General features: G+C 64.9%; 36 protein-coding genes (1 of these 36 running past the window's edge). 28 read left to right on the top strand and 8 right to left on the bottom strand.

Annotated features, from left to right (window positions below):
* The 11 genes from V6F88_RS08985 to V6F88_RS08935 form a co-directional block, all read left to right on the top strand.
* On the top strand, positions 1–96 hold the 3' portion of the coding sequence (locus tag V6F88_RS08985) for a hypothetical protein (protein WP_332609004.1). Its footprint begins 2,385 nt before the window's first position; the window shows 96 of its 2,481 coding nt (coding positions 2,386–2,481); its start codon lies off the left edge, out of view; it ends in the stop codon at positions 94–96.
* Positions 93–2,156 carry a glycosyltransferase gene (locus V6F88_RS08980; protein ID WP_332609003.1) on the top strand — a complete coding sequence of 688 codons (2,064 nt, stop codon included), beginning with the start codon at positions 93–95 and terminating at the stop codon, positions 2,154–2,156. Before V6F88_RS08985 ends, V6F88_RS08980 begins: the two co-directional genes overlap by 4 nt.
* A gap of 43 nt (positions 2,157–2,199) precedes the next feature.
* Positions 2,200–3,357 carry a polysaccharide biosynthesis/export family protein gene (locus tag V6F88_RS08975; RefSeq protein ID WP_332609002.1) on the top strand — a complete coding sequence of 386 codons (1,158 nt, stop codon included), beginning with the start codon at positions 2,200–2,202 and terminating at the stop codon, positions 3,355–3,357.
* Between the two features lie 7 nt (positions 3,358–3,364).
* A complete protein-coding gene (locus V6F88_RS08970) occupies positions 3,365–4,705 on the top strand; it encodes an ABC transporter permease (RefSeq protein WP_332609001.1) in 1,341 nt (446 codons plus the stop codon).
* 9 nt (positions 4,706–4,714) lie between these two features.
* Positions 4,715–5,431: an ATPase gene (locus V6F88_RS08965; protein ID WP_332609000.1), complete on the top strand. Its 717-nt coding sequence runs from the start codon at positions 4,715–4,717 to the stop codon at positions 5,429–5,431.
* Positions 5,385–6,584 carry a sugar ABC transporter gene (locus V6F88_RS08960; RefSeq protein WP_332608999.1) on the top strand — a complete coding sequence of 400 codons (1,200 nt, stop codon included), beginning with the start codon at positions 5,385–5,387 and terminating at the stop codon, positions 6,582–6,584. The genes V6F88_RS08965 and V6F88_RS08960 overlap by 47 nt, the downstream gene beginning before the upstream one ends.
* Positions 6,577–8,481: a Vi polysaccharide transport protein VexE gene (locus V6F88_RS08955; protein WP_332608998.1), complete on the top strand. Its 1,905-nt coding sequence runs from the start codon at positions 6,577–6,579 to the stop codon at positions 8,479–8,481. The genes V6F88_RS08960 and V6F88_RS08955 overlap by 8 nt, the downstream gene beginning before the upstream one ends.
* A gap of 12 nt (positions 8,482–8,493) precedes the next feature.
* Positions 8,494–9,702 carry a pectate lyase family protein gene (locus V6F88_RS08950; RefSeq protein WP_332610222.1) on the top strand — a complete coding sequence of 403 codons (1,209 nt, stop codon included), beginning with the start codon at positions 8,494–8,496 and terminating at the stop codon, positions 9,700–9,702.
* Between the two features lie 141 nt (positions 9,703–9,843).
* Positions 9,844–10,848, top strand: a complete 1,005-nt coding sequence (locus V6F88_RS08945) for a cyclase family protein (RefSeq protein ID WP_332608997.1) — start codon at positions 9,844–9,846, stop codon at positions 10,846–10,848.
* 72 nt (positions 10,849–10,920) lie between these two features.
* Positions 10,921–11,907 (top strand): tripartite tricarboxylate transporter substrate binding protein, encoded by a 987-nt coding sequence (locus V6F88_RS08940; RefSeq protein WP_332608996.1) that lies wholly within the window; start codon positions 10,921–10,923, stop codon positions 11,905–11,907.
* A gap of 68 nt (positions 11,908–11,975) precedes the next feature.
* Entirely contained in the window at positions 11,976–12,437 is a 462-nt protein-coding gene (locus V6F88_RS08935) for a carboxymuconolactone decarboxylase family protein (RefSeq protein ID WP_332608995.1), read from the top strand.
* Here the strand turns inward: V6F88_RS08935 and V6F88_RS08930 are convergent.
* The 3 genes from V6F88_RS08930 to V6F88_RS08920 form a co-directional block, all read right to left on the bottom strand.
* Positions 12,328–13,929 (bottom strand): TolC family protein, encoded by a 1,602-nt coding sequence (locus tag V6F88_RS08930; RefSeq protein WP_332608994.1) that lies wholly within the window; start codon positions 13,927–13,929, stop codon positions 12,328–12,330. The two genes, V6F88_RS08935 and V6F88_RS08930, sit on opposite strands and share 110 nt — an antisense overlap.
* Positions 13,930–13,940: 11 nt before the next feature.
* Positions 13,941–15,083 (bottom strand): HlyD family secretion protein, encoded by a 1,143-nt coding sequence (locus V6F88_RS08925; protein ID WP_332608993.1) that lies wholly within the window; start codon positions 15,081–15,083, stop codon positions 13,941–13,943.
* Between the two features lie 81 nt (positions 15,084–15,164).
* Positions 15,165–15,584: a DUF3302 domain-containing protein gene (locus V6F88_RS08920; RefSeq protein WP_332608992.1), complete on the bottom strand. Its 420-nt coding sequence runs from the start codon at positions 15,582–15,584 to the stop codon at positions 15,165–15,167.
* 166 nt (positions 15,585–15,750) lie between these two features.
* Between V6F88_RS08920 and V6F88_RS08915 the strand changes: the two genes are divergently transcribed.
* The 3 genes from V6F88_RS08915 (at position 15,751) to V6F88_RS08905 (ending at position 18,500) form a co-directional block, all read left to right on the top strand.
* The gene (locus V6F88_RS08915; RefSeq protein ID WP_332608991.1) at positions 15,751–16,668 is read left to right on the top strand and encodes a helix-turn-helix domain-containing protein; all 918 of its coding nucleotides are present in this window, start codon (positions 15,751–15,753) and stop codon (positions 16,666–16,668) included.
* Between the two features lie 106 nt (positions 16,669–16,774).
* Positions 16,775–17,623, top strand: coding sequence for a polyphosphate kinase 2 (gene ppk2 / locus V6F88_RS08910; protein ID WP_332608990.1), 849 nt, complete (start codon positions 16,775–16,777; stop codon positions 17,621–17,623).
* A 91-nt stretch (positions 17,624–17,714) separates the two neighbouring features.
* Positions 17,715–18,500 carry a fused MFS/spermidine synthase gene (locus tag V6F88_RS08905; protein ID WP_332608989.1) on the top strand — a complete coding sequence of 262 codons (786 nt, stop codon included), beginning with the start codon at positions 17,715–17,717 and terminating at the stop codon, positions 18,498–18,500.
* Here V6F88_RS08905 and V6F88_RS08900 read toward each other — a convergent pair.
* The gene (locus V6F88_RS08900; RefSeq protein ID WP_332608988.1) at positions 18,481–20,757 is read right to left on the bottom strand and encodes an FdhF/YdeP family oxidoreductase; all 2,277 of its coding nucleotides are present in this window, start codon (positions 20,755–20,757) and stop codon (positions 18,481–18,483) included. The two genes, V6F88_RS08905 and V6F88_RS08900, sit on opposite strands and share 20 nt — an antisense overlap.
* Before the next feature lie 187 nt (positions 20,758–20,944).
* On the opposite strand from V6F88_RS08900, the gene V6F88_RS08895 reads away from it, so the two are divergent.
* The 3 genes from V6F88_RS08895 to V6F88_RS08885 are packed head-to-tail and all read left to right on the top strand — an operon-like array spanning position 20,945 to position 22,745.
* Positions 20,945–21,622 (top strand): CsgG/HfaB family protein, encoded by a 678-nt coding sequence (locus V6F88_RS08895; protein WP_046805329.1) that lies wholly within the window; start codon positions 20,945–20,947, stop codon positions 21,620–21,622.
* 11 nt (positions 21,623–21,633) lie between these two features.
* Positions 21,634–22,095, top strand: a complete 462-nt coding sequence (locus tag V6F88_RS08890; RefSeq protein WP_332608987.1) for a DUF4810 domain-containing protein — start codon at positions 21,634–21,636, stop codon at positions 22,093–22,095.
* The gene (locus V6F88_RS08885) at positions 22,095–22,745 is read left to right on the top strand and encodes a DUF799 domain-containing protein (RefSeq protein ID WP_332608986.1); all 651 of its coding nucleotides are present in this window, start codon (positions 22,095–22,097) and stop codon (positions 22,743–22,745) included. Before V6F88_RS08890 ends, V6F88_RS08885 begins: the two co-directional genes overlap by 1 nt.
* A 14-nt stretch (positions 22,746–22,759) precedes the next feature.
* Here V6F88_RS08885 and dkgB read toward each other — a convergent pair whose 3' ends face one another.
* A complete protein-coding gene (gene dkgB, locus V6F88_RS08880; RefSeq protein ID WP_332608985.1) occupies positions 22,760–23,563 on the bottom strand; it encodes a 2,5-didehydrogluconate reductase DkgB in 804 nt (267 codons plus the stop codon).
* Positions 23,564–23,686: 123 nt separating this feature from the next.
* Between dkgB and V6F88_RS08875 the strand changes: the two genes are divergently transcribed.
* Complete coding sequence (locus V6F88_RS08875) at positions 23,687–24,601, top strand: LysR substrate-binding domain-containing protein (RefSeq protein ID WP_332608984.1); 915 nt, start codon at positions 23,687–23,689, stop codon at positions 24,599–24,601.
* Between the two features lie 88 nt (positions 24,602–24,689).
* On the top strand, positions 24,690–25,583 hold the full coding sequence (locus V6F88_RS08870; protein ID WP_332608983.1) for a DUF4261 domain-containing protein: 894 nt from the start codon (positions 24,690–24,692) through the stop codon (positions 25,581–25,583).
* On the opposite strand, the gene V6F88_RS08865 is transcribed toward V6F88_RS08870, so the two are convergent.
* Positions 25,567–26,787, bottom strand: a complete 1,221-nt coding sequence (locus V6F88_RS08865) for an MFS transporter (RefSeq protein ID WP_332608982.1) — start codon at positions 26,785–26,787, stop codon at positions 25,567–25,569. The two genes, V6F88_RS08870 and V6F88_RS08865, sit on opposite strands and share 17 nt — an antisense overlap.
* A gap of 98 nt (positions 26,788–26,885) precedes the next feature.
* On the opposite strand from V6F88_RS08865, the gene V6F88_RS08860 reads away from it, so the two are divergent.
* Positions 26,886–27,833 (top strand): LysR family transcriptional regulator, encoded by a 948-nt coding sequence (locus V6F88_RS08860; protein WP_332608981.1) that lies wholly within the window; start codon positions 26,886–26,888, stop codon positions 27,831–27,833.
* A gap of 118 nt (positions 27,834–27,951) precedes the next feature.
* Here the strand turns inward: V6F88_RS08860 and V6F88_RS08855 are convergent, their stop codons facing one another.
* Together V6F88_RS08855 and V6F88_RS08850 are read right to left on the bottom strand one after the other, a co-directional pair.
* A complete protein-coding gene (locus V6F88_RS08855; RefSeq protein ID WP_332608980.1) occupies positions 27,952–28,887 on the bottom strand; it encodes an ornithine cyclodeaminase family protein in 936 nt (311 codons plus the stop codon).
* Positions 28,888–28,998: 111 nt separating this feature from the next.
* Positions 28,999–30,105: an EAL domain-containing protein gene (locus tag V6F88_RS08850; RefSeq protein WP_332608979.1), complete on the bottom strand. Its 1,107-nt coding sequence runs from the start codon at positions 30,103–30,105 to the stop codon at positions 28,999–29,001.
* 350 nt (positions 30,106–30,455) lie between these two features.
* Between V6F88_RS08850 and V6F88_RS08845 the strand changes: the two genes are divergently transcribed.
* The 8 genes from V6F88_RS08845 to V6F88_RS08810 form a co-directional block, all read left to right on the top strand.
* A complete protein-coding gene (locus V6F88_RS08845; RefSeq protein WP_332608978.1) occupies positions 30,456–31,025 on the top strand; it encodes a sigma-70 family RNA polymerase sigma factor in 570 nt (189 codons plus the stop codon).
* Positions 31,025–31,657 carry a DUF1109 domain-containing protein gene (locus V6F88_RS08840; RefSeq protein WP_332608977.1) on the top strand — a complete coding sequence of 211 codons (633 nt, stop codon included), beginning with the start codon at positions 31,025–31,027 and terminating at the stop codon, positions 31,655–31,657. Before V6F88_RS08845 ends, V6F88_RS08840 begins: the two co-directional genes overlap by 1 nt.
* A gap of 125 nt (positions 31,658–31,782) precedes the next feature.
* Positions 31,783–33,294 carry a hypothetical protein gene (locus tag V6F88_RS08835; RefSeq protein WP_332608976.1) on the top strand — a complete coding sequence of 504 codons (1,512 nt, stop codon included), beginning with the start codon at positions 31,783–31,785 and terminating at the stop codon, positions 33,292–33,294.
* Between the two features lie 413 nt (positions 33,295–33,707).
* Positions 33,708–35,309: a TolC family protein gene (locus V6F88_RS08830; protein ID WP_332608975.1), complete on the top strand. Its 1,602-nt coding sequence runs from the start codon at positions 33,708–33,710 to the stop codon at positions 35,307–35,309.
* A gap of 20 nt (positions 35,310–35,329) precedes the next feature.
* Entirely contained in the window at positions 35,330–36,448 is a 1,119-nt protein-coding gene (locus V6F88_RS08825; RefSeq protein ID WP_332608974.1) for an efflux RND transporter periplasmic adaptor subunit, read from the top strand.
* Between the two features lie 84 nt (positions 36,449–36,532).
* Positions 36,533–37,987, top strand: coding sequence for an efflux RND transporter periplasmic adaptor subunit (locus tag V6F88_RS08820; RefSeq protein ID WP_332608973.1), 1,455 nt, complete (start codon positions 36,533–36,535; stop codon positions 37,985–37,987).
* 4 nt (positions 37,988–37,991) lie between these two features.
* Complete coding sequence (locus V6F88_RS08815; protein ID WP_332608972.1) at positions 37,992–40,148, top strand: HlyD family efflux transporter periplasmic adaptor subunit; 2,157 nt, start codon at positions 37,992–37,994, stop codon at positions 40,146–40,148.
* Positions 40,149–40,398: 250 nt separating this feature from the next.
* Positions 40,399–57,671, top strand: a 17,273-nt coding sequence (locus tag V6F88_RS08810; protein WP_332608971.1) for a tandem-95 repeat protein, incomplete at its 3' end; no start/stop codon positions are given.

Below are 57,671 nucleotides of genomic sequence, written 5' to 3'. Positions count from 1 at the left end.
CTTCGCGAACTGTCCGATAACCCCACGCAATTCGATCACTACATCGATCGTTGCCTGGTGTGGATCGAAAAGGCTAATCGAAGGAAGGCAGCATGAACCCACCACTGACTACCGAACGGGCGGACGTTTCGTCCGATCTCCAATGGGTGCATGCCCAGTTGGAGGAGATCGTCACGGCGTCGGTGCGGGTCCAGGTCGCACAAGAAAACCTGGCGCGCGCCGAAGCGTTGGCGCGCGATCATCTGGAAGATTCCAAGGTCCGCTTCCTGTTGCTTCGGCTGAAGGAATCGGCGGGCTTGAACGAAGGCATGGCCGAGCAGTGGGCAACCTTGCTTCAAGAATGCCCCGACGACCTTCAGATCGTGCGTTATTGCGCGACGCGACTGGTCAAGGAACGGCATCTGGACGAGGCCCTGTCCCTGGTCGACCGGCATCTGCCGGCCTCGTCCGAGAATCCGTCGCGGCTGTTCTCGCGCGCCAAGCTGCTTAGCGACATCCGCGCGCACGAGCAGTCTGACCAGTTGTTCCGTCGGCTGATCCTTGAGCACACGGATCGCAATATCCGCGTCGAATTCGCCAAGCGGCTGCGCAAGCGCGGCTTGCTGGCGGACGCGTATGAAGCCATCCGCCCTGTCGCCGCGCACCTGGCGCCCGGCAGCAAGGCGGCGGAACTGGCCACCGCGCTGGCGGCCGATTACGCCTTCTTCAAGGGCTTGGAGCCCGAAGGCGGCCTGGCGGGCAAGGACGTGCGCATCGTGTCGATGAAGCATGCCATCCTGCACTTTCGCAACCGCAAGATTGCCGAGCAACCGCCGGAAAAGCCCGTGTCCGTCGCCCTGGTGACGGGCAGCCTGGGCCCCGGCGGCGCCGAGCGTCAGTTGACCCGTCTTGCCGGCGAGTTGACGCGCATGGCGGCACAGCCGGATCGGCAACTGCCTGACGTCGTGATGCGGCCCGAGAAGGTCGAGGTCATGGTCAAGCAGCACACCGAACCGGCGGGCTCGACCAAGAAGAAGCAAGGGCTGGACTTTTTCCTGCCGGTTTTGGTGCAAGCGCAGATCCCGGTGACCGAGATCAACAAGCTGCCCGCCATTTCGGTGGCGCACCAGTCCGTGCCCGACGGCCGCCTGGGCCGCATGCTGGAACAGCTGCCCCCGCCCGTGCACTACGGTGTGACGCGCTTGGCCCCGGTGCTGCGCGCCAACCCCTTCGACGTCGTCAGCCTGTGGCAGGACGGTACGTGCCTGTTCGGTGCCCTGGCCGCTTTGCTTGCCGGTGTTCCGACCATCCACCTGGTGTTTCGCGGTCTGCCGCCCAACATCCGCAAGGACCGCTTCCGCGAAGAGTATCCCGAGCTGTTCCAGGCGCTGGCACAAGTGCCGGGTGTGTACTTCGTCAGCAACAGCCGCACCGCCGCCGAGGCGTACGCGCAGTGGCTGGGCATTCCCGTCGTGCGTTTCCACGTGCTGTACAACGGCGTGCCCGACCTGGCCACCAACGCCTCGCCCACCGACGAGCAGAAGTGGGAGTCCTTCAAGCAAGCCACCGCCGATGCCACCGAGACGGTCGGCGGCGTGTTCCGGCTGGAGCCGGACAAGCGGCCGCAGCTATGGATCAAGATGGCCGCGATGTACCTGAAGCGACGACCCCAGGCACGCTTTGTCATCGTGGGCGATGGACGCCTGCACGACAACATCGTCGCGCTGGCGGAAGAGCTGCGCGTGGTCGACCGGCTGCTGCTGGTGGGCTTGTCCAATCACGTGGGCTACTGGTATTCGCAGATGGACGCCAGTGTGCTGCTGTCGCGCTATGAAGGCTTGCCGAACGTGTTGATCGAAGCGCAGCTGTTGGGCGTTCCGGTGATTTCAACACCCGCCGGTGGCGCAGGAGAGTGCTTCGTTGAAAACGAAACGGGGCATCTGCTCAGCGACGTCGAACATCCCGACATGACAGAAGCCTGCGACAAGGTGGAGTCGATGGTTGACCTGGTGCGCAGTAACGAGTCATTGAAGGCGCAGAGCCGCAAACGGGCACAAGACCTGTTTTCGCTCGACGCGATGCTGTCCAAGTTCCTGAGCCTGTGCGTGCCCGTCATGCCCGTCTCGGAGAACGACGAACGCATCGACTTCCCGCAGATGCAGCGCATGCTTGCGTGATCGGCGGCAAGTCTTTCCGAAGTCCAATAGATTGAAGGGTTTTATGCACATGAACGTCCCGGCTTTCGGCCTGCGGCGCAACGCGGCCTTCGCCATGCTGGTGTTGGCCGCTCTTTCACTTTCGGGATGCCAGCTGCCGCGTTCCGGTCCGATGTTGAGCGAAATGACGGGGGCACACGACGACAAGGACGTCATCGTGATGCCCGCCTCGCGTGAACTGGTGCAGGCCAGCAGGGTACCTGACGTGGCCGACTTTCCCGTGCGCTATCGCGACCTGACGCAAGCGGGATTCGACCGCCTGGTGCCCGGTGACGGCATCAACGTGCGCGTGTGGGAACGCGGTGGGCTGGGCGTGTTCGCGGCGGACCCGTCTGGTGTCAGCGACCTGGGCAACCAGGAGATCGACCGTTCGGGCAACGTCTATTTTCCCATCCTGGGCAAGTTCCGCGCCGAAGGCCTGACGCTGGCGCAGCTGCATGATTCCGTCGTCGGCCGCCTGGCCAAGCTGGTCGTGGGCGCCGACGTGAGCGTCACCCGCGTGACGGACGCGCGCGGCCAGATGGTGACGGTGCAGGGCAACCTGACCAAGCCCGGCATGTACCCGATCACGCAGACCGCCCAGCGCCTGAGCAGCGCGCTGGCGCAGGCCGCGCCGGTGCAGACCAACCCCGAACAGCTTGTCATCAGCCTGCGCCGCGACAACCAGGTGGCGTCGGTGCGCCTGTCGGACATCTACCGCAATCAGAACAACGACATCCTGCTGCGGCCGGGTGACGTCATCACCGCCTACGACTCGCGCGAATACCTGACCGTGCTGGGCGCGGCGGGCAACCAGGGGCGCGTGGCGATCAGCAAGCGCAATTACTCGGTGCTGGACGCGCTGGCCGATTCGCGCGGCCTGGACGACAAGCTGGCCGACCCGCGTTCCGTATTCCTGTTCACGCCGGCCAAGGCCGGTGTCGCCGGCAAGCCGGACATGCTGCCGGTGGTGTATCAGTTTGACCTGACGCGGCCCGAGCAGGTGGCGTTGGCGCGTGAATTCACCGTGCATGAAGGGCAGGCCATCTACATCTCCGATGCGCCGTTCACGCAGGTGCAGAAGGTGTTGTCAGCCTTCCGCGTCACCATGAGCGCCGGCTTCAGCGCCACGCGTGCGATCGACAGCGATTCGGGCTCCAGCTCTTCCGGCGTGACCCAATAGCGTGTCGATGAGTAACGAGGATCGGATCAAAGGGTGGCGTAACCGCCGCAAGGACAGTAACTACGCGGTAGGGTCGGGCGTCGATGCGTGGCGCCTGGACCCGGCCGCGCTGTTTGAAGCCCAGGCCACGCCCAGCGTGCTGCTCAAGCCATTGCTTGCGCGGCTGCTGGGCGAGCCGCACGACTCCGTTGCCGCCCGCCGGGCAGTGTACGAAGCGGTGCAGGCCGAGCTGGATGCGGAGATTGCGCGTAGCAAGGTCGATGAGACGCTGGCCGATTTTTCACGGCGGCGGCTGCGCCTGATCGTGCGTCTGCTGGAAACGGACATCCGCGCGGGCGTGGACGTCTTCGCGTCGGGCTACATGCCCGCCAAGTTGATCGCGGAAGACGAACGGCTGGCGGCGGCGCATGCGCGGCGCGTCGAACGCCGCAAGCAGGACGAGGCGCGCGATGCGCGCCGCCATGCGTCGCGCAACGACATCGCGCTGGAAATCGAATTGCCGCAGGGCGAAGCCGCGGATCTTGCGATCTTGCGGCAACGCTTGCAGGTGCTGCATGAAGGACACCACCCGGGCAGCGCCGGCCGTGGGCAGCCCGTGGGGCGCACGCTGATGGCGCTGTTCGTGTATCAGCTGCGCGTGATCCACGGCGAAAGCCGCATCGCGCTGCTGTGGGCGCTGGTCGGCCCCGTCGTACTGCTGACGTTGATTTCGTCGCTGTACATCCTGATGGGCACGCACTTCATTCTTGGCATGGACGTGCAAACGTTTTCGCTGTTGGGAGCCACCACATGGATCATGTTCCGGCAGATCGTTTTCCGAAGCAGCACGGCCTATATTTCGGCCCGGGGGCTGTTGAACTTTCAGGGCGTCACACCGCTGATGTGCGCGCTGGTGCAGGCGATGATCTACGTATCGGTGTACCTGGTGGTGTTCGCCGTGCTGATCAGCGCGGGTCACGCGCTGGGGATGATCACGCTGCCGGAAAGTTGGGCGGGCTTTATTCTGTTCGTGGTGCTGATGGGCTGCTGCGGGTCGGCAATGGGTGTGCTGTTCGGGTCGATTGCGACCTTCTGGCACTTCTTCCTGCGGCTGGCGCCCGTCATCGAACGGGGCTTGCAGATCTTCTCCAGCGTGTTCTTCGTGTCGGAACAGCTGCCCGAGCATCTGCGCCCGTGGATCTTGTGGTCGCCATTCGCGCACGGCATGCAATTGCTACGTTCGGCTTACTTCGCGGCCTACGATTCGCACGATGCCAGCCTGGGCTATTTCCTGACGGCATTGGTGTTCATGATGGTGGTTGCCCTGGCGGCCGAACGTCTTGCACGCCCCAATGTCCAGCCGATGTAAGGGGGCCAGATGATTCACCTGAACGGCGTCACTGACGAACCCTATGCCTTTGGCAGCCGGCAACCGCTGCTGGCCAACGCCACGCTCGACATACCCGTCGGGCGCTATGCCCTGCTGTCGCATACGCCCGAGATGCACCGCCAGATTGTCGACGTGTTGTGCAACCTGCGGCCGCCGCGCCAGGGCTTCGTCAAACACGACGGCAATGTCTCGTGGGCGATCGGCCGGCAGGGCTTTATCCGTGGCAAGGCCGATGGCCTGGCCGTCATCGATTTCGTCTGCGAGATGTACGAGATCGATGTCGAGGCCACGCACGAATTGGTCGCCGACCTGATCAGCGATCCCAAGGTGCTGGCCAAACCCATGGAACATTGGCCGCTTTACGCACGGCAGGAGTTCTCGTTCGCCCTGGCGCTGGCGCCGGCGTTCGACGTTTACGTGATCGAAGGGGCCATCCCTTTCGAACCCTGCCGGTTTACCCGGCTCTGGCTGGCCCTGTTCGAAGAGCGGTTGATCGGCCGGACCCTAATTCTCTCTAGTTACCGCCAGAACCAGATGGCGGACTACTGCCTCAAAGGCTTGATTTATGAACGAAGCGCTCTCAGCATCGAAGACGACCTCGACCAATGCCTCAGCAAATACCCCCCGCGACGATCTCGAAGCGACTCCGGCACCGGCGATGACGTCTTCGGAGGCGGCTTCGAGGACAGCCAGCTCGGGATCTGAGGGCGGCTCTGAAATCGAACGCCGCCGTCGCGAACGGCAGGCCGCGCTGCGCGAGCGCCGGCGCCATCGCTGGATCAACGCGTTCATCGTCATCGTGCCGGTGGCGCTGGCGCTGGTCTATGTAATGTTCGTCGCCACCCCGCGCTACGAAGCGGAATCGCGTTTCTTCGTGCAGTCCGGCTCCGGCCAGCAAGGCGGCGGAGGCGGCGCGGCAAGCCTGCTGACCACGGGCAACATGGGCGGCATGCTGGGCGGCTTTGTCGACGGCTGGGCGGTCAGCGATTTCCTGAAATCGCGCGATGCCATGCAACAGCTGGACAAGAAAGTCGGGCTGCGCCAGTACCTGATCCACACGGGCATCGACCCCTTCAACCATCTTGCCGAGGACTCCAGCGAAGACGACCTGTACCGCGCCTATCAGTCGGCGGTGCACGTGTCGTTCAACGCGTTGGAGCAGATTGACGTGCTGCGCGTCAGCGCGTTCTCGCCGGAAGACGCGGCGATGCTGTCCAAGGCGTTGATCGGCCTGGCCGAGGAATTCGTCAGTTCGATGAACGAAAAGGGCGTGGCCGACAAGCTGAAGGTCAGCGAAGAATCGGTCAGGTTGGCCGAGCAAAAGGCGCTGGCCGCGCGCGAAGCCTTGACGGCCTGGCGCACCACGCACGGCAACATCGACCCCACGGCCACGGTGGCCATGCTGTTGAACCTGTCCAGCCAGCTGGAAACCGAGCTGAGCAGTGCGCAGATCAATCTGGACAAGATCCGCGCGTTGGAAAACAAGGATCACTTCATGCTCAAGCCCGCCCAGATGCAAGTGGTGGCATTGCAAAAGCGCATTGCGTCGGTGCGCCGCCGCTTGAGCGGCGACGGCAATGCCGAAGCCAAGCAGCTCAAATCCTATGAAGCGTTGCGCAACACCCAGGCGTTCGCCGATTCCAACCTGACACTGGCGCAGCAGTCGTACCAACAGGCAATGACGGACGCGCTGCGCTTGCAACGCTATCTGTCCATCATCGCGCAGCCGGTGCCCACCGACCGCCCCAGCAGCCCACGCACCGCCATCCTGTTGCTGCAAGCGCTGGCGCTGGGCTTTGTGCTGATGTTTGTTTCGCGCGTGGCGATGGCATTGTTGAGGGGGCTGCGTCATGGTTGATACCGCCGTTGATGAACGTCGCGCCCAGGCCGACGCCACCACGCAGCTGCGCGAAGTCATCCGCGATATTCTGGCGGCGGACGAACCCGCCGGCCAGATGGCCCGGCTGGGCCCGGCGCTGGCAAAGACGAACGAGGGCTGGCGCGATGTGCGTCGCCTGCTGGTCGCGCCCTGGATGCGCGAAGCGAAGCTCACGCCGGCCATCGCCGCGCTGGAAACGCTGATTGCGGCGTACCCGGCCCGCGCCGATGACCGCCGTCTGCTGGCCAGCCTGCTGGGACGCACCAAGCAGTGGGACCGCGCGATTGCCGAAGCCGACGCCGCGGCCGGCATCGAGCCCGCCAACGCGTCCTTGCACGCCGCGCGCATCCAGTTGCGCGTGCAGGCCGGCCGCGTGGCGGAAGCCGCCGTGGTCGCACGCGCCACGGTGTCCCTGGCGCGAGACGAGCCCGCCGAAGCGTATGCCTGGATGATGGCCTTTGCGCGTAACGGCGACACGGCCGAAGCGGCGGGCATCGCGGCCAGCCTGGACCCGGACCAGTTGCAAAATGAACGCGTCGCCACGATGGCGGTGCGCGCCTTGCTGGAAGACGAGCGCGCCGAGGCGGCCATCCAGTTGGGTGACAAGGCATTGAGCGCGGGCCACGACTGCCCGCCGTTGCGCGCGTCGCTGGGCATGGCGCACCTGCGGCGTGCGACCGAGGATGACCGCAAGGTGCACGCGTTGACGCATTTTGAAGCCGGCCTGGCGGCCGCGCCGACGGACGTGCGCCTGTTGACGCTGTACGGCGAAACCCTGCTGCGAGCCGGCCGCTACAAGGAAGCCGCGGCCCCGTTGGCGCAGGCCATCGAACTGGCGCCCGAGCTGGAGCAGACGCGGGCCTTGTATGCGCGTGCGCTGCGCTACACCTTGCAGTACGACGATGCCGCCGCGCAGATGTTGAAGCTGGTCGAAAAGTCTCCCGACAAGCTGATCTGGCAGCGCTCGGCCATCGGCGCGCTGTCGCAGGCGGGCCGCAAGCAAGAGGCCGAGGCGCTGTACACGCAGTACGTCGCCACGCGCAGCGCAAACCTGCCCAAGACCTTCCAGGAAGCCATGGCGCAGATGGAACAGCGCCTGCACATGGCGCCGATTCCGCAGGCGCGGCTGGACTGGGCCTGGTCGCTGCGTGGCGACGCCAACGCGGATCGCGCGGACTGGGAACGCCGCGCGCGCTGGGGCCACATGATCGACCATCTGCTGTTCGACTGGCTGGAATGCCGCGAAGACGATGTCGAAGAGGCCATGCAGTTGCTGGGTGAACTGGATACCGGTGAACGCTTTTTCGCGCCGCTGCTGGCGGCCGGCAAGGGCGTGGTGGTGGCGACGGCGCACGTCGGGCCGATGTATGCGGGCTTGATGGCGCTGGAGCTTCTGGGCATCCCGTCCCGCTGGCTTGCCACCGCGCCCACGGTGGCCCAAAGCAGCTATGCCACGGCCTTGATTTCCACCGCCGATCAAACCGAGGCGCAAGTGGCCAAGGCCTGCATGCGCGCCATCAACTCGGGCTACGTGCTGTGCCTGGCCATCGACGGCGCGGCGAATCCCGCCGCGCCTCGCACCACCTTCGAAGGTCAGGAAGTGACGTATTCCAGCTTTGCGTCGCACCTGGCGCATCGCATGGGCGTGCCGTCGGTGTTCTACGCGCCGCGCTGGGAAAACGGGCAGGTGACGTACACGCTGGCCATGTTGCCGGCCGCCAATCCTGGCGAAGACGCCGACGCCTACGCGCTGCGATGGCAGAAGGCGTATTTCGAACGGCTGCGCGAACACGTGGCCGGCCCCCCTGAAAATCTGCGCTTGAGCGGCGGCATCTGGCGTCATGTGCAGTCCGCGGATCGCTCCGCGCAGCAATAGGAACAAGCCTTGATGAAGTCTGCAATGAAAACGATGCGTTGGCTGCTTGCCGTGGCCCTGTTGCAAGGCGGGGTGGCGGCCGCGAATCAAGCGTGCCCCAGCCCCGACGAACACTGCCCGCTCGTTTCATCGCTGCTGTCTCAACGCGAAGGCTACGGCGCCAAGGCCACGGGCGGCCTGGGCGGCAAGTTCATCGAGGTGACCTCCGACAAGGATTCGGGACCGGGCACCTTGCGCGCCGCGCTGGCGCAAGCCAAGAAGGGCCCGACCTGGATTCGCTTCGCATCCGACATGACGATCGTGCTGGACAAGCAGTTGCGCGTGCCATCCAACGTGACCATCGACGGGCGCGGCAAGCGCGTCACCTTGATCGACGACGGGCTGGGCGTGTATGGCGTGCAGAACGTCATCCTGACGCACCTGACCATCGACGGCCGCCTGAACCGGCTGACGCAGGCCGTAAACGTGGCCAATGGCAGCCGCGATGTATGGGTCGACCACATGGACCTGTCGCGCATGTCGGACCGCTTGCTGAATGTGAAGAACGGTTCGACGGACGTCACGATTTCATGGACCAAGTTCCATAACTCGAACAAGGTCATGCTGCTGAACAACATTACGTCCAAGAACCTGTTCCAGAACTACGAACGTGATTCGATCGCCCGCGTGACGCTACATCACAATTATTTCTTCAACACCGTGCAGCGCAATCCGCGCGGGCAGTTCGGCACGTTCCACCTGTTCAACAACCTGCTTGAAGACTGGGATTTCTACGGCATGAGCTTCAGCCTGGAAGCCAAGGCGCTGGTCGAAGGCAACATCTTCAACAACACGACGCAGCGCAAGTGCGTCGAACCCGAGTTCTTTCCCACGGTGGAAGGCGTCAACGTCAACTACTGTCATTACATTCCCATTGCCGCCAAGCGCAGCGCGCTGGACAACGGGGAATCGGATCGCGGCGCCTACGAGAAATTGAAGTCTCGGCACGGCTACACGCGCGATTACAAGGCGTTCCTGCGCCTGAAAGACAACCTGTACCTGGGCGATGCCAAACCGGTGTTGCAGGACTATCGACCCGATGCCGCGCCGACGCCACCGTATTGCTACGGCTACGAGCACCCCACGCCGGAATTGGCCGACAAGATCCGCAAGTTCGCCGGCAATACCGGTGGCGATACGCCCTTGCCTGCATCAAGAACCGGCGCCGGCTGCGGCGGCTAGGCGTCAAGGCCCCGCGACAAAAAACTGTCCACCCTGAGATACACCTGGGTTGTTGTCCCCCTGAAATTGCGACGCAACGTGTTGCAATAAGCGTAACAACGTTTACAAATTCGTCCCGCCAAGGACGAGGGGACAGTGACCATGAGTCAAACACCACGATACCTGCGCCGCCCGCAGGGTTCGAACTGGGGCGATTTCGGCCACGACGACCAGTTGGGCACGCTGAACCATCTGGATAGCCAGGCCCGCCTGGCCGCCGTCGCGGAAATCAAAACCGGGCTTTCGTTTTCGCTCAGCCTGCCGCTGACGGTGCCGCGCGCGCCCGTGCTCAACCCGCGCCGCAAGGGGCCGTCGATCCAGCCCGCCGAGAAAAACGGCGTGCCGGTATATCGATACCCGCTGGGCCTGGACGTGCCCGGCGCCACCGACGTCGTCAGCGACGACCGCGTCACGCTGTCGCCGCAGTACTCCACGCAATGGGACGCGCTGGGCCATGTGGGGTCGATGTACGACGCCCACGGTACGGGCCAGCCGCAGCCCACCGGCTACAACGGCTTTACCGTCAGCGAGCCTGCCACCGACAACTTCACGGGTACCCGCGACCTGTCCATTGCGCCGATGGCGCGCCATGGCATCCAGGGGCGCGGCGTGATGGTCGACCTGCGCGCCCGCTTCGGCGATGAACACCGCAAGGTGTCGTACCGCGACCTCATGGACGTGATCCAGGCCGATGGGGTGCAAGTGCGGCCCGGCGACGTGCTGTGCCTGCACACCGGCCTGGCCGACCTGGCGTTGACGCTGGGCGATCACGAACAGGAACGGCTCAAGACCAGCTGCTGCGTGCTGGACGGCGCGGACGCGCAACTGCTGGCCTGGATCAAGGACAGCCGCATCGCCGCCATCGCGGCGGACAACCACGCCGTGGAACTGCGCAACCATCAGCTGGACGCAGGCCCCGGGCCGCTGTTGCCCCTGCACGAACAATGCCTCTTCAAGCTCGGCCTGCCGCTGGGCGAGCTCTGGCATCTGACCCCGCTGGCGCACTGGTTGCGCCAGCATGGCCGACACGCTTTCTTCCTGACCGCCGCACCCATGTACGTGCCCGGTCTGGTCGGCGCGCCGGTCAACCCCATCGCGACCGTCTGACCCTGTCAGGCGGATCGCGCAACGATTCATCATCAATCGAATATCCCCTTCGGGGAGTTGTGAGGAGCACACATGAAGAAGACCCGTTTCGCGGCCTTGGCCGCCTTGCGCCCGCTGGTTGCCGCCATTGGCCTGGTCGGCGCTGTTGGCGCGGCCAACGCCGCCGGTTATCCCGAACAGCCCATCACGATGGTCGTGCCGTATTCCGCCGGCGGCGGCGCTGACAACGCCGCGCGCATCATCGCGCAGGGCATGAGCGAAGTGGCCGGCCAAAGCGTCGTGATTGAAAACAAGGGCGGCGCCAGCGGCTCGATCGGTGCGGCCTTCGTGGCGCGCGCCAAGCCGGACGGCTACACGGTGCTGTTCGACGCGTCCGCGTTCTCGATCAACCCGGTGCTGCGCAAGCTGCCCTACGACGCGAAGAAGGACTTCGTGCCGGTCTCGCAGGCTGTCAGCGTGCCTAACATCCTGGTGGCGGCGCCGGGCTCGGCGTTCAATAACCTGCCCGACTTCATCAAGGCCGCGCGCGCCAATCCGGGCAAGTACACCTTTGCTTCGTACGGCCCCGGCAGCCTGGCGCAGATGGCCGCAGAACTGCTCAAGAAGGACGCGGACGTGAACGTCGTGCACGTGCCCTACAAGGGCGGCGCGCCGGCCATCGTGGACGTCATGGGCGGACAGGTGGACGTGTACTTCGCCAACGCGGCATCCAGCCTGAACTACGTCAGCGGCGGCAAGCTCAAGGCGCTGGCGGTGTCGTCGGCCAAGCGCATGCCGGAACTGCCCAACGTGGCTACGGTCGGCGAAGCCGGCATCAAGAATTTCGACGTGGTCGAATGGAACGGCCTGTTCCTGCCGGCCGGCGCCAGCCCGGAAGTGGTCGCCAAGCTGCAAGAGCTGGTGCAAAAGGCGCTGGCGCGTCCCGAAACGCGCGACAAGCTGGCCAAGTTGGGCCTGACGCCCGTGGGCAGCAGCGCCGCCGACTTCGCCAAGTTCGTCGACGCCGAGCAAGTGCGTTGGGCCGAGGTCGTGAAAGCCAATAACATCACGGTGAACTGATCCACCGACGGGAACGGGCGCTGTGTCGGCCCGTTCCCTGGTCAACCCGTTGCAGGGAGAAGCACACGATGAGCCGAGAAGAGGACTTCGAACGCGGCCTGGCGAACCGCCGCGCCGTGTTGGGTGACGAATGGGTGCAGCGTTCGCTGGACCGCGCCACCACGTTCACCGCCGATTACCAAAACATGATCACGCGTTACGCGTGGCACGATATCTGGAGCCGTCCGGGCTTGCCGCACAAGGCGCGCCGGATGATGGTGCTGGCCGTGACGCTGTCGCTGGGCCGCTGGGAAGAGTTCGAGCTGCACGTGCGTGCCGCGCTGACGGCGCCCGACGAATCGCGCCTGACGCCCGACGAGTTAAAAGAAGTGCTGTTGCAGAACGCCATCTACGCCGGCGTGCCGGCGGCCAATACGGCGTTCAATCTGGCGCAGAATATCCTGCGCGAGGTGGCTGTGCAGATCGGCTATGACCTGGCAGCGGCGGATCCCCGGCAAGCGGATCTGTTTGGGGCGGGCTCGCAGCCGTAGCCCGCGAGGCGAGCTGGTCGCTGTCGGCGCCTGGTGGCGTGGCTGCTTGCGTTGCGGCTTGCGTTGCGGCTTGCGTAGCCGTGGGAATTGGTGCAACCGCCTCAAACCGTCCGCCCAGCGCCAGATGCAGGTTCACGCGCTGCACCAGCCTTTCGGCGCGGATGTGCAACAGGTCGCTCTGCACGCGCAACGCGTCGCGCTTGCGCTGCAATACATCAAAGTCGTCGAACTGGCCGATCTGCCGCTGCACCTGGGCCAACGTCAACGCGCGTCGGCTTTCGGAATATTGGCGTTGTATCGCTTGCTCGCGCATCGCCAGCTGCTGCTCGCCCGTCAAGCCATTTTCCACTTCGGCCATTGCGCCCAGGATGGCGCGCGCGTACAGCGCCAACGCTTCACGCTGTTGCTCGGTGCGCAATTGCAGCGTGATCTGGCGGCGGCCCGCATCGAATAGCGGCCACGCCAGAGAGGCTCCCACCGGGAACACCCAGCTTTGCATGCTGGTCGCCAAGCCCGAATAGTCTTTGGTGAAACGCCCCGCGCCGGCAAATATCGCAATCGTGGGCAGGCGCGCCGCCTTCGCTTCCTCGGCGCCGAAGTACGCCGCCACCAGGCGTTCGCGCGCGGCCACCAGATCGGGCCTGCGGTCCAGCAGGGCCAGGGGCAAGCCGGGCGCAAGGGGCGCGGGCGAATCCGGCATGGCTTCGTCGGCCTGCGCCGCGCCCGCGGGGTAGCGTCCCAGAATCAGTTCCAACGCGCGCAGCGCCTGCACTCGCGCCAGTTCGCGCTGGGCCACCACGTCCGCCGCCGCCGCCACTTGCTCGGACCACTGCGCCACTTCCAATTCGCCGACCCTGCCGATGCGGCGGCGGTACTCGATCAGCTTTAGCTGGTCGCCGGCAGTGTTCTCCAGCTCGCGCGCCAAGGCAAGCTGGCCGCCGGCTTCCAGCGCCGCGATCCAGCTTCGGGCGGTCAGGGCGCCGATGGATTGGCGGGCGTAGGCGTAGTCGGCTTCCGATGACCGGTAGCCCGCCTCGCCGGACAGCTTCTCGGCGCGGGCCCTGCCCCATAGGTCCAATTCCCAGTTCATCAGCACGGCATAGCCGTTGGCCGAGAACGCACTGCCGGGCGTCGGATCGGTGGCGGTGCGCGCGCCGATGCCGACCGTGGGCAGCAGCGATGCCCCCGCCAGCCGGGCCTGGTGCGCGGCCTGTTGCATCCGGCTGGCCGCGATGCGCAGGTCTACATTGTTGGCCAGCGCTTCGTCGATCAACGTTTGCAGCGTGCCGGTCTGCGCAAACCCCGCCCACGCGGGCTCGAATGCGGCAGCCTGCGCGCTGGTTGTCCACGCGGCCGGCACATCGGTGCCGGCCATGGCGTCCTTGATCATGGCATCGTCCGCGGGCCGGTTCAGGTTGGCGCAGCCGGCCATCAGCATGGCCATGCATGCCAGGGGCAGCGCGCGGGGAAGGAGAGGCAGGGGCGCGGACATGGGCGGGCCGGTCAGTGCAGCTTGAGAACCAGATAGTCCAGCTTGGACGACACGCGGAAGATGACTTTGCGCACCATATGCAGCGCGGGCAGGCTTTCCGTGTAGATGGCCGCGTTGCCCCGGGCGCCCATGGCAAACACCACGTCCTCGGGCGCTTGCAGGTCTATGCGCACCGCGTATTGCATCGGCGCGGCGGCGCTGGCGCCTTCCGCCGTGGTGCCCGGCAAGGCGCCGGACGCCTGGAACTGGCCTTGCGATGTGGCCCACACAATTGAATCGACGCTGCCTTTGAACACGTGGCCGGGCACGGTGCGCAAAGACACCTCGACCTCGTCGCCCGGCTTGACCTTGGTCAGCTGGTTCTGATCGAAGAACGCGATGACCTGCTGCGAGGTTTCAACAAAAGACATGATGGGGCGCAAGGGTATCGCGGCAGCATAGGAGCCCACGCGCGCTTGCAGGTTGATGGCGTATCCGTCCGCCGGCGCATACAGCGTGGTTTGCGCCAGCTCCCATTTGGCCGTGTCCAATTCGGCCTTCACCTGCGCTACGGCGGCCTGGTCGCCTTCGTACATGGCGCCGATGTTCAGCCGGATCTTCTGTTCCGCTTCGCGCGCGGCTTCCCAGTTGGCCTGCCGTACCTTCAGTTCGCTTTGAAAGCTCTGCACGTCGTATTGGCTGCCGGCGCCGCGCGCGGCCAGCGCGGTGCTTTGGCGCAGCCGCATGCGGGCCAGATCGACCTGAGCCAACGCCGCCGCCGTCATCGCCCTGGCCGAGGATAAATCCCGGTCCAACGATTGCTGCGTGGCCTGCGCATCGATCAATTTGGCTTCCAGTTGCCGCAGCTTCAAACGATAGGGCTCGTCGTCCAGGCGCAGCAGCACGTCGCCCTTCTTGATCAGCCGATTGCCTTCCACGGCGATCTCAACCACGCGTCCGGTCACGCGGGGAACGACTTCCACGACGTAGTTGGTCACGCGCAGTTCGGCGGACGAAGGCGTGACGACGTTGATGATGAAAATAAGCGCGGTCAGGCCCGCCGCGCCGACCGCCACCACGCCCACCTGCGATTGGATATTCCAGGGCAGCAGCTTCAGCTTGATGAAGATCAGCCACACCAGCACGCCGTAGAAGAGAGCAATGAGTTCAAGCATGCGAACCTCCTTGACCCGTGCGGCATATTCCAGTCGCGCGAACGCGGCGACGCGACATGTACACCAGCGGCGCGCCGGCCATCAATCGTCCGGTCTGGATGGAGGGGGCGGTATATCGGCGGCGGTCGCCGCGCCAGGCGGCTCATCGTGCGTGTCGCGGCCATACGCCATCTGATACCCGATGGGTTTGGTATGGGCCCACAGCCACGCAAAGGGCCACAGCATGCCGCCGAACGCCAACGACAAAAGACACAGCGATTTGATGGCTTCGGCTTGCGGGTGGTGGCGCTTTTCGGCGATGACTTCCGGCAGGACGTGCAGCTTCCAGAATATCCAGACGGCCAGGACGGGCACCAGAACCAGCACCACCCAGACCAGCACATCGGCGATGGCGTCTTCCCAATGGCCCGCTGCGGCGTGCGCCGTGCCCGGCACCATCGCGGCTGGGACGGCCATGGCCAAGGCCACGGCAAATCCATGTCGTGAACGGGCTAAAGACATTTCGCGCCCCTTTTCCCAATGGGATACCGATAACTCAACGCGTTGCCGGGGTGGCTTATTGCGAAACAGCACATTGATTTTCGCCAGTGACCCAAGGATGTGTCTATGCTAATTTCGGCAATATGTTGTCAGATCCACGTCGTGGGTACCTTGCGCGGGGAAACAGATGGATCTTCATCATTTCAAGTCGCTCGATTCTTACGCCGACGCCATCTTCGACGCCCAGGCACGCGTATTTCTCTTGGGTCGCGGTGGCGGGGGATGGCATATCAGCCGTTTCGACATTGACGGCTTCGATCTCCAGCAGGGCAGTGCCGCCGTTTCAAACGTGTGCGAAGCGGTGTGCCGGTCTACTCACCTGACGTTGCTGTTGTCGCAGCCTTCACCCGCACAGGCCTGGCTGAATGGCGCGCCATTGAATGCGGCGGCGCTGGGCATATTGGCGCCGGGCAAGGGATATGTCTTTCGCGCGGCGGGCCCCAACGAATGGATCAGTATCGCGTTGCCGCTGGATGCCGATCGGTTCACAGGCGATGGCCTGATGGCGCAGACGTTCAGGCGGTGGCGTAGTGCGGGCGGCATGGAGAAAACAGACCCCCTGCAATGGGGCGCCCTGCGCGAAGCGGCCCTGATGGCGATGACGCCCGCCTGTCCTGCCGCCATCGGCCGCCGCTTAATTGAACGCAGGCTGTTCGACCTGATGGCCTGCCGCTTCCCGAACGACCCGTGCAAGGGCCGCCCTTCGTCATCCCTGGCATTGCTGTGCGATGCCACGCTGACCGTGTTTCGCGAGCGTAATCAGAATGCCCACGTCGAAGACATCCGTCGCGGCCTGAAAATCAGCGAGCGTAGTTTGCGCGACTTCTTCCAGACATGTTTTGGCATCGGCCCGGGGCATTATCTTTGCCTGCGCAAGCTGCACGACGTGTATTGGGACCTGGCATCCGGCAAGGACACGCGGATGACGGTGGCTGACTGCTTCTTGCAGCACGGCTATTCCTATTCGACGCATTCCGCCGCGCAATACCGCGCGCTGTTCCTGGAAACCCCTTCGGCGACGCGCCTTCGGTTTCATCCGCAATAGCGGTGCACCTTTCACGATTCGAACCTGACGATTTTTCGCCGGAATCATCATGGACCTTGAATTGCGACTCGGCTCACAATGTCCGATGGGCCGATCAAGGAGCGAGATGATGAAAACCGAAAAAGGAATCGCAAAGGACGAACCCGTCGGCGCCGCTATTGAAAACGGCGCGCCCGGTGTCGCGGGGTTGTCGGCAAAGAAATACGAGCGCGAGTTGGCCAGGCTGCATGTCGAACTGGTCAAGCTTCAGCAATGGGTCGTGCATAGCGGAGCAAAGGTCTGCATCCTGTTCGAAGGGCGCGACGGCGCGGGCAAGGGCGGCACCATCAAGGCCATTACCGAACGAGTCAGTCCACGGGTATTTCGCGTAGTGGCGCTGCCGTCGCCCACCGACCGCGAAAAAACGCAGATGTACGTGCAGCGCTATCTGCCGCATTTGCCGGCGGCCGGCGAAATCGTGATATTTGACCGCAGTTGGTACAACCGCGCCGGCGTGGAACGCGTCATGGGGTTTTGCACCAAAAGCCAGGCCAAGGCATTTTTGAAAGCCGTGCCGCTGGTCGAGCGCGCGATCATCGATTCCGGCGTGATCCTGATCAAGTACTGGCTGGAAGTCAGTGAAGCCGAGCAGACGCGGCGGCTACAGGCGCGGATTCATGACGAGCGAAAAATCTGGAAGCTGTCCAAGCTGGATCTGGATTCGTACAGCCACTGGTATGACTATTCGCGCGCGCGCGACGACATGTTTGCGCAAACCGATACCGACTACGCGCCTTGGTTCGTGGCCGATTCCAATAACAAAAGACGGGTGCGCCTCAATATCATCAGCCACCTTCTGCAGAGCATTCCGTACAAGGCGCTGCCCCGGGCGAAGATAACGCTGCCCAAGCGGCAAAAGCCCCAGGGCTACCGCGAGCCGGACCGCCCGGTGCGCAACGTACCGACGGTGTTCTAGAAATCTGGCGGCCCCCAAACCGGGCGCCCCGGGGCGAGTGGTATCTTGTGTCTGTTTTTATGTAGATGCATTGGCAGACGCCACCCGCCCCATGTCCGACCACGTAACACCCGCGCCGCCCAACCCGCCCACCGCGTCCGATGAACCCCAGGCCATTCACCGGCCCTTCGTGCAGAACGTGGGCACGCGGCGCATGCTGCATTTCACTCAGAAAGAAATCCAAAGCAGCATGTCGCTGCTGAATCCCGACGCGCTGGAAATCGAGTACACGCGCATGATGATGGGTTTCGTGCTGTTCAACCCCGAGCCCGCGCGTATTCTGATGGTGGGCCTGGGCGGCGGCTCGCTGCCCAAGTTCTGTTATCGCTACCTGGCTGGCGCGGACATTGAAGTGGTCGAGATCGACCCCGCCGTCATTGCCCTGCGCGAGGCCTTCATGGTGCCGCCCGACAACGCCCGTTTTCGCGTGATCCAGGCCGATGCGGCCGACCACCTGCGCGGGCTGTCGGACCATGCCGACGTGATTTTCCTGGACGGCTATGGCGTGGGCGGCATTCCGGACGCGCTGTGTTCCGAAGCGTTCTACGGCGACTGCCACCGCGCGCTACGCGAGAACGGCATCCTGGTCATCAACTACCACGTGAACCATCCGATGCATCACGAGTACCTGGCGCGTGTGCGGGCGTCGTTCGGGTCGTCGATGTTTGAAGTGGTGGATGACGACATGACCAACAGCGTGGTGTTCGCCTGCAAGGGCGACTTGCTGAACGATCCGGCCGCCGCCGAACTGAAGCGCCCGGCCGCCATCCCGCGCGACGCGTGGCGTCAGCTGATGCCGACGCTGCGCGTCATCGGGGCTACGCTGGAACTTCGATAGCCTTGCGGATCCGCACGGGGATGGACTTGTAGCTGGGCGTGCCGCTTTGCTTGTCCTGGTAGTCCAGCGGGCAAAGGTTGTTGGCTTCGGGGTAGTACGCGCCGACGGACCCGGGCGCGATGTCGTAGGCAATGGCGGTCAGCCGCAGATGGCGATGCGATTCGCCCGGCAGGCCGGTGTTGATGTCGACGTCGTCGCCATGTTCCAGGCCGTGACGGGCCATGTCGGCGGCGTTCATGAACAGCACGTCGCGTCGGCCGAACACGCCGCGATAGCGGTCGTCCAGCCCATAGATCGTGGTGTTGTATTGATCGTGGCTGCGCAACGTGGTCAGCGTCAGCGTGTCGGACGGCGCGGCCGGGTCCTCGCGCAGGCCCTTGAACGGAAGGAATTGCGCCTTGCCGGTCGGGGTCTTCCAGATGCGTTCCGTGGGCGGCAGCGACAAGCGAAAACCGCCCGGCTTCAGGATGCGTTCGTTGTAGCCCCGAAAGTCCGGGTAGACCTGTTCGATCAGGTCGCGGATGCGGCCATAGTCTTCCACCAGATGCAGCCATGGCACGCGGGTGTGCGGCAACGTGGCAGCGGCCATGGCGGCGATGATGGCCGGTTCGGATCGCAGGTGTTCGGAGGCCGGCGCCAGCTTGCCGCGCGAGGCATGCACCATCGACATGGAGTCCTCGACGGTGATGGACTGCGCGCCAGCGGCCTGCACATCGCTTTCCGTGCGGCCCAGCACCGGCAGGATGATCGACTCGCGGCCGATCAGCAGGTGCGATCGATTCAGCTTTGTGTTCATGTGCACCGCCAGGTCCAGCCGGCGCATGCCGGCTTCGCACTGATCAGTGTCGGACAGGGCCATCGCCAGGTTTCCGCCCAGGCAGATCAGCGCGCGCGCCGAACCGTCGACCATTGCTTTCATGGCGTCCACGGCGTCGTGGCCGTGGCGCTCGGGCGGGCGGAAACCGAACGTCTTTTCAAAGTTGTCGAACATCACCGGATCGATCTTTTCCGTGATGCCTACCGTGCGATTGCCCTGCACGTTGGAATGCCCGCGCAGCGGGCAGATGCCGGCGCCCGGCTTGCCGAAGTTGCCGCGCATGAGCAGCAGCGCGGCAATCTGCTGCACGTTGTGGGTGCCGCGCGCGTGCTGGGTGATGCCCATGCCGTAAGTAACGATGGTGGCATTGGACTTGGCGTACGCGGCCGCCACGGCTTCAAGGTCCGCGCGGGACAGGCCGCTGGCGGCTTCGATGTCGTGCCAGGGGGTGTCGTTAAGGTCCTGCACATAGGCGTCAAAGCCCTCGGTGTGCTGGGTGATGAATTCATGGTCCAGCACGCCGCGCGCGTCACGGTCCGCCGCCACTAGCGCCTTCATGATCCCCTTGAGCGCGGCCGCGTCGCCGCCGACCTTCACCTGGTAATACGTGGACGCAATGCGGGTGGACCCCAGCGTGCCCATCTCGACCGGATTCTGGGGGTCGGCAAAGCGTTCCAGCGCGCGTTCTCGCAAGGGGTTGAACACAATGATGGGCACGCCGCGCCGCGCGCATTCGTGCAAGGTGCCCATCATGCGCGGGTGGTTGGTGCCGGGGTTGTGACCCATCGAGATGATCAGGTCGCAGGTGTCGAAGTCGTCCAGCGAAACCGTGCCTTTGCCGATGCCGATGGCTTGCGGCAGGCCGACGCTGGTGGCCTCGTGGCACATGTTCGAGCAATCGGGAAAATTGTTGGTGCCCAGCTCGCGCGCGAACACGCTGAAGAGAAAGGCGGCTTCGTTCGAGGCGCGGCCCGAGGTATAGAACTCGACCATGTCGGGGTCGGGCAATGCCGACAACGTGGCGCCGATGCGGGCGAACGCGGCGTCCCAGCCGATGGCTTGGTACGTGTCGCTGGCGGCGTCGTACGCCATGGGGTGCGTCAGCCGGCCGGCGTCTTCCAGGTCGTGGTCGCTCCAGGTCAGCAGTTCGGTGACGGTATGCGCGGCAAAGAACTCGGGCGGGACGCGCTTCTTGGTGGCTTCCCACGTCACGGCCTTGGCGCCGTTTTCACAAAACTGGAAGGTGGACGTGTGCGCCTTGTCGGGCCACGCGCAGCCAGGGCAGTCAAAGCCGTCGGGCTTGTTGGTGCGCAGCAGCAGCACGGGCGCTTCGGCAATGCGCATCTGGTCGGCGACGGCCTGCGCGGTGGCCTTGAGCGCGCCCCACCCCCCCGCGGGAGCGTCATAGCGATGGATGCCGGTCAGGTTGCGTGACTTCATGAATTCTCTTTTCTCAGTACAACGGCCACGTTTTTAAACGTTTTTTGCTGAATACCGCATGTCGCCCGAAAAGTCTCGTTATTTCAATTTGTGACAAAACTATTCATTTGCTTATAATGCCGGCTCGATTCAATAACGATTAGAGGCTTGCCCGCCGCGGGTGCGGTGGCGCCGGCAGGAGAAGAAGATGTTGAACAAGGTCGTAAAGATGGGCGCGCTGGCCGTATTGGCGGCGGCGATTTCCGGTTGCGCCACCGAGCGTTCGCAAGCGCTGGTGGTGCCGGCCACGCAGGCGGCGGCCAAGCCGTATCAAGGCGTGCGCAGCCCGATCTCGGTGGGTAAATTCGATAACCGCACCAACTATCTGCGTGGCGTGTTCTCGGACGGCGTGGACCGCCTGGGCGGCCAGGCCAAGACGATCGTGGTCAGCCATCTTCAGCGCAGCGGCCGCTTCCAGGTCATGGATCGCGACAACCTCTCCGAAATCAAGCAGGAAGCCGGCTTCAACAAAAAGGCCAACCAGATCAAGGGCGCCCGCTACGTCGTGACGGGCGACGTCACCGCCTTCGGCCGCAAGGTCACTGGCGACCAGCAGCTGTTCGGCATCCTGGGTCGCGGCAAGGAACAAGTGGCGTACGCCAAGGTGGACCTGAACGTGGTGGACGTGACGACGTCCGAAGTGGTGTATTCCGCGTCGGGCGCGGGCGAGTACAGCCTGTCGAACCGCGAAGTCATCGGCTTTGGCGGCACCGCCAGCTACGACTCCACCCTGAACGGCAAGGTCCTGGACCTGGCCATCCGCGAAGCGGTTGACCGCCTGGTCGACGGCATCGAGCAAGGCGCCTGGCAGCCTTCGGCCAACTAAGGAGAACTTCCATGTTGAAACGACAGGCGATGCGTCGCCCGGGTGCGCTTGCGCGCGCCGGACGCGGCTTGGCGGTTGCCGCCACGGTGGGCCTCTTGAGTGCATGCGTGCAGCAGCCCAAGTCGATGTACAGCTGGCAGGCTTATCAGCCTTCCGTCTATGCCTATCTGAAGGAAGACGGGTCGGATAACGCGGTGCAGGCTCAAGCCCTGGAAAAGAACATTGAAACCGCGCGTGCGGCCAATGTTGAGTTGCCGCCGGGCTTTCGCGCGCATCTGGGCATGCTGTATCTGAAGATGGGTGATGGCGACAAGGGCGTGGAACAGCTGCAAAGCGAGAAGGCGGCTTTCCCGGAATCCACGCCGTTCATGGACTTCCTGATGCGCAACGTCGGCAAGCCCGCGGCGTCCGCTGACGCCGCATCCGCCACCCCGGCATCCGCCGATGCGGCAGCCTTGAAGAAGGGATCGTGATGATGAACCGATTGTTCCGAATCGGCCTGTTGGCCGCCGTCGCCATGCTGGCCGGTTGCGTCGCGCCGCAACAGCATGTGGATTACACCGCCTTCCGCGAAAGCAAGCCGGCGTCGATCCTGGTGCTGCCGCCGCTGAACACGTCCGTGGACGTGGCCGCGACGGCCGCCGTGCTGTCGCAAGCCACGCGGCCCCTGGCGGAATCGGGCTACTACGTGATCCCGGTGGGCGTCATGGACGAGACCTTCAAGCAGAACGGCCTGAGCTCCCCGGATGAAATCCACGGCTTGCCCGGCGCCAAGCTGCGCGAGATCTTCGGTGCCGACGCCGCCTTGTACATGACGGTCAAGCAGTACGGCGCCAGCTATGCCGTGGTGTCCAGCAACGTCACGGTGGCCATCGACGCCGAACTGATCGACCTGCGCAACGGCGCCAAGCTGTGGTCGGGCAGCAAGCAGGTAGTGCAGGCCAGCAACAGCAGCGGCGGCCTGATCGGCATGCTGGTGCAGGCGATGGTGGACCAGATCGTCAACACACTGTCGGATCGCAGCTATGGCGTGGCCGGCACCACCAACCACATGCTGCTCAGCGCGGGGCAACCCGGCGGTATCTTGTACGGGCCACGTTCCCCGCGCTACGACACGCAGTAATCCTGCCCGACGTATCAGTCCCAGGCCGCGGCCAGCCCTTCGGGGCTGACTTCGCGGCCGTTTCTTTCCAGCGTCGCGATTTGCGCCATGTCCGCGTCGGTCAAACGCAGGTCCCTGGCCAGCAGGTTGCTGGCCAGGTTGTCGCGCTTGGTCGATGACGGGATCACCGAATAGCCCAGCTGTAGCGCCCAGGCCAACGTCACCTGCGCGGGCGTGGCGTTGTGGCGGTCGGCGATTTCCCGGATGACCGGGTCGTTCAGCACCCGGCCATACGCCAGCGTCATGTACGACGTGACGTGGATGCCCTGCTCTTTCAGGAACGCCGTCAGCGTGGCGTTCTGCAAGTAGGGGCTGAGTTCGATCTGATTGGTGGCGATGGCCTCGCGGCCCACGGCGGCGATGGCGGCGCGGGTTTGCGCAATGGGAAAGTTCGAGATACCGATCTGGCGCGTCAGCCCTTGCACGCGGGCCTCGGCCAGCGCGGTCATGCATTCATCGATGGACACGCCGTTACTCGGCGCGGGCCAGTGGATCAAGGTCAGGTCCACATAGTCGGTTCGCAGCTTGGCCAGGCTGTCCTTCAAGCTGGGCACCAGCTTGTCGCGCCCGGTGTTGGGCACCCAGATCTTGGTGGTGATGAACAAGTCATCGCGCGCCACGCCTGATTGCGCAATGGCCTGGCCCACGTCCGCTTCGTTCTCGTAGATCTGCGCCGTGTCGATGGCGCGATAACCGACGTCCAGCGCGTTGCGCACCGAATCAATGACGACTTGTCCTTGCAGCCGGAACGTGCCGACGCCGAAACTGGGAATGCTCATGTAAAACTCCGAAAGGGGGGGATGATCCAGGCGCCGATGGCCCGGGAATGCAGCCAGTGTGCCCGCCGTATCCTTGCCAAAAAAGCCCCATATCGGCGAAATACTTTTGATATAACGTCAAGTATGAAAACGACGCTAGATGAAATGCAGGTCTTTATCGCCGTGGTGGACAGCGGGTCCATCACCGCTGCCGCCGACGTGCTGGGCCAGACCATCTCGGCCACCAGCCGCACCATGAGCCGGCTGGAAGAAAAGCTGCAAACCACGCTGATGCGCCGCACCACGCGCAGGCTGGCCCTGACCGAAGAAGGCCGCGCGTATCTTGAGCAGGTGCGCCGCATCGTCGCGGCGGTCGAAGAAACCGAAGACCTGATGAATGTGCGGCGCAATCAACCCGCCGGGCTGTTGCGTGTGGATGCGGCCTCGCCCTTCATGCTGCACGTGATCGCGCCGCTGGTGCCCGGCTACCGCAAGCGGTATCCGCAAGTCGAGCTGGAATTGAATAGCAACGAAGGCAATATCGATTTGCTGGAACGCCGCACCGACCTGGCGATCCGCATCGGGCGGTTGAAGGATTCGTCGCTGCACGCCGTGCCGCTGGGCCAGAGCCGCGTGCGCGTGCTGGCCAGCCCGGCGTATCTGGCGCAGCAGGGCACGCCCAAGCGCGTGGCCGACCTGGCCAAGCACATTCTGCTGGGGTTCAGCCAGCTGGAATCGTTGAACGAATGGCCGCTGCTGGATGCCGACGGCCAACCTCTGCACATCAAGCCCGGCGTGCGCGCCCACAGCGGCGAGACGTTGCGGCAGCTGGCGCTGAACCAGGGCGGCATTGTCTGCCTGTCGGATTTCATGACGCGGGCCGATCGAGAATCGGGCGCGTTGCAGCAGGTGTTGCCGCGCCAGACGCAAGACGTCAGGCAGCCGATCAACGCGGTGTACTACCGCAACACCGCGATTTCATCGCGCATCAAATCGTTCATCGACTATGTGCTTGAAACGGTAGGGCCGGACGGATTCTCCGAGCCGCCGGGTCGGTGAGAGATGTGTCCAATGGAGACATCGCCCTCGGGCGCGCGGGGGGCAACCGTATACTGCCCCCGTTTTAAACCTGGATAGCCCCAACCCCATGAGCATCTTCTCCCGCTTCTTCGGCCGCAAGGAAGAATCCGCCGACGCCCGCGCGCTGGCCGCCAACCCCGCCATCGAAAACCCGCTGAGCTTGCAGGTGCTGTTCGCCGAGCCCCTGGCGCTGGACGAGGACGGCTTGCGGGCGGCGTTGTGCGCGTATCACCCGTCGATGAGCGATGCCCGCGTCGAGATCGCACCCGACATGCCGGAAGTGCTGGGCCTGGCGGGCTGGGGCGACCACGTGGTGCGGCTGGTGGGTTTTGACGCGCCCTATCCCAAGGATGCAATGGAAGCCTGCGTGGCGCCGGCGCACTATCCCGGCACGGTCAAGGATGAAGTGCGCGCGCACGCCAGCCACATCATTTTGTACTACGCGGGTTTTTCGCAGGATCCGCTGGAGCAATACGTGGCGCTGGCCGCCGTGGCCGGCGCGTTGACCGGCTTTGGCGCGGTGGCGGTGTTGAACGAACATGCCCATACCTCGTTGCCGGCCGGCGTGTTCGATGCCGAGTCGTTGGGTGAAGAAAGCCTGGACCTGCTGCGCACGCTGCCGCTGAACATGCTGTATTGCGGCTTTGTTAAGTATGAAGTGGATGGCGTGGCCGGCGTGTGGATGCGCACCTATGGCGCCGACCTGTTCAGCCTGCCCGACTTCGCCGCGCTGGCCCGTGGCCATGATGAAGGCGAGTACTACTCGAATATCTTCAACAACATCATGGGTTACATGCTGGAAAGCGGTGCTGAACTGGCCGCCGGGCACACCATGCAGATCGGCGAGAACGCCTACATGAAATTGCGCGAGCCCACCCAGGAAGAGTACTTCCTGGACGGGCCCGCGCAGGTTCTCGTTGCCGAGATCATCACGGCGGACGAGATCAACGCGCCGCAATAATCGCGCGACCCCCGGCAGCCGGCCAGACCCGCAGGCCCAGCGCCAGGGCGGCCGCGCCTGCCGCCACCACCGTCACACCCGTCCAGCCCCAGTGCGCCAGCGCCAGGCTGCCCAGCGCGCCACCGGCGGCCATGCCGATGAACACGCCGGTCATCAGGATGGCGTTCAGGCGGCTGCGGGCGGCCGGGTCAATGCCGTAGACGATGCTTTGATGCGCAATCAGCGAGGTCTGGATGCCCAGATCAAAGCCGATGGCGGCGCCCGCGATCAGCCACAGCGCGGCGTGCGGCGACAGGAAGGGCAGAAAGATCATGGCGGCAAACGACACCATCGTCAGCCCGGCGCCCAGGCTGGCCACGGCAAGCGGACCCCGGGTGTCGGCCACGCGGCCGGCCAGCGGCGCGGCCAGCGCGCCGGCGGCGCCCGCCAGCCCGAACGCACCCGCCGCACCGGCACCCAGGTGAAACGGCGCGCCATGCAACATCACCGCCAAGGTCGACCAGAACGCACTGAAGCCCAGCGACAGCAAGCCCTGCGCGGTGGCGGCGCGGCGCAGGCCGGGGTGCTGGCGCCACAAGGTCGCCAAGGAGCCCAGCAACGCGGCGTACGACAGCTGCGCGGTCGGCACGAAGCGCGGCAGGCCACGCCACAGCGCCGCGCCCAGCGCCACGATGGTGACGGCGGCCGCCACGAACATGGCGCGCCAGCCGAACTGCTCGGCAACAAATCCGCTGACCACGCGTGACAACAGGATGCCCAGCAATAGCCCCGTCATGACGGTGCCGACGATCTTGCCGCGTTGCTCTACCGGCGCCAGATGCGCGGCGGCCGGCACGATGTCCTGCGCCAGCGTGGCGGACAGGCCGACCACGAAGCTGGCGGCCAGCAACATGCCGATGGAGGGCGCGACGGCGGCGGCCAGCAATGCCAGGCTGAGCACGGCGGCCTTGATGAGGATGATGCGCTTTCGGTCGTGGCGGTCGCCCAAGGGCGCCAGCATCAGGATGCCGAAGGCATAACCCAGCTGCGTCAGGGTGGGGATCCAGCCCAGCGTCTCGGCGCTGGCGTGGATGTCCGCGCCCAGTACGCCCAGCATCGGCTGGCTGTAATACAGGGACGCTACCGACAGGCCGGCGCCGATCGCCAGAAGGAAAACGAGTCCGCGCGACAAGGCGGCGGTGGAGGTGGGGGTTTGGGATGACATGGTGAGGTGTCCGAAGGATCGTGTACGGGGCAGATTCTGGGCGCGCGCGCCTTGTTTTGGTAGCCGACTTGCGGGTACATCGGTTATACGATTGGCGTATGACCACCCCTGCCCCGCCCTCCGCGGCCGCCACCGCCGCCGCCACCGACCGCCTGCTGCTGATCGAAACTTTCGTGCGCATTGTCGAAGCCGGCAGCCTCTCGGCCGCCGCCGCGCAACTGGGCGGCACGCAGCCCACGGTCAGCCGCCGCCTGCAACTGCTTGAACGCACCATGGGAGTGCGGCTGCTGCAACGTTCCACCCACGCGATCCGGCTGACCGAAGACGGCCAGCGCTGTTATGAACGCGCCAAGGAATTGATTGCCACGTGGCAATCGTTTGAAAGCGAGGTGCGCGGCGCGGGCGACGAGCCCATCGGTACGCTGCGCGTGGTGGCGCCGCACGCGTTCGGCCAGGACCAGTTCGTCGATCCGCTGGCCAGCTATCTGCGCCAGTATCCGAACATGCGGGTGGAATGGCTGCTGCACGACCGCATGCCCGACCTGATCGCCGAGAACGTGGACTGCGCCATACGCGTGGGGGCGGTGACCGATCCGTCGGTGATCGCCATCAAGCTGGGTGAAGTGCCACGCATCGTCATCGCGTCGCCTGACTTGCTGCAAGGCGAGCCCGTCCCGCAACATCCCGAAGCGCTGGCGCGCCTGCCGTGGCTGGCGCTGCGCACGTTCTATCGCACCGAGGTCAGCCTGACGCATTGCGCCACGGGGGCGACAGAACGCTTCGGCATCCAGCCGCGTCTGTCTACCGATGGTCTGTATGCGCTGCGCAAGTCCGCGTTGCTGGGGCTGGGCGTGGCGTTGGGCTCGGCCTGGGCGATGCAGGACGATCTTGCCGCCGGCCGGCTGGTGCATCTGGCGCCCGATTGGCGCGCGGATCCGCTGCCGGTGTTCCTGGTGTACGCGCCATCGCGCTATCAGCCCGCGCGCCTGCGCCGCTTCATCGAGATCATGCGTGAGCACCTGCCGGTGGAGTTGGGCGGCGGCTGATGCAAGGCCGTCGATGCCCGCACGGCTACCGTAGCGGCCCAACGCAAGATGCCGACTCCTCGGCCGTCTTGCCCCTGGCCGTCTTGCGCTGGGCCGTCTTGCACCAGGCCGTCTAGTACTACGCCGTCGCCGCCTCAACCACCAGCGTGGCCAGCGTCAGGTCTTCCAGCGCGCTGCCCACCGCCTTGAACACCGTGATCTCTTCATCGTTGCGCCGCCCAGGCCGCTGTCCGGTGGTGAGCTGATGCAGATCGCCCTGGATGGCGTCGCGTGTCAGGACACCGGCCTCGAAGGCGGACAACAGGTCGCCGGATTTGGTCGGGGCTTCGTCGGTGTCCACGTAGACCGTCGTGCCATCAAAGCAGGCCGGGTCGGTTTCACGCATCTCGGGCTTGAAGCTGCCGATCAAATCCAGGTGCACGCCGGGCCGCAGCCACGCGCCGCGTATCAGCGGCACGGTCGACAGCGTGGCGCAGCTGATGATGTCGGCCTGGCGCGTGGCCGCTTCCAGGTCGGTGGTGGCGCTTGCGTCAAAACCTTGCTCCCGCAGGCGTTGCGCCAACACTTCGGCGCCGGCCGCGCGCACGTTCCAGACCATGACGCGTTCAATCGGGCGCACCTGACGCATGGCTTGCGCCACCAGGCCCGCGATGCGGCCCGAGCCGACGATCAACAAGGTGCGCGCATCTTTTCGGGCCAGATAATCCGCGCCCAGCGCCGCCGCGCCCGCCGTTCGAAATACCGTGATGACATCGCCGTCCACCTGCGCCACCGGCACGCCCGTGGTGGCGCTGTACAGGTTGTAGGTCGCATGCAGCCCGGGCAGGCCCAGGTGCGTGTTGTCGGGAAAGATGTTGATGATCTTCACGCCGAAATATCCTCGGTCGCTCCAGGCCGGCATGATCAGCGAGGTGCCGCGCGACGAGCCGGATTCAATGGCGTGGACATGGCGCGGGGGCACCGTCGCGCCGTCGCGAAAGGCCGTGCGCAGGGCGTCGATGACGGCGTCGAAGGACAGCGCGGCACGGGTTTGGTCGGTGTCGATAAAGCGCATGGAAGGCTGCCTGAAAAGAAAGATCGATGTGTAGGGCAGCAGGCAGTCTAGCAGCGTGCGGGCGGCCATCGCCTCGCAGACGCGCGCCGTAAAGGAAAAGAGCCGGCGCTATCAGGCGACATGGCCGGTGGGGGCGCGATGACGCTGCGTGGCGGCAAGCGCCGCCGGGCAAAAGCCGGGGGTAACCGGTGTACCTGCCGGCGTACCCACCGACTCGTCCAGCGAGGCATCGGCCGCGCGCGAGGCCAGCACCGGCAGCAGCTCGGCCCGGCAAGGGCGCCCGTACAGCCAACCCTGGCCGGTAGCCTCGGGCGCGCGTTCCAGCACATAGCGCGCCTGTTCCTCGGTTTCAATGCCTTCGACAATGATGTAGATGTTCATGCGGCGCGTCATCTCGAACACCGACTCCAGCACGGTCGCGGCCCACTCGTTGGCGCTAACCCAACGGATCAGCGTGCGATCCAGCTTCAGGCCGCTGACGCCCCACGTCAGCAGATTGCTAAGGTTGGCGTAGCCGGTGCCGAAATCGTCTATGACCACACGAAAACCCGCATGCAGGTATTGCGCGATCAGCGTGCGCGGATCGTCCACCACGAACGCAAGCGACTCCGTGATCTCAAGCACGATTCTGTCGGGCGATATGCCAAACTCGCGTGTCGTTTCAAGCATGAACCGCGCGAAGGAGATGTCCTCGATATCGCGCGGCGTCACGTTGATGCTGCAATAAAAATTGCCGGGCTCGCGCAGCGCGACGCACAGATCCGTCAACGTAGCGCGCACCACGTGTCGCGTCAGCTGACGACCAAGCCCCGTCGTTTCCGCCCACGCAAAAAAAGTCTCGGGGGCAATTGCGCCCAGCGTTTCGTGGGTCCAGCGCGCCAGCGCCTCAACGCCCACCTCGTGGCCCGACGACATGTTCACCAGCGGTTGGTAAACCATGTGGATGTGGCCGCGGCGGATAGCGCGTTTGATACGGCGCCGAACACCGGGCGCCCCGCCTGACCAGCGGTACAACAGCAGGCTCAACAGCACGCCGCCAAAGGCGCCCGCCAACGCGGGCAGCAGCACGTCGCCGGCGCGCTGCGCGGTGGCGTCAACGACCGGCGCACCGGGGGGAAGGCTGCTTGCGCCGATTGTCACGCCCACGACAACGCCCGCCAGGATGAGCAATAAAAAGTACGGCAGGCAGGGGCGCATAAAACGATGTGAAATTGTCATGGTGCCAAACAAGCAATGTGAAGTGTCGGGGCGATGTTCAGGACATCCGTGAAATCCCTGACGAAGAAGTGTCTGCGCGGTGACCATCCGGACACGTTTTCAAAACCGCGCCGAAGGATGGGACACGCATTAACTAATACGTCTCGAACCGCGCGCTTGTTGCACCGTTGACGTTAATTTGCATTTGATGTGTGCGCATATTTGCGAGCATTGGCGGTTGCGCAACGGACGGTAATAAGCGCGCTGAATATTTGTGTATCCGTCTGTTTTTCCGCGCGTATACTCCGCTGCATGGTCAGCCCCCGAGTGCCGTCTTTGCGGCAAGGCTGCTGACCAGAATGGCGCATGACATGCCAAGAGAATTCTCCGCCCGTTTGGGGACTGTGGAATCCGAACTCAGAGCGCTGTGGCTAGACGCTCAGGCGGGAGACGAAACAGCGTATCGCGATGTCTTGGGGCGCATCGCGCGATTACTGCGAGCCTATTTGCGTCGTCGCATGGGTGGCTGGCAGGACGATGTTGAAGACCTGGTTCAAGAATGTCTGTTGGCACTGCATTTGCAGCGCGCAAGCTATGACCCTGCCCAGCCGCTATCGGCTTGGGTGTACGCAATTTCTCGTCACAAGCTGATCGATTTCTGGCGCCGTAATCGACGCTATGGTGCGCTTAACGATTCGATTGATGACGTGGATGAATCGCTGTTGGTCGGAGAGGTCGGAGAAGCAACGTCGCATGTGGATCTGGCGCGCTTGTTGGGGGTATTGCCCGACGCGCAAAGGCGTGCCATCGAACTGACAAAGCTGGAGGGCTTGAGCGTGGCGGAGGCCGCCACCCGAATAGGAATGACCGAGGGCGCCATAAGGGTTCAGGTGCACCGCGGGTTAAAAAAATTGAGCCTGCTCGTCAAGGTAGTCCTATAGTGAAAACGAAAGACTTCATCGACTTTATTGCCACTGGCGCCGGCCCCGCGCCTGTCTTCAACGTCACCAAGAAGCTGCGCAACGCCATGCTGACCGGCCTTGCCGCCAGCCTGGGAATCGGCCTCTTGGTGCATGGCATCGTGGTCAATCCCGCCGCGCTTGTCAGCCGCTGGTTCAAGCTGGCTTACGCCTTGGCGGTCCTCACGGCAGGATGGATCTTGCTCAAGCAGCTTGCGCGCCCGCTATCACGCGTCAGCAAGCCGTTGTGGGGTCTGGTGCTGGCAGTGCTGGTGATGACCGGATGCGGTTTCTCTGAACTGATAAGCGCGCCGGCCGATCAGTATGACGAGCTGCTGCTGGGCAAGACCTGGATATTTTGTCCGCTGTTGATCTTGCTTATATCCTTGCCCGCATTAGCCGCCGCGCTGTGGACCATGCGCACGCTGGCGCCGACTCGGCTGCGGCTGGCGGGCTTTTCCGCCGGCATCTTCGCGGGCGCGCAAGGGGCGCTGGGCTATTTCCTGATCTGCCCCGAGGATTCATCGCTGTTCGTGGCGGTCTGGTACACGCTGGGTATGGCGCTTAGCGGTCTGCTTGGCTTGTTGCTGGGGCCGCGCGTGCTGCGCTGGTAAACGCCAGGCTGCGGCCGAATGCGTGTCATCACGGACCCTGTCGGGTCCGTTGTTGTTTGGAAGGTCGGTAACGAAACGGGTCGCCGCGTCGAATAAGAAGACATGCCGCTGCCTAAGAGCTTCCCATGACCGCAAGAGAATTCTTCGATGTATTGACTCAACATGCGGCAAGCACGTATCGGCCCGCGTTGATCGGATCACGGGCGTCGCTGTCCTACAGCACGTTCTGCTCCTATGTGCAGGAGCGCCGCGCCCTGTACGAGAAATTATCGGTCAAGGTGTTGTTGACGCTTCAGGACAATGCACCCTGGACGGTCGTGGACGATGTGGCGGCGTTGATGGCGAACATTGCCCACGTGCCGTTGCCGCCGCTTGCGTCGGACCGCATGTTGACGCGTGCGCTGGAACGCTGCGCGGTGGACACGGTGATAGCGCCGGGCACCATGGCCGCCAGGCTGCTCAGGCTGGGCATGCTGCAAGCCGTGACGCTGCCCGGTGGCGATGGCCTGTTCATCCGGCAAGTCGCGCCGTCGCCGCGCACCCTGCCGCCCGGCACCGCAAGAATCCTGTTCGACACCGAAGGCGACGACATGGGCCGCGGCATCTGCCTGAGCGCAACGGCGTTGCTGTCCACCGCGAAGTCCGTGGCGGGCGCGTTGGCGGATCGGGGCATCAAGCGGCACCTGATGACGCGGCCGCTGGCCACGTTGCAGGAGTGCGTCGTCGGCGCCTATGCCAGTTTGATCGCGGGCGCCACCTGCGTCGCCTTGCCCGGCAGCCACCTGGGCATGGACGCGATGGGCGTAGACCCCCTGGTCTTGCACGACGAGCTTGAGCATTACGGTGCGCAAAGCTTCCTGGCCACGCCACAGGCAATGGTTGATTACGCGACCTTCCTGCAGGACCGCCGCGCGCGCGCACCCGTGACCTTGCGCTGTGCATTGATCGACGGCCCCGCGCAAGAGCTTGGCGTACGGCGTCTGTTCGAGGCGGCCGGCCTGCCGGTCGTGCCGACGTTCTCGGTGCCGCAGGCGGGCTCGGTTGTCACGATGAACACCGACGGCGTGCGCCACGCAGGCTCGGCGGGCAAGACCCTGCCACACCTGCGCATGCGCGTGTGCGTCGGCGGCGAACTGGAAATTGAAGGCTCCGGATTTTTGGGTTATCTCGATGATGCCGCCACGAATCAATGGCTGCAAACGGGCAAGCATGGCGAGATCGATGTGGACGGCTACGTGACGCTGCTCGATCGCATGGGGCCCAGCATTGTGGCCACGCCGCGCATCGGCCCCGTGCAGGCGAATGCCGAACGCGCATTGATGGACACGTCGCTGTTCATGCGCGCCGTCGTGTTTCTCAAGCCCCGTGTCGGATGCTGCGCGGTGTTGTGGCTGTTGGGGCCCGCCTTGTCCGACGCGGAAATTCAGGCAGCCGTTGACCGCTGCAACGCGCGCCTGGACAAGCGCTCGAAGCTGGTGCGCTGGACGCTGGCCAAGGCGCCGTTCTCTTTCGTGTCGGGATTGGCAACGTCACGCGGACGGCCGCGCCGTTCGATGATCCTGCGCCTGCACGATCACGAGTTCAACGAAGCGATTGCCGAAGACGCTCGGCATGACGCGTTGATCTCGAACGCGTGATGGGCCTATCCGCCTTGCGCGGAGAGCGCCGCATCAATCCCGCAAATTCCTGACGCATTTGCCAAGCGGCGCAAGACTGTTGCGCCGTTTGGCATCCCGCGCACGCGCGCCATCGGCATTCCAAATCCCGCCCAAATTGCAGACCGTATCGAGCAAGCGAGAAGTTGTGTCGATTGCCGCAAAGTTATTTCCTTAATTTACCGTCCTTAACTATTGAGTCCGTAACCGGATGCTGCCGCCGCTCGTATTTACAGCTATGGGCCGCTCGTGCAGATGTTTCCGAGTCGGTTTCATACGAGTGATCTTTACGGTTCGGGAAGTTCAACCAGGCGGGTGAGCGCGGCGACTTCGTGCCGTGGCACAGGCGGATTCAGTCAGGGACGCACGCGATCGTGCGCGACAAGGGTAAGAACATGAGCACCATCGTAAGCCACTGCATCGGCGGCACGCGCCGGCAACATCTGGACAAGAAGGCCCGGCTGCGCGCCGTGGCAGCCTGCGTGTCGGCGGTATTGCTTGCCGGCTGCTCGGTACAGCCCAAGCAATTCGAAGCCGCCGAAAACCGCGACCGCGCCATGGACCTGATCGCGCGATCAACCGCCGACCAGGAACCCATCATGGGGCCGGTGGACCTGTATGAAGCGATGGCCCGCGCCATCAAATACAACCTGGACGTGCGGGTGGAACTGATGGGCGTCGCGCTGGCGCAGCGCGAGCTGGACGTCAAGCACTACGACATGCTGCCCAAGTTTGTGGCGTCGCTGGACTACTCGGGCCGCGATAACTATTCGGGTGGCGCCAGCCAGTCCTTGCTGACCGGGCAAACCTCCCTGGAACCGTCCACCTCGTCCGAGAAAAACGTTCTGCAAAGCAACCTGCAACTGAGCTGGGACGTGCTGGACTTTGGGCTGTCATACGTGCGTGCAAAACAAGCCGCCGACCGCGTCAACATGGCCGAAGAGCGCAAGCGCAAGGTGATGAACCGGCTGATTGAAGATGTGCGCACCGCTTACTGGCGCGCCGTCAGCGCCGAACGACTGCTGGGCAAGATCCGCGAACTGGAAGCCGCCACGCAGACCGCGCTGGACCTGGCTGCCGAGCAAGACAAGCTGGGCCTGACCGCGCCGTTGGCGCCGTTAAGTTACCAACGTGAAATGCTGGGCATCCGGCGCGACGTGCAGGCGCTGGGCCGCGAGCTCGGCGTTGCCAAGCAGCAGTTGGGCGCCTTGATGAACCTGCCTCCCACGACGCAATACACCATCGCGATGCCGCCGGCCATGGAAACCAACAAGCCGCTTGCGCTGCCCGGCATTGCGGACGAGCCGGCGGCATGGCTGCAAGTGGCCATCGAGAACCGCCCCGAACTGCGCGAGGTCGCGTATCAGCTGCGCGCCAACGATCAGGAGAACACCGCCGCGTTGTTGCGAGCGCTGCCCAGCCTGAAGCTGTTCGGCGGCTTGAACGCCAGCACCAACGACCTGCTCTACAACAGCAACTGGATCGGCTGGGGCGCGGTGGCCAGCTGGAACCTGCTGAATGTGTTCCGCCTGCCCGCCGAAAAGGCGCAGATCAAGGCCGAAGGCGATCTGCTGGACCAACGCCAGCTGGCGCTGACCACCGCCGTGGCGACGCAGGTGGAAGTCAGCCGCGCGCGTTACGCCTTGCGCCAGGACGAGTTGAACACGGCGCAGCGCTTCTACGACGTGCAGGCGCGCATTGAAGGGCAGATCGATTCGGGCTTCAAGGCCGAAAAACTCAGCCGTCAGACCTTGATCCGAGAGCAGATGAACACGCTGGTCGCGCGCGTGCGTTACGACCTGGCGCTGGCCGATCTGCAAAACGCCTATGCCAACGTGTTTGCGTCGCTGGGTATCGACCCCGTCGATACGACGATGAGCACGGCCGATCCGGTGCCGGCGCTGGCGAACAAGCTGCGCGCCATGTGGACGGCACGCAATGGCTACGCCGGCAACGAGCAGGACACGCGCGTGGCGGTTGCCGCGCCTGCACGCTAACCCACTACGCGGGAACCATCATGAAGAATCAAAGAACTTTTGCGCCGCGTACCGGCTGGCGCCGCCGTGTCTGGATGATGCCTTTGGTGGTGGCGTGCGCCACGGCCTGGGGCGCCGACCCGCCTGCCGACGGCGGATCGGCGCGCGGGGTGCTGCGCGCCACGGCCGAGGCGACGCTGTCGTCTTCCGTGTCCGAAAAAATCCTCAGCATGCCGCTGCGGGAAGGTGAACGGTTCAAGCAGGGCGATGTACTTGTCGCCTTCGACTGCCGCCGCCTGGAAGCCGAACTGCGCGCCGCGCGTGCCGGCGCCGCCGTGGAAGCGCGCAACGCCAAGGTGCAGACCGAACTGCTGCGCATGGCGGCCACGGGCCGCGCCGACGCCGATATCGCGCGCTTCAAGCAGCAGGAGCGCCAGGCGCAGGCCGACGTCATCCAGCAACGCATGGTGGATTGCAAAGTGGTCGCGCCCTATGCGGGCAGCGTTGTCGAAACGCTGGCGCGCTTGGACGAGACGCCGCCGCCCAACGAAAAGCTGATCTCTATCGTCAGTGATGGCCCGATGGAACTGCACATGGTCGTGCCGTCCAAGTGGCTGGCGTGGCTGAAGGAAGGGTCCAGCCTGGACTTCATCGTCGATGAGACGGGCGACGTGATGCCGGCCAAGGTCACGCGTGTGTCCGCTGCCGTGGACGCGGTCAGCCAGACGGTCAAGGTCGTGGCGCGAGTCGACCAGGCGCCGGTAGGCGTGCGGCCGGGCATGAGCGGACGCGCCACGCTGGAAGGCATCGCTGCCCCGCTGGCATCGTCACCCGCCGCCGGTACGCCGGGAGCCGGTATGCCCGCAGCCGGTATGCCCGCCGCCGGTACGCCCGGAGCCGGTATGCCCGGAGCCGGTATGCCCGCCGCCGGTATGCCCGCAGCCGGTATGCCCGGAGCCGGTACGCCGAAGAAGTCGCCCGTGCAAGCTGTCTATCAGGTGCCTGCCGGCAGTGGCGGGATGCCCGCCATCACGCCCATCCCGTCGGCGCAAGCCGACAGAGCGCCGAAAGCGTCGCTGCGTGTCGGCGCGCCGTCGGCTTCGCCGCTGTTCAGCGTCATCCAGGCCAGTGATTCGCCGATGAGCGGCCTGTCACGTTGAGGTTCCTGCCGGGGCATGCCCGCGTGGCGAGGTCGCCGCGCAACCAGCCCCGGCGATTGCGGTACCCGGTAAGGAGTGGTTTTCATGGCCCTTCATGTGGCGAGTTCCCGTAGCGGGCCGGCTGAACCGGCGACGGCAGGCGAAGCCGCGCGGCCCCGTCCCGCCGCGAATGCGCCGTCGGTGGCGGCGGCCGATCCGCAAAGCAGCACCAGCGCGCAGTTGATCCGTCTTGAAGGCGAGTTGCGCCGTTGCACCACGGCCGAGGCATTGTGGCAGCACCTGGCCAACGAGCCCGTGGCGTTGTTGCCCTTTGGGCAGGCGCTGGTGTTTGAAGGCGCGCCGGCTGGCCGCTGGCGCGTGGCGGCCATTTCCGGGTTGGCCAGTGTGAACCGCGACGCGCCGCTGGTGCGCTGGTACGAGAACATGGTGACCGAGTTGTGTCGGCCCCATCCGGACGCACCCGACCCGGTGGCGCTGCGGACCTTCGACGTGCAGGCCTACGCCGATCCCGACGACCCCTGTTCCGCTGACGCGGTGTTGACGTCGCTGCTGTGGGTGCCGCTGGCCGACGTGGGTCAGGCGCCGCGCGCGGGCTGGCTGTTGGCGCGCGACCAACCTTGGGATGACGCGCACCTGCGCCTGGCGGGACGCCTGGGCGGCGCCTACGCCCATGGGCTGTCCGCCATCGCGGGCCGGGCGCGGCCCGTCGCCGGCTTGCGCCGCCATCGTTCCAAGCTGATGGTGGGCGTGGCGCTACTGGCCGCCGTGCTTGCTTTTGTGCACGTGCCGCTGACAACGCTGGCGCCGGTGGAGGTCACGCCGCAGGATCCGTTCGTGGTGACGGCGGCGTTGCCCGCCGTCGTCGAACGCATCCTGGTGCCGCCGGGTGCGCAGGTGGCCGCGGGCACGCCGCTGGTGCAACTGGTGGACACGCAGCTGCGCAGCGACTACGAGGTGGCCATCCAGAAGGTGGAGGTGGCCCGCGCCAAGGTGCTTCGGCTGCAACAGGCGGCGGTATCCGACCCCACCGCCAAGCGCGAACTGGCCGTTGCTCAAAGTGAAGAATCGGTGGCGACGGCCGAACGGGATTACGCGCGCGCCATGTTGGCCAAGGCGGTGCTGCGCGCGCCGCAGGACGGCGTGGCGCTGTATGGCGACCCGCGCGACTGGCTGGGCCGTCCGGTGGCCGTGGGCGAAGCCATCATGCGCGTGGCCGATCCCAGCCGCGTGCAGTATCAACTGAAGGTGCCGGTAGCCGATTCGGTCAACCTGCAAGAAGGCGCTGCCGTGCGCGTGTTCCTGGATGCCGCGCCGCTGGACCCCCTGGACGCGCGAGTGGTGCGCGTGGCTTACCGCGCCGATGCCGACGCGGCCGGCGTGTCCAGCTACACCGTGCTGGCGCGTGTCAACGACCCCACCATCGCGCCCGAACGCCTGGGCCTGCGCGGCACCGCGCGCATCTATGGCGAACCGGTGTCCTTGTTCTACTACCTGCTGCGGCGGCCGATCACGGCGTTGCGCCAATGGACCGGAGTTTGACGCCATGGACGCCACCGCCCTGCTTATCGACGACCCTGAAGCCAGCCTGGACGCCCGCGTGCTGCCACCGCTGCGCCAGGACTTGCGGCTGATCCGCGACCAAGGCGGCACGCGTGCCGGTGAATGGGGCGGCAATTGGCGCATCCATGACCCGGCCGCGCACCGGTTCTTCGCCATCGACCAGGACACGGTGGGCATGCTGGCCCAATGGCATCAGGGCACGCTGGGCGCGCTGCGTTCCGCGGTGGCACGCAGCACCGGCCGCGCGCCCGACGATCAAAAGATCCTTGGCCTGATCGAATTCCTGCAACGCCACGAACTGGTGGCGCCAGCGGCCGGCGAAACCTATGCGCGCGTGCGTCAGCAGCGCGGCGCGCAAAAGCGTTCGCTGGCCACGCGCATGCTGCACGGCTACCTGTTCTTCAAGGTGCCGCTGGCGCGCCCCGATGCCTTTCTGCGCAGCACGCTGCCGCTGGTGACGCCCTTCTTTTCCCGCACCTTCTGGATATTGGCGCTGCTGCTGGGCTCGTTCAGCCTGTACCTGGTGTCGCGCCAGTGGGATGCCTTTCTGCATACGTTTCCGGACATGATTTCGGCCACCGGCCTGATCGCCTTCGGCCTGAGCCTGGCCTTTGTCAAAACCCTGCACGAACTTGGCCACGGGTATACGGCCGTGCGCCTGGGCTCGCGCGTTACCACAATGGGCGTGGCGTTCGTGGTGATGACGCCCATCCTGTACACCGACACCACGGACGCATGGCGCCTGCCGCGCCGCCAGCGCGTGCTGATCGACGGCGCGGGCATGGCCGTTGAATTGCTGGTGGCCGTATTCGCGACGCTGGCGTGGGTGTTCGTGCCAGACGGCCCCTGGCGCAACGTCGCGTTCGCTTTGGCCACCACGGGCTGGGTGCTGAGCCTGGCGGTCAACCTGAATCCGCTGATGCGCTTTGATGGCTATTACCTGTTCAGCGACCTGATCGGCATTCCCGGCCTGCAAGACCGTTCGTTCGCGATGGCACGCTGGTGGATGCGCGAACGGCTGTTCGGCTACGGCGATGAGCAGCCTGAACCCACCTACGGCCGCACACGCGCGCTTCTCATCGGCTTCGCCTACGCCACCTGGGTCTACCGCTTTTTCCTGTTCCTGGGCATCGCGCTGCTGGTCTATCACTACTTCTTCAAGATCCTAGGCATCTTCCTGTTTGCCGTTGAGATCGGCTGGTTCATCGCGCTGCCGATCTGGCGCGAGATGAAGGTCTGGGTCAAGCGTCGCCACGAAGTCGGCCGGCAGGCCTTCATCACGCTGGGCGTGTTGGTGCTGCTGGCGGCCCTGCTGCTGGTGCCGCTGCCCTACACCGTGCGCATCCCGGCCGTGCTGACCGCCACCGAACAGGCGCCCGCCTTCGCGCCGCGCCCCGCACGTCTGGAAGCGGTACGCGTGCGCCAGGGTGAAACCGTACGCGCCGGGCAGATCCTGATGGCGTTGAGCGCTTCGGAAATCGAACAGCAGCTGGTGGCCATCCGCGAACGCGAACGCCTGTTGAACGAAAGGCTGGACCGGCGCAGCGCCGACCGTAAGGACTTGTCCGAAACCCTGACGCTGGCGCGCGAAGTGCAGCTGGAACGCGACCGCGCCACCGGTCTGGAACGCGAACGATCACGGCTGGCGGTGCGCGCGCCGATCGACGGCGTGGTGGTCGAGCTGGCGCTGGAGCTTTCGCCGGGGCGGTGGGTGGACGAGAAGACGCGGCTGGCGATCATCGCCGCGCCGGGCAGCCTGGAAGCGCGCGGTTACGTCAACGCCGATGACTTGCGTCGCATCCGCGAGGGCGACAGCGGCGAATTCGTGGACGAACAGCGCCTGATGCCGGCGCGCGCCATCCAGATCGCGCGCGTCGGCGCGGCGGCCCATGACACGCTGGAAAACTGGATCCTGACATCGGCGCATGGCGGCGACGTCCCCGCGCGCCAGTTCGAAGGCCGGCTGCGCGCGGAACAGGCCGTGTTTGAAGTGGCCGCCAACGTCACCGACGCGTCGCGCGACGATCGTCCGCTGACCGAGTTTCGCGGCGAAATGCAGGTCCGAGGCGAACCCATCAGTCTGGCCAGCCGCGTCGTGCGGCGCGTGGTCAGCGTGCTGTTGCGGGAGGCCGGCGCATGACCCGCCTGAAATCTGTTCAACGCGCCGGTGGCGCGTGGCATGAATGTGGGGCGTTGCCGTCGGCAACGCCTGCCCTGTTCGTAGCAAGAAATTTGGCGGGCGCATCGACGCGCCCCGCTTCAGCGATCTCTGTGAGAGGTGTATTTTGAAAAAATCGTCCGCTTCGCGTTTCGGCAAGAAGACCTCGCAAGCCCTCGGCGCTCGCACGCTGACGTCGCGCCTCTTCCTCCAGGCTTTGGAACCTCGTGTCTTGCTGGACGCCGCGGTCGCCAAGACCGCGCAGGAGGCGGCGCACGCCGTCCCGGACGCGCCGCCCGCGGCCGAAACGCAAGAGCACGCGCAGCTGATCGCCGCCCTGGGCGCGGTGGAGCAGCACAAGGCCGCGCCGGCCGAGCCGCTGGTCGAGCGTAGCGAGGTCTACTTCATCGATCGCTCGGTGGAGCAGGCGGATGCGTTGGCGAAGGCGCTGCCGCCAGGGGCCGAGGTGCACTTCATTGAGTCCGGCGTGGACGGCCTGCGCTTCATCGCCGACACGCTGAACGGCCGTCACGACGTGGACGCCGTCCATATCCTTAGCCACGGTGAAGAGGGAACCCTGCAACTGGGCACGGCGACGCTGACGTTGGAATCCATGCAAGGCGAATACCGCGCTGAGCTGATGCAGATCGGCTCGGTTTTGAGCGCCGACGCCGACGTGCTGCTTTACGGTTGCGACTTCGGCAAGGGCGACCTGGGCGCGGCGGCGGTGCAGACGCTGGGCGTCATCACCGGGGCGGACGTGGCCGCGTCCACTGACTACACCGGCGCGGCGTCGTTGGGTGGCGACTGGACGCTGGAACGCACAAGCGGGTCGATCGAAGCCATGGCGGTGGCGGCACAGGACTGGAACCATGTGTTGCTGCCGCCGGTATTGGACCCGCTGCAGAACCTGGTCTACACCGGCTCGGAAGACTCCGGCGCGCCCGTCGGCGCGGTAGGCGTCACCGTTTCGACCTACACGGTGGGCCTGACCGACCTGGATCCGGGCGCGGTCAAGGGCATCGCGGTGATCGGCGCCACGACCACAAACGGTACGTGGTGGTATTCGTTGGACGGCGGCGCCAACTGGACCTCGGTGGGCACCGTCGGCACGACCAGCGCGTTGCTGCTGGCCGACACGCCGAACGCGCGGCTCTACTATCAGCCCAACCTGAATTTCAACGGCAGCGCCGGCAATGCGCTGACGCTGCGCGGCTGGGATCAGACGGCGGGCACGGTGGGCACCAAGGTAAATCCCGCCACGATTTCCGGCGCGGTGTCGACCGCCTCGGATACGGTGGCGATGTCGGTCACGGCCGTCAATGACGCGCCGGTGCTCAACGCGGCCACGCGTACCTTGTCGGCCATCAACGAAGACCTGAACGCCGGTGTGCCCGCGCCCGTGCCGACCGGCGCGGTCGGCTCGTCCGTCAACAACTTCATCGGCTCCACCTCGGATGTCGATGCCGGCCCGTTGACGGGCGTGGCCATCGTGGGCGCCGACACGGCCAACGGCACGTGGTGGTATTCGGCCAACAACGGCACGAACTGGACCCAGATGGGCACCGTGTCCGACAGCAGCGCGGTGCTGCTGGCCAACAGCGCCAACTCGCGCGTGTACTTCCGCCCCAACGCGGACTTCAACGGCACGGCCGCGCTGACGATCCGCGCCTGGGACCAGACCAGCGGCACCAATGGCGCGACGGCGGACGCCAGTGTCAACGGCGGCATCACGGCATTCTCGTCCGCCACCAGCGCGGTCACGATCACCGTCAGCGCCGTTGCGGACATCGTGGCGGACACCGCCACCACCGCCGAAGAAACGCCCGTCGTCATCAACGTGCTGGGCAACGATACGTTCGAGAACAGCGGGCGCGTCGTCACGGCCATCAATGGCGCGGCGATCACCGTGGGCGGGCCGGCGGTCAGCGTCAGCAACGGAGCCGTCGTGTTGAACGCCGACGGCACGATCACCTTCACCCCGTCACCGGATTATCCGGGCGCGGCGGCGTCGGCCAATACCGTCTTCAGCTACACGGCCACGTCGGGCGGCGTGACCGAGACGGCGAACGTCACCGTTACGGTGACGCAGGTGCAGGACGCGCCGCGCATCGATCTGGATGGATCGGCCGCGGGCGCGAACTACAGCACCCCCTACGACCAGATCACGGTCGCCATCGGCAAGCAAGTGACGGTCACCGACCCCGAAGGCAACAACCTGGCGTCGATGACCATCACCCTGGCGGGCGCAACCGCCGCGGACACCTTGTCGCTGGGCGGCACCGTCAATGGCATCACGGCCAGCTACAACAGCGGCACGGGCGTGTTGACGCTGACGGGTAACGCCGCGCTGGCCACGTACCAAACCGCGCTTGGCCAGGTCTATTTCACGACCACGTCGGGCTCGACCGCCGCGCGAACCATTTCGGTACAGGCCACGTCGGCCATTGCCCCCACGGCATCCAATGTGGCGGTCGCCACGATCACCGCCATCGACACGGACAGCGATGGCGTGGCCAATGTGGCGGATCTGGACGACGACAACGACGGCATCCTGGACACGGCCGAGACGCAGGTCATTCCGCCGTCGCTGATCGATGGTTCCATGGAGGGCGCCTCGGGCGTCGCGGGCACCGAGAACGACAGTCTGAACTTCAATATCAACGGCACCGGGTTTACCGAAGCCCAGGCCACGCCCGACACCTGGAAGGGAAGCTTCTCGTTGGCGGGGTCGGGCCAGTGGGCCGGCGCCATGAACGGCGTGCCCGGCGCGGCAGAGGGCCAGGTGTTCATGGGGATCTATAGCGGCTTCGTGGAAGAAGCCGCGCAAGTGATCATTCCCGTGTCGGCCGGCATACAAGTGGGCGACGTGGTGCGCATTTCGTTCCAGGAGATCTTTGGCGGCGTCAACGGCCTGACCCTGACCGGGATGCAGGCGTACTTCGTGGTCACCGTGGACGGGGTGTCGTATAACGCCGATACGCTGACCTACAACGGCAACAACTTCAAGACCTGGTCCAAGGGCGAAATCACGTTCACCGCCACGTCGAACGCGCCGGTCGTGGTGTTCTCCATTGCCCGTCCGGCCGGCGGCGACGGCGCCTATCTGGGTTTGGACGATGTGCAGGTCTACAAGGTCAGTTCGTTCAACACCGCCAACGATCACGACGGCGACGGGCTGATCGACCGGCTGGATCTGGATAGCGACAACGACGGCATCACCGACAACGTCGAAGCCCAGAGCACGGCCGGCTACAAGCCGCCCAGCGGCCAGGGCCTGGCCATGATCGACGTAGACGCTGACGGGCTGGATGATCGCTATGACGCCGACACTACCGGCGTCAACAAGACGACCGGGGCAGCCAGCCTGGGCCTGACGCCGGTGGACTCCGATGGCGACGGCACCAAGGACTTCTACGACGCGGACAGCGACAACGATGGCACGGCCGACGTAGCCGAGCGTGGCGACGGCCAGGCGACCTCGGTGACCAGCACGACGGACACCGACCAGGACGGCCTGCTGAACATCTTCGAACACGGTACCGTCAACGACGGCTTTGCCGTGCAGGACGGCAACGTCATCACCAGCGGCAGCGGCCTGACGGCCACCGTTACCGGCTTCACCCTGGCCGATGGCGACGGCGACATCCTGGCCAATGGCAGCAACGCCCAGGCCCTGAGCGCCGACCTGAACTGGCGTGACAACTTCGTCGGCATCGCCCCGCCCGTGGCGCAAGCAGATACCGCGACCGCCGTGGAAGACACGCCGCTGTCGGTATCGGCGGCGGCGGGTCTGCTGGCCAACGACACCTTCAACCGCAACGGCAGCGTTACCGCCGCCAGCTATGACAGCAACGCCGACGGCACGCCGGACACGGCGATCACGCTTGGCGTTGCGACCACGCTCATGCGCAACGGCGTCCCCACGGGCACATTCACGCTGAACGCCGATGGCTCCTACACCTTCAACCCGGCATCCAACTACGACGGCCCGGTGCCCGTGGTGCGCTACACCATCACCACACCGGGCGGCGCCTCCAGCGCAGACTTGTCGCTTGCCATCACGCCGGTCAACGATGCGCCGGTGCTGGCGGATACGAGCCTTACGGTCGTGGCGGTCATGCCGACCAACGGGGCGCCGAACAACCAGGTGGGCATCCTGGTGTCAGACCTGGTAGGCGGTATCACGGACGCCGACACGGGCGCGCTCAAGGGCGTTGCCGTGACGGCGATAAACAGCTCCGGCACGCTGTACTACTCGCTGGACAACGGAGACAACTGGACGCAGGTCACCACGTTGACCGAAGGTACGGCCCGCCTGCTGGCGGCCGACGGCGCGACGCGGCTGTACTTCCGGCCCAACTCCGGCGTCCTGGGCAATGTGGCCAGCGCGCTGACCATCCGCGCCTGGGACCGAACCAGCGGCACCAACGGCGGTACGGGCGACGCGACGGTCAACGGCGGCTCGACCGCATTCTCGACCGCGACCGACACGATAGCCATGCGGGCGAACACCGCGCCCGTGCTCAATACCTCGTTGGATCTGCTTTACACCGGCAACGAGGACGCACCCGCACCGGTCGGCGCCGTGGGGGTGCTGGTTTCCCACTTCACGGCCGGCCTGACAGATGCGGACGCAGGCGCCCTCAAAGGGGTTGCGATCATCAGCATCACCGGCACGCACGGCGACTGGTGGTTTTCGCTGGATGGTGGCGCCACGTGGGCGGCGATGGGCGCCGTGTCGAGCAGTAACGCGCTGCTGTTGCCCGACTCGCCGGACGCGCGCATCTACTACGTGCCGGATGCCGGCTTCACGGGCGATGCGACCATTGAAATGTCCTTGCGCGGTTGGGACCAAAGTTCCGGCACGGCGGGCACCAAAGTCAGTATCGGTACGTCAAACGCGTTCTCAAGCGTCAGTGACTCCGTCGTCGTCTTCATCACGGACATCAATGATGCGCCGGTGTTGAACGTGGCCACGCGCACGCTGGCGACGATCAACGAAGACTTGAATGCCAGCGTGCCCGCGCCCGTGCCCACGGGCGCGGTCGGCACGTCAGTCAACAACTTCATCGGCTCGACGTCCGACGACGACAGTGGCGCGCTGAGCGGCGTGGCCATCGTGGGCGCCGACACCACCAACGGCACGTGGTGGTATTCGACCAACAACGGGGCCAACTGGACCCAGATGAGCGCGGTGTCCAACACCAGCGCCCTGCTGCTGGCCAACAGCGCTAATTCCCGCGTGTACTTCCGCCCGAACGCGGACTACAACGGCACGGCCTCGCTGACGATCCGTGCCTGGGATCAGACCAGCGGTACGAACGGCGGCACCGCGGACGCCAGCGTCAACGGCGGCGCCAGCGCCTTCTCCGGCGCGACGGGTTCGGTCGGCCTGACCATCAACGCCATTGCCGACATCACGGCGGACACGGCCACCACCGCCGAAGACACGGCGGTGATCATCAATGTGCTGGGCAACGATACCTTCGAGAACAGCGGCCGTGTGGTGTCGGCCATCAACGGCTCCCCGATCACCGCAGGCGGCGCGGCAGTGGCCGTCACCAACGGCTCGGTGGTGTTGAACGCCGACGGCACGCTGACCTTCACGCCAGCCGCCGATTATCCGGGCACGGCGGCCTCGGGCAACGTCGTATTCTCGTATACGGTCACCACCGGAACCATGACCGAGACCGCCAACGTCACGGTCACGGTGACGCAGGTGCAGGACGCGGCGCGCATCGACCTGAATGGCGCGACCGCCGGTTCGAACCACAGCGCGACGTACGACCAAACCACCGTCGCTATCGGCAACCTGGTGTCGGTCACCGACCCCGAGGGCAATAACCTGGCCTCGATGACGATCACCTTGTCGGGCGCCACGGCGGCCGACACGCTGGCGCTGGGTAGTGCCGTGGCCGGCATCACGGCCAGCTACAACAGCGGCACCGGCGTGCTGACGTTAAGCGGCAACACCACGCTGGCCAACTACCAGACCGCGCTGGGTCTGGTCACGTTTACCACCACGTCCGGCTCGACCGCCGCGCGCACCATCTCGGTACAAGCCACGTCGGTCGCGGCGCCTACCGCGTCCAACGTGGCGGTTGCCACCATCACACCGCTGGATACCGATGGCGATAGCGTGGCCAATGTGGCCGACATCGACGACGACAACGACGGCATCCTGGACATCAACGAAACCAACAGTACCGACGCCGATGGCATCGTTGACCGCCTGGATCTGGACAGCGACAACGACGGCATTACCGACAATGTGGAAGCGCAGACCACGGCGGCCTACAAGCCGCCCAGCGGCCAGGGCGTGTCGATCGTTGACGTGGACCAGGACGGCCTGGACGACCGCTATGACGCCGACACCGTCAGCGGCAGCAGAAAAACGGCCGCCGCCAGCCTGGGCCTGACTCCGGTTAACACCGACGGCGACGCCCTGGCCGACTATCGGGATACCGACAGCGACAACGATGGCACGGCCGATGTGGCCGAACGCGGCGATGGCCAAGCGACCTCGGTGACCATTACCACGGACACCGACCAGGATGGTCTGCTGGACATCTTTGAACACGGCACCGTCAACGATGGCTACGCGGTGCAGGACGGCATTGTCAACACCAGCGGATCGGGTCTGACGGCCACCGTCGTGTCGTTCAACCTGGCCGATACCGACCTGGACACGGCGGTCAACGGCAGCAACGCCGTACCGCTGACGCGCAACTTCAACTGGCGCGACAGCGTCAACGCACCCGTCATCGATCTGAATTCGACGGTGGGCGCGGCGGACGGCACGCTGACGTACAGCGGCACCCAAACGGGCGCCGGCGCCGCCGTGAACGTTGCGACGGGCACGGCCGACGTCACGGATTTTGGCGACAACGACATCCAGCAGCTGGCCATCACCGTATCCGGCGTGCAGGACGGCGCCAACGAGGTCATCACCCTGGGCGGCGCCAGCTTCGCGCTGAACGCGTCGTCGTCGAACACGGTGACCGTCAATAGCGTGGTCCTGCTGGTGAACTACACCGTCGCCGGTGGCTTTGTGATCACGCGCAACGGCGGCGGCGTCATCGCCGATACGGTGCTGGACACCCTGGTGCGCGGCGCGACCTACCGCGATACCTTGTTGTCCGCTACGGCCGGCGCGCGGCTGCTCACCTTCACCGTGACCGACACGGGCGGATCCGTGTCGGCCTCGGCGGTATCGACCATCGTGGTGGCGCCGGGCAACCGCCCGCCCGTGCCCGCCGACCCGGCGGTCCCGGGCCAGACCTTCAACGCGGGCACCGGCAACTATGCCGTCAGCGCCACGGAAGACACGGCCTTCACCGGCCGCGTGTCGGCCACCGACCCGGACAACGACACTCTTGCCTATGCGGTGTCGACGCAACCGACCCACGGCCTGGTCATCATCAACACCTCGACGGGCGTCTACACGTACACGCCGTCCGTCGACTACAACGGCAGCGACAGCTTCGTGGTCACGGTGTCGGACGGCCACGGCGGCACGGTGCAGTCCACGGTGAGCTTCACCGTGGCGGCGGTAGCGGACATCGCCAACGACACGATCACGACCAATGAAGACACCCCGGTCAACATCGCCGTCAACGCCAACGATACCTTCGAGGACGCCACGCATGCGATCACCGCCATCAACGGCGGCGCGGTGGTGGTCGGTACGCCGGTGACGGTCAGCAACGGTTCGGTGACGCTGAAGGCGGATGGCACCCTGGACTTCGCGCCCGCCGCCAACTACAACGGCGTGGCCAGCTTCACCTACACGGTGACATCGGGCGGCGTTACGGAAACCGCCACGGTGAACGTCACCGTGACGGCGGTCAACGACCTTCCGGTCCTGGTCGACCCGGCGGTCGCGGGCCAGGTATTCAACCCCGCCACCGGCGGCTACGCCGTCAGCACCCTGGAAGACGCGCCCGTCAGCGGCCGGGTATCGGCAACCGATGTGGACGGCAACACCCTGGCCTACACGGTGTCCACGCAGCCCGCGCATGGTTTGGTGACGATCGACGCGGCAACGGGCGCCTACACCTACACGCCCACCGGCGACTACAACGGCAGCGACAGCTTCGTGGTGAGCGTCAGCGACGGCAATGGCGGCCTGCTGCAAAGCACCGTCTCGGTGACCGTCTCGGCGGTGGTGGACATCGCCGGCGACTCGGTCACCACCGACGAAGACACGGCCATCAACATTGCCGTACTGGCCAACGACTCGTTCGAAGGTTCCAGCCCGGCGATCACCGCCATCAACGGCACGTCCGCCGTGGTGGGCACGCCGATCGGCGTCGCCAATGGATCGGTGACCTTGCTGGCCAACGGCACCTTGAACTTCCTGCCGTCGGGCAACTACAACGGCACCACCAGTTTCACCTACACGGTCAGTTCGGGCGGCGTGACGGAGACTGCAACGGTGACGGTCAACGTTACCCCGGTCAACGATCCGCCAGTGCTGCTGGACCCGCGCGTTGGCAATCAAGCGTACGACCCGCTGACGGGCAACTACCAGAACTCCACGCAGGAAGACGTGGCCATCATCGGCCAGATCTCGGCGCTGGACACCGACGGCAACCCGGTGACCTACACCGTCAGCACGACACCAACCCATGGCGCGCTGGTCATCAACGCCACGTCGGGCGCCTACACCTATACGCCGACGGCGGATTTCTACGGCACCGACAGTTTTGTTGTCACGGTGTCGGACGGCTTTGGCGGCGTCTTGCAAACGACGGTCACCATGACGGTGTCGGCGGTGGTGGATATCGCGGGCGATACGATCACGACTAACGAAGACACGACGGTGAATATCGCCGTCAATACAAACGACACCTTTGAGAATGCCGGCCACGCCATCACGGCAATCAATGGCAGCGCGGTTGTTGTGGGGACGCCGATTGCGGTGAGCAACGGTTCGGTGACCTTGAAGGCCGACGGAACCTTAGACTTTGCGCCGGCGGCCAACTACAACGGCTCGACCAGCTTCACGTACACAGTGACGTCGGGCGGCGCGGTGGAAACGGCAACGGTCACCATCACGGTAACGCCCGTGGCGGATGCGCCGATGGTGGTGGACCCTGCTGTTCCCGGCCAGACCTTCAACCCGGCGACGGGCAACTACGCGACCTCCACCGTTGAAGATACGGCCGTCATTGGCCAGGTGTCGGCGGTGGATGGCGACGGCGACACGTTGGCCTACAGCGTTGGGACTGCTCCCGCGCATGGCACGGTGACGGTGAACCCGGCGACGGGTGCCTATACCTACACGCCGACTGCCGACTACTACGGTAGCGACAGCTTCGTCGTCGCGATCTCCGATGGCACAGGCAACGTCAGCCTGTCCACGGTCAGCGTCACGGTGTCGGCAGTGGCGGATATTGCCAACGATTCCGTCACTACGAACGAAGACACGGCGGTCAATATCGCCGTCAATGCCAACGACACCTTCGAAAACGCCGGGCACGCCATCACGGCGATCAATGGCAGCGCGGTGGTCGTCGGTATCCCGATTGCGGTATCCAACGGTTCGGTGACGTTGAAGGCTGACGGCACGTTAGACTTCGTACCCGCAGCCAACTACAACGGCTCGACCAGCTTCACCTACACCGTCACTTCCGGCGGTGTCACCGAGACGGCCACGGTCAATGTCACGGTGACCGCCGTGGCGGATGTACCCATGACGGTGGACCCGGCCGTTCCGGGTCAAACCTTCGACCCGGCCACGGGCAACTACGCGACCACCACCGTGGAAGACGCGGCCGTCGTTGGCCAGGTGTCGGCGGTGGACGGCGACGGCGACACGTTGGCCTACAGCGTTGGGACTGCCCCCGCGCATGGCTCGGTCACCGTCAACGCCACGACGGGCGCCTACACCTACACCCCGACGGCCGATTACTACGGCAGCGACAGCTTCGTTGTCGCGATTTCCGATGGCAACGGCAACATCACGTTGTCCACGGTCAGTGTCACCGTCTCCGCGGTGGTGGATATTGCCAACGACACGGTTACGACTAACGAAGACACGACGGTGAATATCGCCGTCAATGCCAACGACACCTTCGAGAATGGCGGCCACGCCATTACGGCAATCAATGGCAGCGCAATGGTGGTCGGAACGCCGATCGTGGTGAGCAACGGTTCCGTGACGCTCAAAGCCGACGGCACCTTGGACTTCGCACCCGCAGCCAACTACAACGGCTCGACCAGCTTCACCTACACGGTCACTTCCGGTGGTGTCACCGAGACGGCCACGGTCAATGTCACGGTGACCGCCGTGGCGGATGTACCCATGACGGTGGACCCGGCCGTTCCGGGTCAAACGTTCAATCCGGCCACGGGCAACTACGCGACCACCACCGTGGAAGACATGGCCGTCGTTGGCCAGGTGTCGGCGGTGGATGGCGACGGCGACACGTTGGCCTACAGCGTTGGGACTGCCCCCGCGCATGGCTCGGTCACCGTCAACGCCACGACGGGTGCGTATACCTACACGCCGACGGCCGACTACTACGGCACCGACAGCTTCGTCGTCGCGATCTCCGATGGCACCGGCAACATCAGCCTGTCGACGGTCAGCGTCATGGTGTCGGCGGTGGTGGATATTGCCAACGATTCCGTCACCACGAACGAAGACACGACGGTCAATATCGCCGTCAACACCAACGACACGTTCGAAAATCCTGGCCACGCCATCACGGCGATCAACGGTAGTGCAGTGGTGGTCGGTACCCCGATTGCGGTGACCAATGGTTCGGTCACCTTGAAGGCCGACGGCACCTTGGACTTCGCTCCGGCTGCGAACTACAACGGCTCGACCAGTTTCACCTACACCGTCACTTCCGGTGGTGTCACCGAGACGGCCACGGTCAATGTCACGGTGACCACCGTGGCGGATGTACCCATGACGGTGGACCCGGCCGTTCCGGGTCAAACGTTCAATCCGGCCACGGGCAACTACGCGACCACTACCGTGGAAGACACGGCCGTCGTTGGCCGCGTGTCGGCGGTGGATGGCGACGGCGACACGCTGGCCTACAGCGTGGGAACGGCGCCCGCACATGGTTCCGTGACCGTCAACGCCACGACGGGGGCTTACACGTACACGCCGACTGCCGACTACTACGGCAGTGACAGCTTCGTCGTCAGCATCAGCGACGGCACGGGCAACGTCACGCTGTCCACGATCAGCGTGACCGTGTCGGCGGTGGTGGATATCGCCAACGACTCGGTCACCACGAACGAGGACACGACGGTCAACATCGCCGTCAATGCCAACGACACGTTCGAAAATCCTGGCCACGCCATCACGGCGATCAACGGCAGTGCAGTGGTGGTCGGGACGCCGGTCGCGGTGACCAATGGTTCGGTGACCTTGAAGGCCGATGGCACGCTGGACTTCGCGCCGACCGCCAACGACAACGGCTCGGCCAGCTTCACCTACACCGTCACTTCCGGTGGTGTCACGGAGACCGCCACGGTCAACGTCACGGTCACCGCCGTGGCGGATGCGCCGATGACGGTGGACCCCGCCGTGCCGGGTCAGACGTTCAATCCGGCCACGGGCAACTACGCGACCAGCACCACCGAGGACACGGCCGTCATTGGCCGGGTGTCGGCGCTGGATGCCGACGGCGACACGTTGGCCTACAGCGTTGGGACCGCGCCCGCGCACGGCACGGTAACGGTCAATGCCACGACGGGTGCTTACACGTACACGCCGACGGCGGACTACTACGGCAGCGACAGCTTCGTTGTCGCGATCTCCGATGGCAACGGCAACATCACGTTGTCCACGGTCAGTGTCACGGTAACGGCGGTGGTGGATATTGCCAACGACACGGTGACCACCAATGAAGACACGACGGTGAATATCGCGGTCAACGGCAACGACACCTTCGAGAACGCGGGCCATGCCATCACGGCTATCAATGGCAGCGCGGTTGTTGTGGGGACGCCGATTGCGGTGACCAACGGCTCGGTCACGTTGAAGGCCGATGGCACCTTGGACTTCGCACCCGCTGCGAACTACAACGGCGCCACCAGCTTCACCTACACGGTCACATCCGGGGGAGTGACGGAGACGGCAACCGTTACGGTCACGGTCACCGCCGTGGCGGATGCGCCGATGACGGTGGACCCTGCGGTTCCGGGCCAAACCTTCGACCCGGCTACCGGCAACTACGCCACCAGCACTACTGAGGACACGGCCGTAACGGGTCAAGTCTCGGCGGTGGACGGCGACGGTGACACGCTGGCCTACAGCGTCAGCACGACTGCCGCTCACGGCACGGTGACGGTCAACACCACAACCGGCGCCTACACCTACACGCCGACGGCGGATTACTACGGCGGCGACAGCTTCGTGGTGTCGATCTCGGACGGCAACGGCAACATCAGCCTGTCCACGGTCAGCGTTACGGTCTCGGCGGTGGTGGACATTGCCAACGACACGGTAACGACCAACGAGGACACGACGGTCAACATCGCGGTCAACGGCAACGACACCTTCGAGAACGCAAGCCATGCCATCACGGCGATCAATGGCAGCACGGTTGTTGTGGGGACGCCGATTGCGGTATCCAACGGTTCGGTGACGTTGAAGGCCGACGGCACGTTGGACTTCGCACCCGCAGCCAACTACAACGGATCGACCAGCTTTACCTACACGGTGACCTCGGGCGGTGTCACCGAGACGGCCACGGTCAATGTCACGGTGACCGCCGTGGCGGATGTACCCATGACGGTGGACCCGGCCGTTCCGGGTCAAACCTTCGACCCGGCCACGGGCAACTACGCGACCACCACCGTGGAAGACACGGCCGTCATTGGCCGGGTATCGGCGGTGGATGGCGACGGCGACACGTTGGCCTACAGCGTTGGGACTGCCCCCGCGCATGGCACGGTCACGGTGAATTCAGCAACGGGCGCCTACACCTACACCCCGACGGCCGATTACTACGGCAGCGACAGCTTCGTGGTGTCGATCTCGGACGGCAACGGCAACATCAGCCTGTCCACGGTCAGCGTCACGGTGTCGGCCGTGGTGGACATTGCCAACGACACGATCACCACAAACGAGGACACGACGGTCAATATCGCCGTCAACACGAACGACACGTTCGAAAACGCCGGGCACGTCATTACGGCGGTCAATGGCAGCGCGGTGGTGGTCGGTACCCCGATTGCGGTGACCAATGGTTCGGTCACCTTGAAGGCCGACGGCACCTTGGACTTCGCTCCGGCTGCGAACTACAACGGATCGACCGGCTTTACCTACACGGTGACGTCGGGCGGCGCGGTTGAGACGGCAACGGTTACCGTCACCGTGGCGGCGGTCGCGGATGCGCCGATGACGGTGGACCCGGCCGTACCAGGTCAGACCTTCGACCCGGCTACCGGCAACTACGCCACCAGCACCACCGAGGACACGGCCGTCATGGGACGGGTCTCGGCGGTGGACGGCGACGGCGACACGCTGACCTACGGCGTATCGACCACCGCCGCACGCGGCACGGTTACGGTGAATTCAGCAACGGGCGCCTACACGTACACGCCGACGGCCGACTACTATGGCGCCGACAGCTTCGTCATCAGCATCAGCGATGGCACCGGCAACATCAGCCTGTCGACGGTCAGTGTGACGGTGTCGGCGGTCGTGGATATTGCCAACGACACGGTGACCACCAATGAAGACACGACGGTCAACATCGCTGTCAATGCCAACGACACCTTTGAAAACTCCGGCCACGCCATCACAGCCATCAATGGCAGCGCGGTGGTGGTCGGCACGCCGATTGCGGTGGCCAACGGCTTGGTCACGTTGAAGGCCGATGGCACCTTGGACTTCGCACCCGCTGCGAACTACAACGGCGCCACCAGCTTCACCTACACGGTCACTTCTGGTGGTGTGACGGAGACCGCCACGGTCAACGTCACGGTCACCGCCGTGGCGGATGCGCCGATGACAGTGGACCCCGCGGTTCCTGGTCAGACCTTTAACCCAGCCACGGGCAACTACGCGACGACCACAACTGAAGACACGGCCGTCATTGGCCGGGTGTCGGCGCTGGATGCCGACGGCGACACGTTGGCCTACAGCGTTGGGACCGCGCCCGCGCACGGCACGGTAACGGTCAATGCCACGACGGGTGCTTACACGTACACGCCGACGGCGGACTACTACGGCAGCGACAGCTTCGTTGTCGCGATCTCCGATGGCAACGGCAACATCACGTTGTCCACGGTCAGTGTCACGGTAACGGCGGTGGTGGATATTGCCAACGACACGGTGACCACCAATGAAGACACGACGGTGAATATCGCGGTCAACGGCAACGACACCTTCGAGAGCGCGGGCCATGCCATCACGGCTATCAATGGCAGCGCGGTTGTTGTGGGGACGCCGATTGCGGTGACCAACGGCTCGGTCACGTTGAAGGCCGATGGCACCTTGGACTTCGCACCCGCTGCGAACTACAACGGCTCCACCAGCTTCACCTACACGGTCACATCCGGGGGAGTGACGGAGACGGCAACCGTTACGGTCACGGTCACCGCCGTGGCGGATGCGCCGATGACAGTGGACCCGGCCGTACCAGGTCAGACCTTCGACCCGGCTACCGGCAACTACGCCACCAGCACTGCTGAGGACACGGCTGTCACCGGACGGGTATCGGCAGTGGACGGCGACGGCGACACGCTGACCTATGGCGTATCGACCACGGCCGCGCACGGCACGGTGACGGTGAACCCGGCAACCGGTGCCTATACCTACACGCCGACGGCCGACTACTACGGCGCCGACAGCTTCGTCATCAGCATCAGCGATGGCACCGGCAACATCAGCCTGTCGACGGTTAGCGTTACGGTCTCGGCGGTGGTGGACATTGCCAACGACACGATCACGACCAACGAGGATACGACGGTCAACATCGCGGTCAACACCAACGACACCTTTGAAAACGCGGGCCACGCCATCGCAGCCATCAACGGCAGCGCGGTGGTGGTCGGTACGCCGATTGTCGTGAGCAACGGTTCGGTGACGCTCAAAGCCGACGGCACCTTGGACTTTGCGCCGACGGCCAATTACAACGGCTCGACCAGCTTCACTTACACCGTCACATCCGGTGGTGTGACGGAGACGGCCACGGTCAATGTCACGGTGACCGCCGTGGCGGATACGCCGATGACAGTGGACCCGGCCGTACCAGGTCAGACCTTCGATCCGGCTACCGGCAACTATGCCACCAGCACCGTTGAAGACACGGCCGTCACCGGCCAGGTCTCGGCGGTGGACGGCGACGGCGATACGTTGACCTACAGCGTATCGACCACGGCCGCGCATGGCACGGTGACGGTGAACCCGGCAACCGGTGCCTATACCTACACGCCGACGGCCGACTACTACGGCGTCGACAGCTTCGTCATCAGCATCAGCGATGGCACGGGCAACGTCAGCCTGTCCACGGTCAGCGTTACGGTCTCGGCGGTGGTGGACATTGCCAACGACACAGTAACGACCAACGAGGACACGACGGTCAATATCGCCGTCAATACGAACGACACCTTTGAAAACACCGGCCACGCCATCACGGCGATTAATGGCAGCGCGGTTGTTGTGGGGGCGCCGATTGCGGTATCCAACGGTTCGGTGACGTTGAAGGCGGACGGCACGTTGGACTTCGCACCGGCTCCGAACTACAACGGTTCCACCAGTTTTACCTACACGGTGACCTCGGGCGGGGCTTCCGAGACGGCCACGGTCAATGTCACGGTGACCGCCGTGGCGGATACGCCGATGACGGTGGATCCCGCTGTTCCGGGTCAGAGCTTCGACCCGGCCACGGGCAATTACGCGACGACCACGACTGAAGACACGGCTGTCATTGGCCGGGTGTCGGCGGTAGATGGCGACGGCGACACGCTGGCCTATAGCGTGGGGACGGCGCCCGCGCATGGCTCCGTGACGGTCAACGCCACGACCGGCGCCTACACCTACACCCCGACCGCCGACTACTACGGTAGCGACAGCTTCGTTGTCGCGATCTCCGATGGCAACGGCAACATCACGTTGTCCACGGTCAGTGTCAGCGTCTCCGCGGTGGTGGATATCGCCACCGATTCGGTGACGACCAACGAGGACACGACGGTCAACATTGCCGTCAATACGAACGACACCTTCGAAAACGCGGGCCATGCCGTCACGGCGATCAACGGCAGCTCGGTTGTTGTGGGGACGCCGATTGCGGTATCCAACGGTTCGGTGACGTTGAAGGCTGACGGCACGTTGGACTTCGCACCCGCAGCCAACTACAACGGATCGACCAGCTTTACCTACACGGTGACCTCGGGCGGTGTGACGGAGACGGCAACCGTCACTGTCACAGTCACCGCCGTGGCGGATGCGCCGATGACGGTGGACCCGGCCGTACCAGGTCAGACCTTCGATCCGGCGACGGGCAACTACGCCACCAGCACTACTGAGGACACGGCCGTCACGGGCCAGGTCTCGGCGGTGGATGGGGACGGAGACACGCTGACCTACAGCCTTGGCACCTCACCCGCGCACGGCACGGTGACGGTGAACCCAGCGACGGGTGCCTACACCTACACGCCGACGGCCGACTACTACGGCGGCGACAGCTTCGTGGTGTCGATCTCGGACGGCAACGGCAACATCAGCCTGTCCACGGTCAGCGTTACGGTCTCGGCGGTGGTGGACATTGTCAACGACACGGTAACGACCAACGAGGACACGACGGTCAACATTGCCGTCAATACGAACGACACCTTTGAAAACGCCAGCCACGCCATCACAGCCATCAACGGCAGCGCGGTTGTTGTGGGCACGCCGATCGCCGTGGCCAACGGTTCGGTGACGTTGAAGGCCGATGGCACCTTGGACTTCGCACCCGCTGCGAACTACAACGGCGCCACCAGCTTCACCTACACGGTCACTTCTGGGGGCGTGACGGAGACGGCGACGGTCACTGTCACGGTCACCGCTGTGGCGGATGCGCCGATGACAGTGGACCCGGCCGTACCAGGTCAGACCTTCGATCCGGCTACCGGCAACTATGCCACCAGCACCACCGAGGACGTGGCTGTTACCGGCCAGGTCTCGGCGGTGGACGGCGACGGCGATACGTTGGCCTACAGCGTTGGGACTGCTCCCGCGCATGGCACGGTGACGGTGAACCCGGCAACCGGTGCCTATACCTACACGCCGACGGCCGACTACTACGGCGGCGACAGCTTCGTGGTGTCGATCTCGGACGGCAACGGCAACATCAGCCTGTCCACGGTCAGCGTCACGGTCTCGGCGGTGGTGGATATTGCCAACGACACGATCACGACCAACGAGGATACGACGGTCAACATCGCGGTCAACGGCAACGATACTTTCGAGAACGCAAGCCACGCCATCACAGCCATCAACGGCAGCGCGGTTGTTGTGGGCACGCCGATCGCCGTGACCAACGG

The organism is Achromobacter sp. ESBL13 (genome assembly GCF_036668755.1).
Classification (GTDB): domain Bacteria; phylum Pseudomonadota; class Gammaproteobacteria; order Burkholderiales; family Burkholderiaceae_B; genus Achromobacter.
The sequence above is the reverse complement of the archived record's forward strand: the minus strand, read 5'-3'. Positions and strand labels throughout refer to the sequence as shown.

What these genes read in the sequence shown, in the direction of transcription:
- V6F88_RS08895 (WP_046805329.1), top strand. Translation starts at nt 20,945, where the DNA reads ATGTTGAACAAGGTCGTAAAGATGGGCGCGCTGGCCGTATTGGCGGCG.
- V6F88_RS08970 (WP_332609001.1), top strand. Translation starts at nt 3,365, where the DNA reads ATGAGTAACGAGGATCGGATCAAAGGGTGGCGTAACCGCCGCAAGGAC.
- V6F88_RS08860 (WP_332608981.1), top strand. Translation starts at nt 26,886, where the DNA reads ATGACCACCCCTGCCCCGCCCTCCGCGGCCGCCACCGCCGCCGCCACC.
- V6F88_RS08845 (WP_332608978.1), top strand. Translation starts at nt 30,456, where the DNA reads ATGCCAAGAGAATTCTCCGCCCGTTTGGGGACTGTGGAATCCGAACTC.
- V6F88_RS08955 (WP_332608998.1), top strand. Translation starts at nt 6,577, where the DNA reads ATGGTTGATACCGCCGTTGATGAACGTCGCGCCCAGGCCGACGCCACC.
- V6F88_RS08940 (WP_332608996.1), top strand. Translation starts at nt 10,921, where the DNA reads ATGAAGAAGACCCGTTTCGCGGCCTTGGCCGCCTTGCGCCCGCTGGTT.
- V6F88_RS08975 (WP_332609002.1), top strand. Translation starts at nt 2,200, where the DNA reads ATGCACATGAACGTCCCGGCTTTCGGCCTGCGGCGCAACGCGGCCTTC.
- V6F88_RS08905 (WP_332608989.1), top strand. Translation starts at nt 17,715, where the DNA reads ATGTCCGACCACGTAACACCCGCGCCGCCCAACCCGCCCACCGCGTCC.
- V6F88_RS08935 (WP_332608995.1), top strand. Translation starts at nt 11,976, where the DNA reads ATGAGCCGAGAAGAGGACTTCGAACGCGGCCTGGCGAACCGCCGCGCC.
- V6F88_RS08960 (WP_332608999.1), top strand. Translation starts at nt 5,385, where the DNA reads ATGACGTCTTCGGAGGCGGCTTCGAGGACAGCCAGCTCGGGATCTGAG.
- ppk2 (WP_332608990.1), top strand. Translation starts at nt 16,775, where the DNA reads ATGATGAAAACCGAAAAAGGAATCGCAAAGGACGAACCCGTCGGCGCC.
- V6F88_RS08920 (WP_332608992.1), bottom strand. Translation starts at nt 15,584, where the DNA reads ATGTCTTTAGCCCGTTCACGACATGGATTTGCCGTGGCCTTGGCCATG.
- V6F88_RS08900 (WP_332608988.1), bottom strand. Translation starts at nt 20,757, where the DNA reads ATGAAGTCACGCAACCTGACCGGCATCCATCGCTATGACGCTCCCGCG.
- V6F88_RS08850 (WP_332608979.1), bottom strand. Translation starts at nt 30,105, where the DNA reads ATGACAATTTCACATCGTTTTATGCGCCCCTGCCTGCCGTACTTTTTA.
- V6F88_RS08930 (WP_332608994.1), bottom strand. Translation starts at nt 13,929, where the DNA reads ATGTCCGCGCCCCTGCCTCTCCTTCCCCGCGCGCTGCCCCTGGCATGC.
- V6F88_RS08825 (WP_332608974.1), top strand. Translation starts at nt 35,330, where the DNA reads ATGAAGAATCAAAGAACTTTTGCGCCGCGTACCGGCTGGCGCCGCCGT.
- V6F88_RS08980 (WP_332609003.1), top strand. Translation starts at nt 93, where the DNA reads ATGAACCCACCACTGACTACCGAACGGGCGGACGTTTCGTCCGATCTC.
- V6F88_RS08950 (WP_332610222.1), top strand. Translation starts at nt 8,494, where the DNA reads ATGAAGTCTGCAATGAAAACGATGCGTTGGCTGCTTGCCGTGGCCCTG.
- V6F88_RS08815 (WP_332608972.1), top strand. Translation starts at nt 37,992, where the DNA reads ATGGACGCCACCGCCCTGCTTATCGACGACCCTGAAGCCAGCCTGGAC.
- V6F88_RS08835 (WP_332608976.1), top strand. Translation starts at nt 31,783, where the DNA reads ATGACCGCAAGAGAATTCTTCGATGTATTGACTCAACATGCGGCAAGC.
- V6F88_RS08870 (WP_332608983.1), top strand. Translation starts at nt 24,690, where the DNA reads ATGAGCATCTTCTCCCGCTTCTTCGGCCGCAAGGAAGAATCCGCCGAC.
- V6F88_RS08965 (WP_332609000.1), top strand. Translation starts at nt 4,715, where the DNA reads ATGATTCACCTGAACGGCGTCACTGACGAACCCTATGCCTTTGGCAGC.
- V6F88_RS08945 (WP_332608997.1), top strand. Translation starts at nt 9,844, where the DNA reads ATGAGTCAAACACCACGATACCTGCGCCGCCCGCAGGGTTCGAACTGG.
- V6F88_RS08890 (WP_332608987.1), top strand. Translation starts at nt 21,634, where the DNA reads ATGTTGAAACGACAGGCGATGCGTCGCCCGGGTGCGCTTGCGCGCGCC.
- V6F88_RS08830 (WP_332608975.1), top strand. Translation starts at nt 33,708, where the DNA reads ATGAGCACCATCGTAAGCCACTGCATCGGCGGCACGCGCCGGCAACAT.
- V6F88_RS08925 (WP_332608993.1), bottom strand. Translation starts at nt 15,083, where the DNA reads ATGCTTGAACTCATTGCTCTCTTCTACGGCGTGCTGGTGTGGCTGATC.
- V6F88_RS08855 (WP_332608980.1), bottom strand. Translation starts at nt 28,887, where the DNA reads ATGCGCTTTATCGACACCGACCAAACCCGTGCCGCGCTGTCCTTCGAC.
- V6F88_RS08915 (WP_332608991.1), top strand. Translation starts at nt 15,751, where the DNA reads ATGGATCTTCATCATTTCAAGTCGCTCGATTCTTACGCCGACGCCATC.
- dkgB (WP_332608985.1), bottom strand. Translation starts at nt 23,563, where the DNA reads ATGAGCATTCCCAGTTTCGGCGTCGGCACGTTCCGGCTGCAAGGACAA.
- V6F88_RS08865 (WP_332608982.1), bottom strand. Translation starts at nt 26,787, where the DNA reads ATGTCATCCCAAACCCCCACCTCCACCGCCGCCTTGTCGCGCGGACTC.
- V6F88_RS08885 (WP_332608986.1), top strand. Translation starts at nt 22,095, where the DNA reads ATGATGAACCGATTGTTCCGAATCGGCCTGTTGGCCGCCGTCGCCATG.
- V6F88_RS08875 (WP_332608984.1), top strand. Translation starts at nt 23,687, where the DNA reads ATGAAAACGACGCTAGATGAAATGCAGGTCTTTATCGCCGTGGTGGAC.
- V6F88_RS08820 (WP_332608973.1), top strand. Translation starts at nt 36,533, where the DNA reads ATGGCCCTTCATGTGGCGAGTTCCCGTAGCGGGCCGGCTGAACCGGCG.